56 protein-coding genes (2 of these 56 cut by a window edge) are annotated in these 57671 nt (G+C 60.8%); 41 read left to right on the top strand and 15 right to left on the bottom strand.

All coding sequences use genetic code 11. The features are described 5' to 3' along the window. The 8 genes from H6955_12985 to H6955_13020 form a co-directional block, all read right to left on the bottom strand. Positions 1-491, bottom strand: partial view of a histidine phosphatase family protein gene (locus tag H6955_12985; GenBank protein MCP5314469.1) — the 5' portion only. 94 nt of this gene lie to the left of the window's left edge; 491 of the gene's 585 nt are visible here — the first part of the coding sequence; the start codon lies at positions 489-491; the stop codon falls past the left edge of the window. A gap of 64 nt (positions 492-555) precedes the next feature. Continuing rightward, entirely contained in the window at positions 556-1110 is a 555-nt protein-coding gene (locus tag H6955_12990) for a DUF308 domain-containing protein (protein MCP5314470.1), read from the bottom strand. 93 nt (positions 1111-1203) lie between these two features. Beyond that, a complete protein-coding gene (locus H6955_12995) occupies positions 1204-3126 on the bottom strand; it encodes a KUP/HAK/KT family potassium transporter (protein ID MCP5314471.1) in 1923 nt (640 codons plus the stop codon). 25 nt (positions 3127-3151) lie between these two features. Beyond that, positions 3152-3712: a hypothetical protein gene (locus H6955_13000; GenBank protein ID MCP5314472.1), complete on the bottom strand. Its 561-nt coding sequence runs from the start codon at positions 3710-3712 to the stop codon at positions 3152-3154. 33 nt (positions 3713-3745) lie between these two features. Beyond that, the gene (locus H6955_13005; protein MCP5314473.1) at positions 3746-4558 is read right to left on the bottom strand and encodes a DUF1641 domain-containing protein; all 813 of its coding nucleotides are present in this window, start codon (positions 4556-4558) and stop codon (positions 3746-3748) included. Between the two features lie 9 nt (positions 4559-4567). Beyond that, complete coding sequence (locus tag H6955_13010) at positions 4568-5857, bottom strand: FAD-dependent oxidoreductase (GenBank protein MCP5314474.1); 1290 nt, start codon at positions 5855-5857, stop codon at positions 4568-4570. A 26-nt stretch (positions 5858-5883) separates the two neighbouring features. Further along, positions 5884-6834 carry a sulfur oxidation protein gene (locus tag H6955_13015; GenBank protein MCP5314475.1) on the bottom strand — a complete coding sequence of 317 codons (951 nt, stop codon included), beginning with the start codon at positions 6832-6834 and terminating at the stop codon, positions 5884-5886. A 442-nt stretch (positions 6835-7276) separates the two neighbouring features. Further along, positions 7277-7690 (bottom strand): DUF3096 domain-containing protein, encoded by a 414-nt coding sequence (locus H6955_13020; protein ID MCP5314476.1) that lies wholly within the window; start codon positions 7688-7690, stop codon positions 7277-7279. 339 nt (positions 7691-8029) lie between these two features. On the opposite strand from H6955_13020, the gene H6955_13025 reads away from it, so the two are divergent. The 3 genes from H6955_13025 to H6955_13035 all read left to right on the top strand — a co-directional run bounded on the left by H6955_13025 (position 8030) and on the right by H6955_13035 (position 11912). Continuing rightward, complete coding sequence (locus H6955_13025) at positions 8030-9016, top strand: HlyD family secretion protein (protein MCP5314477.1); 987 nt, start codon at positions 8030-8032, stop codon at positions 9014-9016. 69 nt (positions 9017-9085) lie between these two features. Continuing rightward, a complete protein-coding gene (locus H6955_13030; protein MCP5314478.1) occupies positions 9086-10522 on the top strand; it encodes a DHA2 family efflux MFS transporter permease subunit in 1437 nt (478 codons plus the stop codon). 31 nt (positions 10523-10553) lie between these two features. Next, a complete protein-coding gene (locus H6955_13035) occupies positions 10554-11912 on the top strand; it encodes an alkaline invertase (GenBank protein MCP5314479.1) in 1359 nt (452 codons plus the stop codon). Between the two features lie 167 nt (positions 11913-12079). Here the strand turns inward: H6955_13035 and H6955_13040 are convergent, their stop codons facing one another. The 3 genes from H6955_13040 to H6955_13050 all read right to left on the bottom strand — a co-directional run bounded on the left by H6955_13040 (position 12080) and on the right by H6955_13050 (position 16903). After that, a complete protein-coding gene (locus H6955_13040) occupies positions 12080-12889 on the bottom strand; it encodes a YfdX family protein (protein ID MCP5314480.1) in 810 nt (269 codons plus the stop codon). A gap of 338 nt (positions 12890-13227) precedes the next feature. Next, a complete protein-coding gene (locus tag H6955_13045; GenBank protein ID MCP5314481.1) occupies positions 13228-13872 on the bottom strand; it encodes an OmpA family protein in 645 nt (214 codons plus the stop codon). A 169-nt stretch (positions 13873-14041) separates the two neighbouring features. Then, the gene (locus tag H6955_13050; GenBank protein ID MCP5314482.1) at positions 14042-16903 is read right to left on the bottom strand and encodes a bifunctional transaldolase/phosoglucose isomerase; all 2862 of its coding nucleotides are present in this window, start codon (positions 16901-16903) and stop codon (positions 14042-14044) included. A gap of 481 nt (positions 16904-17384) precedes the next feature. On the opposite strand from H6955_13050, the gene H6955_13055 reads away from it, so the two are divergent. The 7 genes from H6955_13055 to H6955_13085 all read left to right on the top strand — a co-directional run bounded on the left by H6955_13055 (position 17385) and on the right by H6955_13085 (position 23367). Beyond that, positions 17385-18020, top strand: a complete 636-nt coding sequence (locus tag H6955_13055) for an NAAT family transporter (protein ID MCP5314483.1) — start codon at positions 17385-17387, stop codon at positions 18018-18020. A 198-nt stretch (positions 18021-18218) separates the two neighbouring features. After that, on the top strand, positions 18219-19169 hold the full coding sequence (corA, locus tag H6955_13060) for a magnesium/cobalt transporter CorA (protein MCP5314484.1): 951 nt from the start codon (positions 18219-18221) through the stop codon (positions 19167-19169). A gap of 303 nt (positions 19170-19472) precedes the next feature. After that, a complete protein-coding gene (locus tag H6955_13065) occupies positions 19473-19823 on the top strand; it encodes a PepSY domain-containing protein (GenBank protein MCP5314485.1) in 351 nt (116 codons plus the stop codon). Between the two features lie 9 nt (positions 19824-19832). After that, positions 19833-20450 carry a cytochrome b/b6 domain-containing protein gene (locus tag H6955_13070; GenBank protein ID MCP5314486.1) on the top strand — a complete coding sequence of 206 codons (618 nt, stop codon included), beginning with the start codon at positions 19833-19835 and terminating at the stop codon, positions 20448-20450. 245 nt (positions 20451-20695) lie between these two features. Continuing rightward, a complete protein-coding gene (locus H6955_13075; protein ID MCP5314487.1) occupies positions 20696-21721 on the top strand; it encodes a hypothetical protein in 1026 nt (341 codons plus the stop codon). Between the two features lie 163 nt (positions 21722-21884). Next, on the top strand, positions 21885-22874 hold the full coding sequence (locus H6955_13080) for a YfdX family protein (protein MCP5314488.1): 990 nt from the start codon (positions 21885-21887) through the stop codon (positions 22872-22874). A gap of 106 nt (positions 22875-22980) precedes the next feature. Then, the gene (locus tag H6955_13085; GenBank protein ID MCP5314489.1) at positions 22981-23367 is read left to right on the top strand and encodes a DUF2306 domain-containing protein; all 387 of its coding nucleotides are present in this window, start codon (positions 22981-22983) and stop codon (positions 23365-23367) included. 5 nt (positions 23368-23372) lie between these two features. Here the strand turns inward: H6955_13085 and H6955_13090 are convergent, their stop codons facing one another. Beyond that, positions 23373-25574 carry an ATP-dependent metallopeptidase FtsH/Yme1/Tma family protein gene (locus tag H6955_13090; protein MCP5314490.1) on the bottom strand — a complete coding sequence of 734 codons (2202 nt, stop codon included), beginning with the start codon at positions 25572-25574 and terminating at the stop codon, positions 23373-23375. 345 nt (positions 25575-25919) lie between these two features. Here H6955_13090 and H6955_13095 point away from each other — a divergent pair, with 345 nt between their 5' ends. The 9 genes from H6955_13095 (at position 25920) to H6955_13135 (ending at position 33632) form a co-directional block, all read left to right on the top strand. Beyond that, positions 25920-27410: a two-component sensor histidine kinase gene (locus H6955_13095; GenBank protein ID MCP5314491.1), complete on the top strand. Its 1491-nt coding sequence runs from the start codon at positions 25920-25922 to the stop codon at positions 27408-27410. Next, positions 27403-28803, top strand: coding sequence for a sigma-54-dependent Fis family transcriptional regulator (locus tag H6955_13100; protein MCP5314492.1), 1401 nt, complete (start codon positions 27403-27405; stop codon positions 28801-28803). Before H6955_13095 ends, H6955_13100 begins: the two co-directional genes overlap by 8 nt. A gap of 68 nt (positions 28804-28871) precedes the next feature. Next, entirely contained in the window at positions 28872-29171 is a 300-nt protein-coding gene (locus H6955_13105) for a DUF202 domain-containing protein (GenBank protein ID MCP5314493.1), read from the top strand. Between the two features lie 288 nt (positions 29172-29459). Continuing rightward, positions 29460-29972, top strand: a complete 513-nt coding sequence (locus H6955_13110) for a DUF1269 domain-containing protein (GenBank protein ID MCP5314494.1) — start codon at positions 29460-29462, stop codon at positions 29970-29972. A gap of 93 nt (positions 29973-30065) precedes the next feature. Then, positions 30066-30443, top strand: a complete 378-nt coding sequence (locus tag H6955_13115; GenBank protein MCP5314495.1) for a PDZ domain-containing protein — start codon at positions 30066-30068, stop codon at positions 30441-30443. Between the two features lie 82 nt (positions 30444-30525). Then, positions 30526-30921 (top strand): hypothetical protein, encoded by a 396-nt coding sequence (locus tag H6955_13120; protein ID MCP5314496.1) that lies wholly within the window; start codon positions 30526-30528, stop codon positions 30919-30921. Between the two features lie 101 nt (positions 30922-31022). Then, a complete protein-coding gene (locus tag H6955_13125; GenBank protein MCP5314497.1) occupies positions 31023-31856 on the top strand; it encodes a 4Fe-4S dicluster domain-containing protein in 834 nt (277 codons plus the stop codon). A gap of 98 nt (positions 31857-31954) precedes the next feature. Next, entirely contained in the window at positions 31955-32965 is a 1011-nt protein-coding gene (gene gnd / locus H6955_13130; GenBank protein ID MCP5314498.1) for a decarboxylating 6-phosphogluconate dehydrogenase, read from the top strand. A gap of 55 nt (positions 32966-33020) precedes the next feature. After that, a complete protein-coding gene (locus tag H6955_13135; protein MCP5314499.1) occupies positions 33021-33632 on the top strand; it encodes a rhomboid family intramembrane serine protease in 612 nt (203 codons plus the stop codon). 48 nt (positions 33633-33680) lie between these two features. Here the strand turns inward: H6955_13135 and H6955_13140 are convergent, their stop codons facing one another. Both H6955_13140 and H6955_13145 read right to left on the bottom strand, forming a co-directional pair. Continuing rightward, positions 33681-35039, bottom strand: coding sequence for a PLDc N-terminal domain-containing protein (locus H6955_13140; GenBank protein MCP5314500.1), 1359 nt, complete (start codon positions 35037-35039; stop codon positions 33681-33683). Positions 35040-35122: 83 nt separating this feature from the next. Then, a complete protein-coding gene (locus H6955_13145; GenBank protein MCP5314501.1) occupies positions 35123-35572 on the bottom strand; it encodes a hypothetical protein in 450 nt (149 codons plus the stop codon). Positions 35573-36073: 501 nt separating this feature from the next. Here H6955_13145 and H6955_13150 point away from each other — a divergent pair. From H6955_13150 to H6955_13180, 7 genes are all read left to right on the top strand, one after another. Beyond that, on the top strand, positions 36074-37096 hold the full coding sequence (locus tag H6955_13150; GenBank protein ID MCP5314502.1) for a MoxR family ATPase: 1023 nt from the start codon (positions 36074-36076) through the stop codon (positions 37094-37096). A 27-nt stretch (positions 37097-37123) separates the two neighbouring features. Further along, positions 37124-38077, top strand: coding sequence for a DUF58 domain-containing protein (locus tag H6955_13155; GenBank protein ID MCP5314503.1), 954 nt, complete (start codon positions 37124-37126; stop codon positions 38075-38077). Between the two features lie 14 nt (positions 38078-38091). Continuing rightward, positions 38092-38577, top strand: a complete 486-nt coding sequence (locus H6955_13160) for a DUF4381 domain-containing protein (protein ID MCP5314504.1) — start codon at positions 38092-38094, stop codon at positions 38575-38577. Continuing rightward, the gene (locus tag H6955_13165; protein ID MCP5314505.1) at positions 38574-39596 is read left to right on the top strand and encodes a VWA domain-containing protein; all 1023 of its coding nucleotides are present in this window, start codon (positions 38574-38576) and stop codon (positions 39594-39596) included. The genes H6955_13160 and H6955_13165 overlap by 4 nt, the downstream gene beginning before the upstream one ends. Continuing rightward, a complete protein-coding gene (locus H6955_13170) occupies positions 39583-41814 on the top strand; it encodes a VWA domain-containing protein (protein ID MCP5314506.1) in 2232 nt (743 codons plus the stop codon). Before H6955_13165 ends, H6955_13170 begins: the two co-directional genes overlap by 14 nt. A gap of 2 nt (positions 41815-41816) precedes the next feature. Next, positions 41817-43676 (top strand): protein BatD, encoded by a 1860-nt coding sequence (locus H6955_13175; protein MCP5314507.1) that lies wholly within the window; start codon positions 41817-41819, stop codon positions 43674-43676. A 239-nt stretch (positions 43677-43915) separates the two neighbouring features. After that, a complete protein-coding gene (locus H6955_13180; protein ID MCP5314508.1) occupies positions 43916-44743 on the top strand; it encodes a hypothetical protein in 828 nt (275 codons plus the stop codon). A gap of 395 nt (positions 44744-45138) precedes the next feature. Here H6955_13180 and H6955_13185 read toward each other — a convergent pair whose 3' ends face one another. After that, the gene (locus tag H6955_13185; protein ID MCP5314509.1) at positions 45139-46116 is read right to left on the bottom strand and encodes a LexA family transcriptional regulator; all 978 of its coding nucleotides are present in this window, start codon (positions 46114-46116) and stop codon (positions 45139-45141) included. A 48-nt stretch (positions 46117-46164) separates the two neighbouring features. Here H6955_13185 and H6955_13190 point away from each other — a divergent pair, with 48 nt between their 5' ends. From H6955_13190 to H6955_13260, 15 genes are all read left to right on the top strand, one after another. Then, the gene (locus tag H6955_13190) at positions 46165-46428 is read left to right on the top strand and encodes a hypothetical protein (GenBank protein ID MCP5314510.1); all 264 of its coding nucleotides are present in this window, start codon (positions 46165-46167) and stop codon (positions 46426-46428) included. After that, complete coding sequence (locus tag H6955_13195) at positions 46425-48035, top strand: ParB N-terminal domain-containing protein (GenBank protein ID MCP5314511.1); 1611 nt, start codon at positions 46425-46427, stop codon at positions 48033-48035. The genes H6955_13190 and H6955_13195 overlap by 4 nt, the downstream gene beginning before the upstream one ends. After that, positions 48032-48682, top strand: coding sequence for a DUF2857 domain-containing protein (locus H6955_13200; GenBank protein ID MCP5314512.1), 651 nt, complete (start codon positions 48032-48034; stop codon positions 48680-48682). Before H6955_13195 ends, H6955_13200 begins: the two co-directional genes overlap by 4 nt. Positions 48683-48703: 21 nt before the next feature. Further along, complete coding sequence (locus tag H6955_13205; GenBank protein MCP5314513.1) at positions 48704-49942, top strand: helix-turn-helix domain-containing protein; 1239 nt, start codon at positions 48704-48706, stop codon at positions 49940-49942. 157 nt (positions 49943-50099) lie between these two features. Then, the gene (locus H6955_13210) at positions 50100-50867 is read left to right on the top strand and encodes a TIGR03761 family integrating conjugative element protein (GenBank protein ID MCP5314514.1); all 768 of its coding nucleotides are present in this window, start codon (positions 50100-50102) and stop codon (positions 50865-50867) included. A 100-nt stretch (positions 50868-50967) separates the two neighbouring features. Then, entirely contained in the window at positions 50968-51360 is a 393-nt protein-coding gene (locus H6955_13215) for a hypothetical protein (protein MCP5314515.1), read from the top strand. A gap of 28 nt (positions 51361-51388) precedes the next feature. After that, positions 51389-52405: a ParM/StbA family protein gene (locus tag H6955_13220; GenBank protein ID MCP5314516.1), complete on the top strand. Its 1017-nt coding sequence runs from the start codon at positions 51389-51391 to the stop codon at positions 52403-52405. Between the two features lie 207 nt (positions 52406-52612). Further along, positions 52613-53008 carry a DUF3577 domain-containing protein gene (locus H6955_13225; protein MCP5314517.1) on the top strand — a complete coding sequence of 132 codons (396 nt, stop codon included), beginning with the start codon at positions 52613-52615 and terminating at the stop codon, positions 53006-53008. Positions 53009-53110: 102 nt separating this feature from the next. Next, positions 53111-53623, top strand: a complete 513-nt coding sequence (gene radC / locus H6955_13230) for a DNA repair protein RadC (GenBank protein ID MCP5314518.1) — start codon at positions 53111-53113, stop codon at positions 53621-53623. A 97-nt stretch (positions 53624-53720) separates the two neighbouring features. Further along, complete coding sequence (locus H6955_13235) at positions 53721-54140, top strand: hypothetical protein (GenBank protein MCP5314519.1); 420 nt, start codon at positions 53721-53723, stop codon at positions 54138-54140. Positions 54141-55215: 1075 nt separating this feature from the next. Continuing rightward, on the top strand, positions 55216-56082 hold the full coding sequence (locus H6955_13240) for an integrase domain-containing protein (GenBank protein MCP5314520.1): 867 nt from the start codon (positions 55216-55218) through the stop codon (positions 56080-56082). 99 nt (positions 56083-56181) lie between these two features. Then, positions 56182-56418, top strand: coding sequence for a DNA-binding protein (locus H6955_13245; GenBank protein ID MCP5314521.1), 237 nt, complete (start codon positions 56182-56184; stop codon positions 56416-56418). After that, complete coding sequence (locus H6955_13250; protein MCP5314522.1) at positions 56405-56824, top strand: type II toxin-antitoxin system VapC family toxin; 420 nt, start codon at positions 56405-56407, stop codon at positions 56822-56824. The genes H6955_13245 and H6955_13250 overlap by 14 nt, the downstream gene beginning before the upstream one ends. Positions 56825-57090: 266 nt before the next feature. Further along, complete coding sequence (locus tag H6955_13255) at positions 57091-57462, top strand: pili assembly chaperone (GenBank protein ID MCP5314523.1); 372 nt, start codon at positions 57091-57093, stop codon at positions 57460-57462. Between the two features lie 3 nt (positions 57463-57465). Next, on the top strand, positions 57466-57671 hold the 5' portion of the coding sequence (locus tag H6955_13260; GenBank protein MCP5314524.1) for a hypothetical protein. 64 nt of this gene lie beyond the right edge of the window; 206 of the gene's 270 nt are visible here — the first part of the coding sequence; its start codon is at positions 57466-57468; its stop codon lies off the right edge, out of view.

A 57671-nucleotide genomic window follows, 5' to 3' on the forward strand; every position in this document is an offset into this window, starting at 1 on the left:
AGCAGCCGGCCGGCGTCGGGTTCCAGCCCCAGCCACTTCGCCGTCAGGATACGGAGCAGGTGCGCGTGTGCGAACAGCAGCGTACGGCCTTTCTCTGTTGCGGCCCGATCGATGACGCGTTTGGCGCGTATGCCCACTTGCTGCAGGGTCTCCCCACCTTCGATCTCTGCAGTCCAGGTGCTGAAAGCGGGTTGCGAAATTCGGATCTCGTCGGTCGTGAGGCCTTCGTACACGCCGTAGTCCCACTCGAGCAAGTCGGTCATTAGATCGAACCTGTCGTTGAACCCAGCCTGGTCAGCGGTGTCCTGGGCGCGTGAAAGCGGACTGCACCAGACGCGGTCGAATACCTGTTTGCTCAGTAGTGGCGCGAGCCGTAGCGCCTGTTCCCGGCCGTGCGCTGTGAGGCGTACGTCGCTGCGACCCGTGTGCCGTCCGGCTTGCGACCAATCGGTTTCGCCGTGGCGTATCATCCATATCTCGATTTGACCCATAGGCTGTTCTCCGGACTGATGATTGTTTGACGTACCCGACAGAGCAACAGCCGTACGATCGAAACTACGACGAGTCCCGGGAGCTGTGCCGATGTCGCAGTGACCATCCGATCATGACCAGCGCCCAGCCATCGAGAACCAGGCTAATGGCAGCGAATAGACCGACGGTCCACAACGAGGACTGCGGCCAACCCCATAGCACCGCGATCAGTAGAAGAACGTCTGCTATGCCATTGGCAACCATCCAGCGTCTACCAGGCCCTTTGCGGTCCTGACGCACGATCGAAAAACTGGCAACGGCATCCATTGCCAGGTACACGGCGACCAGCAGCGCAACGCTGGCGATACCGGCGAACGGCTCGTAGGCAACCAAGCCACCGGCGAGGAGAAGCGCAAGGGGCTTGATCCAGTCGACCCAGCTAGCGCCATGTTTAGCACTATGCCAAGCCCACAGCACACCACCGCTGATCATCATGACCGCGACAAGCATGATGGTGAATTCGGACATTGCAATGGGCATCAGCGCGCCAAGGAAGCCAGTGACGAGCAGCGCTACGCCGATCCAGATCGAATGGGCGCCGAATCTTTCTACGGCGTTTGAAAGGTCAAGTCGTGTCACGTTACCGCCTCCATGGTTGAAAGTGTTTGACTGACTGAAGAAGCGATCGATGGCCAGCCGATTTGGGTCTGTAAGTCTCGTCAATTCGCCGCCTCATGGTGATGGGTGCGCGTAGTCGACGGGTAAGGCCTGATTGACTGATTGATCGCGTGAACATCCCAGAGTCGTGCCGATTTCTACGAGCTCATGCTCGGGAACGCCGAGATGGCGTGCAATGCCTGGGCTGTTGCGAACCAGAAAGTCAAACAGTCTCGAACGCCATGCGCCGGGCGTGCCCGCGCCAGTCTGGCCAAGGCGGATACGGCTGACGAAAATGCTCAAGTCACCCGCACCCACAGGGTAGGCGCTTTGATTGAGTAGTGATCGAACGGTCGCAAAGGTTGGCCGCTCCATGTACCCGGTACGGAAGATGACCGAGAAGAAACCGCGCCCCAGTTTGTCAATACTGAGCTTTTGATCAAGCGGAACGCGCGGGCGGTCTTGCACATCAATGGCGAGCAGATAGTTTTCGCGGTGCAGAATGCGGTTGTGGCGAAAGTTCTTTGCCAGACTCAGCGGCACAATAGCCGGGTCGTGGGTCAGGAATAATGCGGTGCCATCGGCGCGTCCCGCCGCGGTTACCGCCGCGTCTGCGAGAAACTCCTTGATGCTGGGGGACAGCCACTGCCGGTTCTCCCGGACCCGCTGCTGTCCCCAGTGCCAGGCCAGCATGACCAAGAGCAACAGGCCGCCGATGATCAGAACAACCACGGCGCCAGATGCAAGTTTGAACAGCAAAGCACCGAGAAAGGTCATATCCATGCTCAGAAGAAGGCTGCCCAGGGCGAGGGTGCCTGGCAGGCGATGATCAAGGACGGTGCGGAAATAGCGCAGATACAGCAGTGACGTGATCAATGTGACACCACCGATGGCAAGTCCATAGGCGCCGGCCAGCGAATCGGGTGATTGAAACAGAAGCACGAGCGCCAGGGCGCCGCTCATCAATAACCAGTTTGCCGTGGGCACGTATACCTGACCCTCCTGCAATGCCGAAGTATGTGTCAGTTGCAGGCGCGGGAAGTAGTCCAGTTCGACAAGTTGCTTGAACAGTGAAAACGCGCCGGTTATCACGGCCTGAGATGCGATAACGGTTGCTATCGTGGCCAATAGTAGCAATGGCGCGACCGCTGACGGCGGCGCCATGGCAAAGAAGGAATTGACCGGGTGATATGCGTTGCTCAGAAGCAGGGCGCCCTGTCCGAAATAGTTTAGAAGCAGCGATGGCCAGACGAGGTACCACCATGTGTGGCGGATCGGCGTTCGACCGAAGTGCCCCAGGTCTGCGTACAGGGCTTCCGAGCCCGTGACGACGAGGAATATCGAGCCAAGTATCAGGAAGGGTTCCCATCCCCCGGCGGAAAGAAATGCGAAGGCATAGCGAGGGTCGACGGCTTGTAACACGGAGGGTGCCTTGAGTATCCATGCCAGACCCAGGCCGCCGATCGTCACAAACCACAATGCCATCGTCGGCCCAAATAGGGCACCGATCGTGGCGGTACCGTGTCGTTGCACTAAGAACAACGACAATAGAATCAACCCAGCTATTTGCGGCACATAAGGTTCGACACGCGGTGAGATCAGTTCGAGCCCCTGCACTGCGCTCAGGACGGAGATGGCCGGGGTCAACATGCTGTCGGCAATCAGGAGCGCGCTCGCGATTACACCTAACAGCAACCAGCGCGAGCGGCGCCCGCTTTGGCCCTTGCCCAACAGTGTTGCCAGTGCGATAACGCCGCCGTCACCGTCATGGTCCGCCTTGATCACGAAAACCATGTATTTCATCGTGACGATGAGCAGTAGCGACCAGAAGACCAGTGACAGAATTCCCAGGATGTTAGCAGCCGAGGTGTCGATACCGCTGTCCGGTGAGAAGACGACGTTCATGGTGTAAATTGGGCTGGTGCCGATGTCGCCGAAGACCACCCCGAGCGCTGCCAGTGCGACAGAGTCGCGCCATTTTGGCCGCCCCAGTTTCACAGCGGTCTCCCGTACGATCCGGCATTCATGGCAGGAACCCGTCCATCACGCGAAACGGTCGTCGCATAATGGCGGTACTCGCATTGATGCCACCGACCTCCGCGCGGAGGGCGTTCATCTCGGCGCCCATGGAGATCACTGCATGGCCGATTCTGCCAACGTCCTGTTGCATCGCCGGCAGGCTGCGCATGGGTGCCTCGATCGCCAACATGCCCTGTTCGATCTGTCCCAGACCTTCGACGATGCGATGGGTGTCCGCACCGATCTCCGCCACGGCCGCATGCATTCCGGCAACGCTCGCGGTCATTCGTTGCATCTGCTGCGACATGGTCTGCATATGCGAGTCCATTTGATCGATTAGGTGATACATCAATCCGCCGGCCAGCACAGCAATCAGGCCGAGTAGAACCACGCTCCACCGCAGACGCTGGGTGAAGTGCGCCTCGATACGTTCGCGACGTTCGAGGTCTGTATGCAGGTCTAGCATCAGCTCACGCAGCACCGCCCGGGTCTCGGCGGAGACCCTGGGATCACGGCCTTCGACGTCGATCCGCTGCTCGAGGGTGCTTGAAGAATCGGCAGCCATGGTAAGTAGGCCTAGGAGCCCGATGGCGGCCGGTCAGCAGGTTCCGCCGTCTTCGAGATAGCTGGGTAGCACGGCCAGTGTTCGTAGGCCGCGTTGGACCTCGGGGTCGCGCATCAGGTGCAGCAGTCCTGAAAGGCCACCCAAGTGGTCGGCATCGCCGGCGGCGTCGTCCATGGCGGCCTGCACGCCATGCAGCAGTTTGCGCGCGCGCTCCGGCAGATTGGCGGCTCCGCCGATCCCGCTGCCGGCCAGGCTGCCCAGAAGACGCTGTTGTTCACGGTCTTCGAGATAGTCGCTGATGTCGCGTAACCAAACGAGAGTGCCGTTTCGGTGGAGGTGGCCGAGCGTCTGCATCGCTTCTTTGATGCTTTCACCCAGGGCCTCCCTTTGAGCGAATTCTGCCGCGTCGACGCTCCAGCGCACGGCTGGTCCGGCCAGGTGATCGGCAGCGTACTCGCTGAACAGCTCTGCCTTGTCCAGCAGCCGGTGCAGACGTTTCAGGTCATTTTGCAGATCGGCCAGCGGAAGGGCATTGAGTTGTGTCGGTGAACCCTTGAGCAGCGGGGCGAGCAGGCGGATGCTGTCGGCCATCAGGTCGGCATTGTCTCCAATCTGTTTCAACAGCCCGCTTGCGCGCAAGGCTTCGGCCGTGTCCAGCACGGCCTCCAGTAACTGCCCCAGATCATACCGGGAGGCCAGTTCCATCGACCGGTTGACGGTGCCCGTCACGGGCCCGGCGAACGGTCCGCTCATGGCGTTGACCAGGTCGGCCAGGCGTGCAAGCCCCTGCCATTGTTCTTCACTCAACGTAGGAGGGCCAGCAGGAGAGGCATGCGTATCGTTCATGATCCCCTCCTAGGCGAACAGTTTTTCGGCCAGCAGTTCGGCGGCATCGAGGCCCCAGGGTGGCATCTTGCCGCGCGTCTTGAAGAACAGATTCTTGTACTGCATTTTCAGTAGGTAAGGGACATGGCCCATCTTCAGCACCTGGGTATCGCCACCAAACCAGCTGTTCGACCGTATATAGAAGGCCTGGTTGTTGCCGATGTCACCAATGCAGTGCACGACGGGAGCGAGCGGCTTATCGGCATCTTCAGGATTCATGCGGCCGACATCTTTGGCGATCTGGCGACCTACAATCTCTGTCTCGGCGTGGCCGATCGCGCCCAACTTGGGAACGGTCACGGCGGCACAGTCGCCGGCGGCCAGGATCTCGGGATAGTCCGGGTTGCGCATTAGCAGATCGGTGACGATGAAGCCGCGGTTGTCGCTGATCGGTAGCCCCTTGAGAAACTCGTGCGGTTCCCAGTCGGGGAAGATGATCTTCAGTTCGGCCTCGACCGAGTCACCATTGGCAAACTCAATACCTTCTGCCGTGATCCGTTTGATGTCTTGCAGTTGGTTTTTGTAGTTGAATCCCATGTTCGACGCGATGCCGAGCAGTTCACCAACCACCTTTTCGCCGGCGTCCTCGGCGATCATGCTCGCCGGTGTGAACACGGTGATCTTGTCGGGACCGCCGCGACCATGGGTCTTTAGCCAGGTGGCCGCTGACAGCATGGTTTCGACCGGCGGGCCTTCACATGCGGCCAACGCGTCCGGGACACTGCCGCCTGGATACGGCTCGAGGCCGTGCGCGCCATCACCCTGGTTGAAGCGTGCTGAGCCGATGGCTATCGGTCCGCCCTGATAGTCATTGAGCAGATAACGGCGCAGGCGCTCGCCCTGATAGGTATCGGTAACGGTGTGGCCGTACTCGGCGTAGCCTTCGATCTTGTCGAACGCCAGTCGATTGCCCAGTGCAATGACCAGATAGTCGTAGTCAATGCGGAACGACGCGGCACCCGGGCGCTCGCTTGGTACGCAACTAACGTGTTTGTTGTCGGGATCAATGCCGACGACCTCGGCCTGGACGAAGTCCACGCCGTCGTCGGTCAGTGGCGCGACGATGTCCATCAGCATGGTGCGTGAAGGATTGCGACCTTCAAACACCTCGCTGGGAATGTTCGGTACGTAAAGCAGGTAGGGTTTGCGGTCGACCAGGGTGATGCGTACCGCGTCGCCGGCGAATTCTCGGATCTTCTGCGCACTGCCCAGGCCGGCAAAGTTGCCGCCGAGTATCAGCACATGGGGTTTGGTGTTCATGCTTGCTCTCCGTATATGCTCAGTGGTTACTTGACCAGGTGGCGACGCCACAGGCCCTGTTCCATCATGGGTGCGAAAACCTGGTAGTAGGGTCCGCGGTCGAGATGCCGCAACACACCGTCGTTGTGGATCTGGCGCAGTTCGTAGTCGACCATGGCGTGCCCCAGCCCCATGTGGGCGTGGTCCGGGCTCTCCCATTCCATGTGCACCAGATACTGGGTGGGGGTTTGTGCCGGGATCGGAGGTTTGTTGTGCACCTCTGAGCCATAGTTGGTGTTGTATTTCGGTGGGTTGGCGCCGAGGGTGGCCTTGAGCATGCCTTCCGGATCGAGTTGGAACGAGCCGATTGCTGACACGCCGAACTGCTTGAGCACCATCCAGCCAACCATGCCGGGCACGTTTTCCTTCATCCATTTCAGGGTTGCCTGCGCCCCTTCTTCGAACTCGTGCTCGTGACCGTGCATCACCCAGTGGTCGCCTATGACGACCGCCCGTTGACCCGACAATGCGACTTTTGGCACCGGCTGCTGGGCGGCGAACGATTCGCCGAGTACCGTCGGCACATCGGTCATGCTCATCAGCTGTGGCAGATCGGAGGCGATGATCTCGTAGTAGGGTTCCCACGGCCCTTCAATCACCATGTCGAGACAGTGTCCACACAGTTCGTAGATGGTGTCGAAGTTGTCGTGGTGCATCTCCTCGTGCGAGTGCACGTCTTTCCACACCGTGTACTGGTACATGCCCATCGGGTTCAACGGCGGTTCGCCGTTGCGCATGTCGATGGCACCACCACCATAGCGCCCGGCCATGGGATGGATGCCGATCTGCAACAGCTGTTCGAACCCGAGAAATCCGGGATGCGATGCTGTCGTGATGCAGACCTTCGGCCCGACATGCATCATTGTCTCGTAGCTGTCGGGGCGGTTGGCGATACGTGCCTGGTTGATCGCGATAATGGGGTTTTGCTGACTGCTCACGCTGTAATCTCCGAATGGCGCTTGTATGCCTTATGTATGGCAACTTCCCTGCCAATTCCGCAGTGTCTTGAATCGCCGCGATATTTCTCACGGCCTCGGATGCGGACTGCGCGGTGTTGGCGCATAGTCACCGCGCGCTTGGTTCTTATTCCCCAACACAACGTCGGATTGCGTGACTGCGCCGCCGCAATCCTCTACGCCTCGGCAGGCAAGCACCCTTGGCGAGGATCTTGCCCGAGCGATATCGACCGGCGGGCCTGGCCGTTCGGCGTTCGTAGGCGTGAATCGACAGCGTTGGCTGCTTGCCCGCTGTGCGTTGGCAGATCAGGCAAGGTGCCATTGAGCGCTTGGCCTGTGCAGAGTAGTTCTTTCGACACGCACAGGCGGACGCAAGAGAAATAGCGTTGCGAGTTGTACGCGTAGGCGTACCGCTAGGTCGAAGCTAAGCTGCGATCTGCAGGCGCGGGATGATCTCCATCAGACCGAACAGGATCAGATAGAACGCCACGATGTAACTGAGCAGGCGAGGCCAAACCAGGATGGCAATGCCGGACAGAATCGAAACAAGGGGTGAAAGCAAGGTGATGTCCACTGTTTGGTTCTCCAGAGAAGTTGCGGGGTTCACGCCATCGTCGTCGACACCATGTCTTGCCAGGTCAGGTGTCGGTATTGCCAGCGCCTGGCGCCAGTACTCGAAGACGGACAACAAGTCTTGGGCAGGAATCGTGCCGAGTGCGCCGGCGATTGCTTCATGACCAGGGGTTCTGTGCCCTTGGTGAAGGGGCGCTTCTTGCCTTCGACCGCAGTCGCTGTCTCGACCTTGGTGGACGTTCGCACAACCGGTAATCGATCGCATGGGGCGTGAAGGCGTCGCCGCCGAATTGAGACTCGGTTTGTTTGCACCATAAGTTGTGGCTGTTGGACCAAGTGAGATTGTGATCGTCGAGTCCACTGCGGGCTCGATCGGCGGTCGGCACGGATATGAACGTCACGGCGTCTGCGCTTTCTCTGTGGGGACCGGCCCTAGTCTTATGTCGGCGCGAGTGGGTGCGCTTGGCAAGGCAATTGCTACTTATGGAGAAAGCGATCGATCAGGATCATCGGTTGTACGCGATCGATCGACTAGACAGTGAGTGATGGGTTTACCTGCCACGGGAAATCAACGAATGCCACGCCGGCCATGGAAGCAAAGACAATGAATCTACGCCGTCTCTTGATCATCCTTGTGATCGTCGCCATCGGGGGTGCCGCCGCTTGGTACTACTATCGCTATGACCAGGCACACCCTTCGACTGCCGATGCCTATCTGAGCATGCACGTGGCTCGCATGGCCGCGCAGGTCAGCGGCCCGGTCGCCACCGTACCGGTGCACAGTCACCAGCCGGTTTCGGAGGGTGACCTGTTGTTTAGCATCGATCCAGCGGCGTTTGAGCTCGCGGTGCAGCAGGCCAATGCGCGGCTACAACAGGCCAAAGACACGGTGAGCGCCGCGAACGCCCAGGTCGCGGCGGCCAAAGCACAGGTGGATGCCGCCAATGCAACCTTGCAGGAGGTGCGGCATCACTCCGCGCGTGTCCGCGATTTGGTGGCCAAGGGCACTGCCTCTAAAGATGAAGGAGACGCAGCCGAGCGCGCATTCAAGGATGCCCGTGACAACCTTGTCGCTGCCAGGGCCGAGTTCGCGGCCGCGGAGGCGCGACGCGGAACGGTGGGTGACGACAACGCCTCGGTCAAGGCGGCCGAGGCGGCACTGGGACAGGCCAAGCTCGATCTGCAACATACGCGCATTGTCGCCCCAACCGATGGTGTTGTCGGTGAAGTCGACCTTCGCCCCGGCAGTTTCGTCAGTGCGGGAAGCCCGGTGTTCGCACTGGTGGAAACCGGAGAGGTCTGGGTGGATGCCAATTTCAAAGAAACCGATCTGGTGCAGATCCGGCCCGGCCAAGCGGCGAAGGTCAAGGTCGACTTGCTACCCGACAAGACGTTTGAGGGCAGGGTCGAAAGTCTCAGCCCGGCTTCCGGCACAGCCTTTTCGTTGCTACCACCGGAGAATGCCACTGGTAACTGGGTGAAGGTGACGCAGCGATTCCCGGTTCGAGTTCGCCTGCTGAATCCGGTATCGGGCCTGCGTGTGGGCGCCAGCAGTGAGGTCACGATCGATACGGCCGCGTCGCGTGACTGACGTGACGGGAGACTGCGGGTGAGCACGCCGACAATAGCGGGTAACAAGGTGCTGTCAGGGCTCGCCCTGATGTTGACGACCATCATGGTCATCATGGATATGACCATCGTCAATGTCACCCTTCCGCACATGATGGGTGCCCTGGGAGCCACCGCGGACCAGGTGACTTGGGTCCTGACTGGCTACATCGTGGCCGAGGCAGTTACCATTCCACTGACCGGTTTTCTGGCCGGACGGTTTGGGCGACGCCGTGTGTTGACGGTTGGTATCGCAGGATTCGTCGTCGCCTCCGCGCTATGTGGTCAAAGCAGCTCGCTCGCGGAAATCGTTACTTTCCGACTGTTACAGGGCGTAGCGGGCGCGCCACTGATACCGTTGTCGCAGGCTGTGCTGGTCGATGCTTTCCCTGACGATCAACGCGGCAAGGCGATGGCGATCTGGGGTATCGGAATCATGCTCGGTCCCGTACTCGGACCAACAGTCGGCGGTCTCGTTACCGAGCATCTCGATTGGCGCTGGGTGTTCTACATCAATCTTCCCGTCGGACTGCTCAACCTCGTTCTGGTGCGGCGGTTCATCGGGGAAACAGCGCGTCGCCCTGTCGGCACTGACTGGCTGGGTGCGGTTCTCATGGTGATCGGCATCGGCAGTCTGCAGATACTGCTCGATCGCGGTAACCAGGAGGGCTGGTGGCAGTCGGGGCTGATAGACGTGTTGACGGTCACCGCGGTGCTCGGCATCGTGCTGTTCGTTGTGCGCTCACTCAGCGTCGATCGTCCAATTGTCGATCTTCGACTGTTCCGCGACCGCAATCTGGCGGTCGCCTCCGGCATGATGTTGGTGTTTGGCCTGGGCCTGTTTGGCACAGTGGCCATACAGCCCATCATGCTGGAGCGTCTGTTCTCTTACCCTGCTGAAATGACCGGCTTGGTGATGGCGCCAAGGGCCCTTGGATCGGCGGTATCCATGGCCATCGTCGCGCGGTTGGCCGGACACGTTGACGACCGTTGGCTGGTAGGGACCGGCATGCTGTTGGCGGCTACGGGCACCTGGCTCATGTCAGGGTACAGCCTGGACATCAGTCCAGGATGGGTCATCTGGCCAGGTGTGGTGCAGGGTCTTGGCATGGGCGCAGTATTTGTACCACTGTCGGCCATGGCCTACGGTTCTTTGGCACCTGCGCAGGCGGACGCCGGCGCTGGGTTGTTCAACCTGGCGCGCACCATTGGCAGTGCCGTCGGGGTGTCGATAGCTGTGACCTGGTATACGCGATTCGGTCAGGCCGGCTGGAACCAGTTGGGTGGACACATCAACCCATATAATACCTCGCTGCATCATTGGCTGGCAGCGCAAGGCATCGATATGGCAAGTCCGGCGGCGCCGGCGTTGCTCGCACGAGAATTGGGTCGCCAATCGTCGATGCTGGCCTTTGCGCAGACCTTCCAGCTCATCGCGTTCAGTTTTCTGATGATGGCTCCACTGCTGCTTCTGTTGCGCAGAAAGTGACTTCACCTCAGCTCTCCAAATATCACATAGCATGAACGACGAATCACTGCAAAAGGCCTATACATTGCTGAACAGGTCCGTGATCTGTTGCGATGGTCGACCCATCGGAACGGCGGCCGTCGGCGATCCGGACCGCCCGCCAGCAAAGAACCACGGCGAGTGCTTCATTCGGGATTTTTTCGTTTCTGGTCTGGTGTTCCTCGCTGATGGGAACCCCGGCATTGTCCGCGCGTTTCTGCTCGCTGTGTTGGACATTACCGAGCAAGAACATGAGAGCACGGAAGCCAGTATCCATCCTTCGGTGATGCCGGCGAGTTTTCGTGTGGTGCGAGGCGCGGGTGGCTCGGAAACGCTCGAGGGCGATTTTGGAGATCGCGCGATCGGCAGGGTTGCTCCGGTGGATTCACTATTCTGGTGGACATGGCTGTTGTGCGTGTATGTCGACGCAACGGGAGACGTTGAGATCACGCGGCAAGACGACGTACAAAACAACCTGGAGCGGGTATTGGCGCTCAGTGCCAATGACGCGTTCGAGGTGTTCCCGACACTGATGGTCCCAGACGGCGCATTCATGGTCGACAGGCGCATGGGAGTCTATGGGCACCCGCTCGAGATCCAGGCGTTGTTCTACCGAGCGCTTCGCGGCGCACTGAGATTTCTGACGAAATCACCCGAGAATCAACGACTGGTGGCTTGCGCGGAGGCGCGTGCGGCACGGCTGCGGGACTACGTCCGCAAGTGGTACTGGATTGATTTGTTCCGTATGCGTGATATTCATCGTTTCCCGAACGAAGAGTTTGGTAAGTCCGGGGTCAATCTGCACAACATCCAGCCCGATGCTGTGCCGGAATGGGTAGCGGAATGGGTCGGCAATGACGCGGGTTACTTCGCCGGCAACCTGGGACCCGGTCGCATGGATTTTCGGTTCTTTGCTCAGGGCAATCTGCTGGCAATACTCTTCGGTCTGGCGACGGCCGAGCAGACTGCAGCCGTGATGAGGTTGTTTGAATCCCATTGGCCCGAGCTGATAGGTCAAATGCCGCTCAAGCTGTGCTATCCGGCATTGGAAGGAGAGGCCTGGTGTCTGTTGACCGGGGGTGATTCGAAGAACCGACCCTGGTCGTATCACAATGCCGGCAATTGGCCGGTCCTTTTGTGGGTGTTCGTCGCCGCCGCGCTAAAAACAGGGAACAACGCCCTGGCGCAGCGTGCGTACCAACTCGCAGCCGAACGCCTGGAGCAAGATGCGTGGCCGGAGTACTACGACGGAAAAAGCGCCGGTCTCATTGGACGCTATGCCAATTTGAACCAGACTTGGACGGCGGCGGCGTTGATCTTGGCCGACAAGTTGCTCAAAGGACATCCGATCACACCGTTGCTATTTGTCTGAACGCCGTCTTTGAAGGGTTACCAATGTTTCGCCGACAGGATGGCAATTGGCAGTCAGGCCCGCATTGATTCGCTTCTTTTCCCTCATGAGATGACCAATAGAAAGGCATCGCCGGACGATACGTCCGGCGATCAATCAGCGAGTCAAAGGGATGAGGTTCTCGCGGATTATCCGGCTTGCTTATCCGTTGTCTGTGATTGAGCAGGTGCGCTCTTGGCGGTTGCCTTTTCCTCGGGGAAGATATGCATGCTGACGGTTGCATGTACGAGGCTCAACAGGGCGTTATCGACGGCCGTCTGCGCCATTGTGACATTGGGTGGATCTTGGTCCAGCGACTTTCGGGCGGCTTCCACCTGGTTTTCGACGTAGAGAACAGGCAGGTAAACTGTGGTCGCAGAGATCTCCGCGGCGATTTCATCCAGTTTCGCCGCTGCTTTTTCTTTGTCACCCTTCTGCGCGTGTGTTACGGCTTCGTCGAGTTTCGACTTGGCCTGATTCGCCAGCTCTGGAGCGTACTCGGCCATCTCTTCCAGACTCGCGTAAATCGGCAGCAGGTCGTCGACAATCACCCCAGTCGTCGCGGCGAGCAGTTCATGTTTGGCATTGCGGATGTTGTCGACCACAACGGTATACGGAACCATCAGTTGCAGGCCCTCGGCGAAGTCGTCAGCCGCATTGAGCGCGGCGCGGGCCTCACCGAGCTTGTTTTCTGCAAGGTCGGTGTGGGCGTTTTGGACATGGCGGAGAAGGGCGCGTCCACCGTGCACTGCGATGCGCGACATGTCCGGGTCTTCCCAGCCTTCGAAATGAGCGACCGTCTCGCGTTCGGTCATCTGAGCCTGCGCGTCCGCCGCAGTTTTGTCGCCGTCGGCCTTGGTATCGTCGGCGAAAGTCGACGCTGCCATGCAAGCGAGTGCGATGGCCAGGGCAGTCGCTGTCAGAGGGCGATGCAGTGTCGAAAATGCTTTGGTTTTCATTTCGTAGTCTCCTCGATTGTGTATTCGGATTTGGTCTGTGCCAACGTGGCCGCAGATTCACATTGAGTATCGCAAGCGGCGTGCCAGATCCGCTGGACGCTCAGTGCTGGGGATTCAAGGGTTTGCCGGTACGAGTCCCGACGCATTGGCCAATAGGCACCGAGGACGGTGGTGTTGTCTGGTGGAAAGGAACCGCGTATGCAGATCGGCAGACCGATGCAACAACGGCGCGACGGTTCGAAGCAAAAAGATCCCCCGGTTGACGATTCGGCCGACCGGGGGAAATCAGGGGAGGATGAGAATTTGGTCGGTCGCCAGTACGGCGACCCGGTATCGATCTACTCGTTGGGCGACGCCAGCGTTATCGTGGCGATGTCGACCGTGTCGGCCAGGATTGCTTCGATGTCGACGCGGCGGTTTGGTGCCAGACAGCGAATCAACTTGTTTTCGCTTTTGATACTGGGACACGTGACCAGCGGTGCGGAGCTACCGTCACTTACGGCCAGGACGCGTTCGGCCGGGATACCCTTTGCTACGAGGTAGTTTTTTACATTCTGGGCTCGCCGCAACGCGAGCTGCTCGTTGTAGGGTGCGGGTCCGATCTTGTCCGCATGACCAGTGATCGTAATGCTTTGGAAAAGGTCGGCGTTGTCAACGGCCGCCACGACGTCGTCGAGGTCGGCCTTGACCTGATCATTCAGCTCGGCCTTGTCGAAGCCAAAAAATTCGGCGTCATCGACGGCGAACACGATCATGGCCTGATCATCTTCTACCACCAACGTCGGCTCAGGGCAGGTGGGCATGGATGTCTTCCAGGATCCGGTGTGTATGCAGCCACCACCGCCTGAAAGCACCGGTTGGCCTTCCGCGTCCGTAAGGTAGGCATCGGCTGCTGCGGCCAGGGATGGTTGCGCCACGCTCAGCGCGCCAATCAGTAGGATGCCGAACGCGGCGCCGGTCAAAGGTTTGCTCGCGAGTTTCATTACTTGTCTCCTTCAATACATATCGTGAGTTGATTCGCCGCGCCATGGGCTGGGCTTGGTCTGTACGCTGCAAGCCTGATGCCATCTTTCCAAGACCCAGTTTGATAGGGTGTTTCACCTGCTATTACAGTTAGCGACGCAACCGCTGGGTGATATCGACCGGGAAACATCAACCAGCTTTGGTTCGCAGTACCAAGCTGGTCAACTCTTCCAATCCGGTAACCGGATCTCTACCAAGATGTACTCGCACGATACGGCGACCCCGGTCGATCAGTTCGTTCTGGTCTGCCAACGCTTGCGCTGTTTGCGTGATGCCAAAGCGCAACTGGCGTCCGGGCGACGCGATATCGTCAATCACGTCGCGTGTCAGCATCAGAAACACACCGGTAGCAGGACCGCCTTTATAGACCTGACCCGTGGCGTGCAGGTAACGCGGACCGTATCCGAGACACGTGGCGACTCGGCAACGATCTCGCACCCTATGCCGAATGGCCTGCAGCAGCGTTGCGACCTGCTCATCGCCGCGGTCGAGGTACGCGAGCAAGGCGAAGTAGTCACCGGGCTGCAGTTGCCGCAGGTGAGCATCCAGCAGATCGCCGAATGTGGGGTTGTGGCCAGCTCGATTGCTTAGGATCTCCGCGTAGCCGTCGCCGGCATAGAGGGATAGATCGTTTCTACAGGCAAGGGGCTTAGCGTCCGGGAGTGGTTGTCCGTCGCGGACGCCGGTCGCTATCTGTCGGGCGGCCAGCTTGGCGCCCTCGACATCCGGTTGGTCGAATGGGTTGAGGTGCATCACCGCGCCGGCCACAGCGGTGGCGAATTCCCAGCGGAAGAACTCCTGGCCGAGATCGTACTGGTCGGTGATATCGATACGCACAACCGGGTGGCCGGCATCGACCAGATGATCGACCACTGCATCCTGTTCGGGGTCGTGTTCCGTTGCCAGCCGCAACTGGACGAACAATCGGTCTTCACCGTAGGACTCGGGCACACCCGGTTCCTCGCCGTTGACTGGTATCAGCCCCGTACCGAACTTGCCGGTGGATTCCGCCAACAGCTGCTCCAGCCAGCCGCCAAGCGACTCGATGCCGGGCGTCGCAATGAACGTCACCTTGTCCCATCCGGCCTGGCGTGCAGCTCCCAGGCAGAGACCGAGCACAACCGCAGGATTTTCTGCCGCGGGGGTCGCGACGGCACAGGCCTCGACCATGATCGCCGTGCGTTCCAGGAAGCGCTCAAGGTCAATGCCAAGCATCGAGGCCGGCACCATGCCGAAATCGGATAGAGCGGAATAGCGTCCACCAATACCGCGGCGACCGTGATAGACCGCCCGAAAACCACGGGCGAGGGCGCGGCGTTCCAACGGCGACCCTGGGTCTGTGATCGCGATGAAATGTAGCGGGGCTCGTTGTTCGCCGATCTTCTCCGTGAGGCGGTCAAGAAAATAATCGGCCAGCATGTCGGGTTCCAATGTCGTCCCGGATTTGCTGGAGACGATGAACAACGTCCGATCCAGATCGATGGCTCGTTCAACACGAAGTGTCTGATCGGGGTCGGTGCCGTCCAGCACGATCAGTGACGGATGGGCGGACGCGCTCCCGAACACACTTCCGAATACTTCAGCCGCTAGGCTGGAACCGCCCATGCCAAGTAGGACCATGTACTCGAAGTACTGTCCCTCGAACAGATGGCCGATGCTGCGCAAATCGGCCAGGCGACCGATTTGGGCTGGTACAATGTCCAACCATTCCAGCCACTGGTTCTCGCCTCGCCCCGTCCACAATGTGGCATCACGCGACCAGAGCCGGTCCACGGTGCGGTCTTCGTGCCACTCTTTCAGCAGTTGGCCGAGTCGTGCGTCCAGCGCAGCCGGCAGATGCAGGGTTTGGTGGTCGATCGGTGCCTGTATTGCTTGCTTACGTGCAGCAGAGACGGTGTCGAGCAATCGGCTATAAGCAGTGTTGAACTGTTCCAAGCCCTCGTTCAGGAGCGTGTCGGTAATTCCGGCCAGGTCGATGCCAACCCGATCCAGGTTTTCGAGTGTATGTGCCGCGGCATCCAGGCCGGTTTCCAAGGTCAGACGTGGACGACCGTGATCACGATAGGCATCGAGCGTTGCTGGGGGAACGGTGTTGACCGTTTCCTGACCAACGAGCATCTCGACGTAGCGTATGTCGTCATACGCCGGGTTCTTGGTGCTTGTGCTGGCCCACAAGAGACGCTGTGGACGTGCGCCTGCTGCCGCCAATGCATCCCATCGTGGTCCATTGAAGATCTGGCGCCAACGTTGATAGGCGAGCCGTGCGCAGGCGACAGCCGTCTGACCTGCGGCGGCTTCCAGCATCGAACGCTCGATATCACCGGGACCGTTGGCGACTCGATCCTTGATTCGGGCGTCCACGGCGGTGTCGATCCGGCTTAGAAAGAAGCTCGCGACAGAAACAGTGTGCTCCAGCGACAGTCCGGCATGGCGGCGACGCTCCAGTCCTCGCAGGTAGCACTCGGCAACCTGTTCATAGACCATCAACGAAAACAACAGCGTGACATTGACGTTCAGTCCCTCGGCGACCAGTTCCTCGACGGCCTCAATGCCGGCTGGCGTCGCGGGAACCTTTATCATCAGGTTGGGGCGATCGACCTCCTTCCAGAGCCGGCGTGCCGCCGCGCAGGTGGCCGATACGTTCATCGCGAGGCGAGGTGACACCTCGAGGCTGACGTAGCCGTCGCGGGCCTTGGACTTCTGATACACCGGGCGGAGCAGATCCGCGGCCCGTTGCACGTCCGCGATGGCGAGCCGCTCGTATACTCCTTCATCGTCCAAGGCCTGTTGATGGGCTATGGCGGCGATTGCCGAGGCGTAGTCCCGACTCCCGGCGATTGCCTTCTGGAAGATCGCCGGATTCGATGTTACGCCGCTGATTCCATCGTCCTGGATCAGTTTCTCCAGGCCACCACTGTCGAGCAGTCCGCGGCGAATATAGTCGAGCCACACAGCTTGACCGAGAGTGGTCAACGTCTTGATGGGGTTCATCGGGATGTCCTTCCGGCGGTCAGTGAATCTACTGTGGATCATTCAAGGTCCGTTCCACATCAGCTTGGCCCACTAGGCTTAAAGGGCACCGCTCGAAGTAGCGCCTGGATTGGGCTGTATCAACCGCGACCTCTGGGTCAAAGTCACCACCGGGAAGCGATCCGGCGGTCGGTGGGAGCGCCGGATAGGTTACCGTCGCATGGTCCGAATCCTGCTAATGAATTCACTAGAGAGGTAGCGAAGATGCCGCAACAGAACGTGTTCAACCGGCCCGGGCCTGGATGGAGTGAGGCCATCGTGCGCGGGTTCCCGATACCCGTTTGGGTGTTGCCTGGGTTGGGCTTCTGCATCTTTTCTGCGGGCGTTCGCGCGTGGTGGTTACGGCGATGGTCACGCGGCAGTCTTGCAAACGGGCACCCCTGTAGTGTGAAAGCTCAGTTCATCGTCATCGAAGATCGTCAGCGATCCCATGGTGGGCAGCATGGCTGAGTGGCATAACTGGATACATTCACTGGTCGGGTTGACCGTCATCGTGAACCCGCTGCTCGCGGTACCGGCGTTTGCCGCACTGACCGGTGGCGAAGACGGTGCTCAGCGACGCGCGACGGCGTATCACGCTGCGCTGACGGTTGCGGTCGTGCTGAGTGTGGCGGCGGTGGGCGGACAGGCCCTGCTGAAGCTGTTTGGCATCAGCCTGCCAGCATTTCAAGTCGGCGGTGGCATCCTGATTCTGTTGATGGCCATTGCGATGCTGCACGCACGCATGAGCGGTGCGCGACACACCGACGAAGAGGCGAACGAAGCACAGGAAAAGGAGCAGGTGGGTGTCGTACCGCTCGGCATACCGTTGCTGGCCGGACCCGGTGCGATCAGCACGGTGATCATCTACGCGCACAGCAGCTCCGACTGGAAGCAGACAGGGGTGCTGGTGCTCGAGGTCTGCCTGGTCGCCACGCTGGTATGGCTGGCATTGCGTCTGGGTGACCGGGTGGCTGCTTTACTGGGCACCACGGGCATCAATATCGCGACCCGCATCATGGGGCTGCTCCTCGCCGCCATCGCGGTGGAGTTCATTGCCCATGGGTTGACATCACTGCTGCCGGGATTGGCGACGTAGAGCGATCCAGGTCGATGTCGATCCGGGTGGCGGGTTAAACCACGGAGCGTCGGGAGAGCAAACAAGGTGGGAAAGCGACGATTTTTGCACGGCAAGCGTTATCGGAGTCCAGGAACACCGCCAGGATCATTGTTACAGTCCACTTCTGAGTCTGGTGCATCCTTTCGTTGTCACACTGTACATTTTGGTTCCTCTGGCGTGTTCGAGGAGGAGCAAGCGGCCACGTGTGATCCTCCGTCACAATGGAAGGACGATCTGTGGCTGGACATCACAGGTGTGCCACGAGCAGGAAGCCTCGAGCGACTGCGTGATCGTTTGGGATTGCATGAACTAGCGCTCGAGGATGTTGTCACGGGTGGCCAGCGTCCGAAACTGGACGACTATGGCGACGTACTGTTCGTGGTCCTGATCCGGCCGTACTGGGTGGGCGGTGACGTGCGCCTGGAGCAGGTCAGCCTGTTCCTGGGCGAACGATTCGTCGTCAGCATCCACGAGTCGGAAGACGATCTGTTCGCCCCAATCCGTCGGCGCCTCGCGGACCAGCATGCTCCGTTGGCAGAGGGTGGCGTCGAGCGACTGTTTCACGCGCTGCTGGACTATGTAGTAGACCAGGGGTTCCCCTTGCTGGACATGCTCGGGGAGCACGCCGAGAAGTTAGAAGAGAATCTGCTCGAATGTCCCGGCCCCGACACGTTGACGCACATCTACCAGTTGAAACGCGATCTGCTGCAATTGGGCCGCGGGCTCTGGCCAACCCGGGAGATGCTCAACCGCTTGATGTTATTGGGCAGTTCACGGATCGGCTCCGACCTTCTGCCGTATCTGAAGGATGTCCACGATCATGTGCTATTTCAAGTGGACCTCGTTGAAGCCCACCGCGAACTGGCGGTCAGCCTTCTGGATGTCTATCTGTCCAGTGCGAGCCATCGCTTGAATGACATCATGCGTGTCCTGACGATCATTTCGACCATTTTCATTCCACTGACGTTTGTCACCGGTCTTTACGGCATGAACTTCGTCGTTGATACCACCAGTCCTTGGGCAATGCCGCTGACACACTGGCGATACGGATACCCTGCGGTATTGGTCTTCATGCTGATGGTGGCCGCGGGCATGCTCTGGTTTTTTCGCCGTAAGGGCTGGTTGTAGTCCCAAGGAAAAGCTGGTCGCAGATTGCGTTTACACCACAGCGTTAGCTTAGAAGCTCGGGGGGTGACGTTACTCAGCGCTCACCCGAGGGTATCGCACCAGTTCCCCCGGGATGTACTTCAAGAGAGAGAATGCAGATGAAAATCCACTTGCCTACCGTTTGCCGCTTGACCGCCTGCCTGATACTCCTGACTTTCACGACAGCCGCCTTTGCCGGGCAAGCGCCCGGCCTGGCCGACGTGGTGTCGACCGCTGAGAGCTTCTCCGGTCAGCCCGCGCGTGGTGCTACGCTGGAAGACCGCGATGGGGGTGCTGTATTACCGGGTCACGACTGCCGGGCCGGACGGAGGCTTGGCATTAACGGTAGACCCGGCATCCGGCAAGGTCCTCGATGCCGATCCCGATTTCATGCTGAACTGGATCAGCAAAGAGCGCGTTCTGCTGATGGACGATCGGGACGACAAACGAGGCGGGTTGGCCCGGGCGATTCGTGCCGCGGAGCGGCGCGCCGGTGGCCAAGCGCTCAAAGCGGATTACCGCAAGCAAGGCGCAAATGGCGTCTACACCGTGGACGTCTTGTCAGGACGGCGTGTTGAAACGATCGACGTGGACGCTGCGAGCGGACGCGTAATCGACAGATTGTTGGCGCGCTAAGAAGCAGCGATGTACAAGCGATTCCGTCATTCCCTCGTCACGCGCCTGCTTCACATCGGATTGTCGTTTGGTGTGACCCTCCAACTGTTGCTCTCGACGTTCATGCAGAAACCGAAGTCCGGGATTGAATACCCCTGGCTTGAGACAATTGGCTTCGAACTCCATGAGATGGTCGGTTTGCTGCTGATGTCGTTGACACTCGCCTGGTTTGCGTGGTTGTTCGTGCGGCGGCAAGAGGACGGCCTAGGAGCGCTGTTCCCCTGGTTCTCGACCGTGGAAAGAAGCGCGTTGTTTACGGCTGGTCGCCGCGCCCTGATCGCAGCGCGCAATCTAAGCATGCCCGACGACAGCGATGGCTACCTGATCGCACGCGCCGTCCACGGCCTGGGCGCGTTGTGTGCGCTGGGTATGGCGTTCACCGGCTCGCTGGTCTGGCTCGGTATGTCGGAACCGGGGGAGATTGCCGGGTGGGCGCTACCGGCTCTGGAAGTTCACCAGATTCTCGCGACATTCATGTGGGCCTATCTCGTCGGCCACGCCGGCATGGCCTGGCTGCATGATTTTCGGGGCGAAGCGCTCGTGCGCCGGATGTTCTCGTTCAGGGGGCGCGACCTGCCGGACGCGTAAGCAGTCGGATTGCGTTGGGGAAAATGAGCCGATGTATTCGGGGCATATTCGCCAAATGCGCTGTGCGCCGGCGATGCGCCTGTCCACGATCCGCCGTTTGACCCGGGGTGAAATGCATCAACTCGTGCATTGGCACCCAATCTGCATCGACTCAATCAAACCAGTAGCGCTTTGCCTGCGCATCGGCAGCGGCACCGTGAAACCCACGTGTGCAGGTCTTGGATGGAATTGAGGAGGGTTTGAGCATGCGATACCTGGAGCTGTACAGACAGCTACCGAACAAACTGGCACTGATCGCGTTGCTAGTGGCGGCCCCGATGGGAGGTTTCGCGGCAAGTGAGCCCGATGATGGCTTACTGACCGAGGATGCGCGGCCACCCGGCGTCGTGCAGTACAGCAAAGAGCAGGCCCCTCTTTATTACGATCCCGTGTCACTGCAACTGGGTCGGGATCTGTATGCCAGTCTGCAGAACGCCCGGTCCGCAGCGCGAGATAAGCAACCCGCGCTATTGCGCATCGCGCTGCAAGAGGCAGTCGACGATCTGGCCACGCTGCAGCTTCCAGAGGAGCAGACCGCACTGTTGGCGCAGTTGCGGATCATTCGAAACGATCTGTCGGACAGCAGAAAGCCACTTGATCACCAGTTGTGGGTTCCGGTGCAGGTCGACATCGACGAATCGATCAAGGACGCACCAGTCGACGTTCAGCACCAGGTCCGCGCTGCCGTTCAGAGTGGAAAGCAGGCGGCGACGCAGGGGGACCGTGATCGTGCTAAAGCGCATCTCGACCAAGTGACTTCAACGTTGAGTTATTCGCTGGGTGTGTTTCCACTTCAGCGTATGAGTGCGCTACTCGATGCAGCATTGCGCGCAGCATACGCAGATCCGCCGAACTGGGACAGTGTGATTGACTTGGTAAACCATGCCACAGCCGCCATTCGTTGGTACGCGCACGTCCCGGTGTCCGGTCTGGCCGGTGCCTATTCTGATGTCATCAACGCTCACCGGCTTGCACTCATTGGGAAAGGGTCACTTGTTCAGCAGCAGATTGTCGCTTACGTCGGGCGAGCCGTAACCAAACTCTCGAGGTCACCGGAGACCAGGCCATTGGCTCAGGAGGCCGCTGCGTTATCAAGGAAGGCGTCGTCTGGAAAGCCCGTAGTCGACGATTTGCAACGCTTGCTTGGCGACCTGCGTTCTCAGATCGCATTCGAGCAGACGCGCGCACGAGATCGCTACTGGGAGGAAGTCGGGAAAGGCGTGATGCCCTGACGGCCGGGCCACGTTTGCCGAAGCAAACGCCGCGCTGGCTACTTCATCCTATCTACAGAACTTGTTTCGCGCTTGCGCGTCGCTCAGGTTGGTCGGGGCGAGGCAAGGCGCATCGACTGGAGCTGCTGTCATGAACCGTATTACGAAGAGTCGCTTTACCGCGGTGCTGTTGACGACCGGGCTAGGCCTCGCTGGAGCCTATGCAGGGGCGACGGATGTGCGAGCGCCCGCATACTACGAGACGCCGCCGCCGGCGCCGGCGCTATCGGTGCCGCCGGCTAAAGACTTCGCGTCGAATGCCGGGACGGCAGTGAGCGAGCAAGATGTCGCCGGAGTTAAGACAATCGAGTCTGAGCAACCGGTTGAAGGTATCGATTCGGAGACGCTGGGCAAGGCGCGTGCGCTGTACAAAAATCTGCTGCTTGCGCTGCGTGCCGCCGAGCAGCACGATAACATCGACATGCGTTTGGGCTTGAACAATGCCAACCGTATCGTCGATTCGCTGTACACATCATCCGCGCTGCAGGCGCTGATGCAGCAGTCCGCGATTATTCGCGAAGACCTCAAGCGAAGCGGAAAGACCCTTGACAAGGGACTTTGGTTACCCCTGCAAGCCGAGTTGGAGACGTTCCGTGTGGCGCTGCCAGTCAAACGCTATCAGGCAACGAAGTCCGCAATCGACAAAGGGGTTGCAGCCGCACAGGCCGGCGACAAGAGCAAGGTCCGTGCAGCGCTCGATACGATCGAACAGTCCGTGGTGCGGCACTTCACGCTATTGCCACTGGCCACGATACGCGCTGATCTGCGTGCCGCGGACGATGCCGTCGATCCGGCGCCGCCTTATTGGCCCGGCGTTCACGAGGCGCTGCGTAGTGCGCTTGCATCGATTCGGTGGGTCACGACGGTTGGGGCAAATGATTGGATATCGGCATACACGGACGCCGTCAAGGCGATTAAGACGGCGCCGGAAAATCCGGATCAGGCGCGCGGCTGGTTGCGCTCGGTGGCAGCGCGCCTACAGGGTCTCTCTGGTGCCGGCGATCTGGCCAACACCGCACGCGGGTTGTCGATCAGTGATCCACTTTCTCCCGATGCGCTCTACGACTTGGTCGACGCTATCGGTGCGCATGTTTCGGCGGCAGGCAGTCCGTGAAAAGGTGCACCCGTGTCGATCGCCGGATCAACAGGGTGGGGCGGTATCAGTGGGGACGATGCACTGTTCTTTCGCGTTGTCGGTCAGCGAGCATCGGGATCGTCCGATGAGTTATTTGCAATTGGCTTACGTCCATCTGGCCACCGTAGTGCCAGCACTGCTTGTGGGTGCATTCCTGCTGACGAGAGAGAAAGGAGACCCCAAACACCGACATGCGGGTAAAGTATACCTGATGCTCATGTTCGCCACCGGGGTCGTGACCCTGTTCATGCCGGCGAAGGTTGGCCCTCAGGTCTTCGGAAAGTTCGGGTGGCTACACGGTCTCAGCCTGCTGGTATTGTACACAGTACCAGCAGGTTACCTGGCGGCGAGAAATCACTCTGTGGGTAAACACCGGCGGAGCATGATCCTTCTGTATACCGGAGCTGTTGCAGCTGGGTTGTTTGCACTGGCTCCCGACAGGCTGTTGCATCGTTGGCTGTTTGGCATGTAAATACATCAAAAAGGTGCAGTAGCCGATTCGTACCGCTGCCTCGGTTCATCCGGGGTCTCGGGTCTTGGACCCAGCAGCCGCAGCAGGTCATCGTATTCCACCGTCTCTTTCTCCAGCAACGCAGAAGCAAGTCGATCGAGTCGCTCGCGTGCTGCTTCCAGCAGCCTGCGCACGGCATCGTGGCTTTCGGAGAGCAGGCGTTCGATCTCGGCATCCACGCGCCGCGCTGTATCCTCGCTGTAGGGCCGCCCCTGACCTAACTCATAACCCAGAAATCGGTCCTCTCCCGAGGATTCGTAGGCCGCCAGCCCCAGTTCGCTCATGCCCCAGGCCGTCACCATGCGCCGGGCCAGTCGAGTGGCCTGGATCAGGTCGTTCTCGGCGCCGGTGGTGATCTCGCCGATGGCCGTTTCTTCGGCGGTGCGTCCACCCAGCATCACGCGCAGGCGTGCGCCAAGATACTCCCGCGAGAGGTTGTAAAGGTCTTCGGAGGGACGTTGTTCGGTCACACCGAGTGCCATGCCATGTGGCACGATCGTCACTTTGTGTACGGGGTCGGCACCGGGGGTCAACCAGGCAACGAGAGCATGGCCGCTCTCGTGGTACGCGATCACGCGACGCGCGGCGGGATCCAGTGCGAGCGGCCTGATGTCACCCAGTACGATGCGGTCGAGGGCGATTTCGAAGTCTTTACGTGCGATCTCGTCGTGGCCCTCACGCGCGGCGACCAGCGCCGCTTCGTTGCACAGATTGGCGAGCTGTGCGCCGCTCATGCCCATGGTGATGGCGGCCAATACATCGAGGTCAACGTTGTCGGCCAACGCCAGCGGCTGACTGTGGATGCCAAGGATGCCGCGCCGACCAGCAAGGTCGGGCAGACCAACCACGACTTCCCGATCAAACCGTCCGGGACGGCGCAGCGCCGGATCAAGCACGTCGGGCCGGTTGGTGGCGGCCAGCACAATGACGTTAATGCGGTCGTCGAATCCGTCCATCTCGACCAGGAGCTGATTGAGGGTCTGTTCGCGTTCATCGTTCACCTGCCCGAGCCCAGCGCCGCGGCGGCGGCCCACGGCATCGAGTTCGTCCACAAACAGTATCGCCGGTGCGGCTTCCTTGACCTCCTTGAACAGGTTGCGGACACGGCTGGCACCGACGCCGACGAACATCTCGACGAACTCCGATCCGCTGATTGAAAAGAATGGCACCTGTGCCTCACCGGCGACCGCGCGTGCAAGCAAGGTCTTGCCGGTACCTGGCGGACCGGCGAGCAACACGCCACGGGGGATGCGTGCGCCAAGGGAACGGTACCGATCGGGGAATTTCAGGATGGAGACGATCTCTTGCAGCTGCCCCTTGGCGGCATCGGCGCCGGCGACATCGGCAAAGGTGACGGCGGGCGCCTGTTCGCGGTTGAAGCGACGTGCTTGCGACTGGCCGGTGCCGAAGATACTCTGCTGTTGTTTCATGGCGCGCCGACCCATCCACCAGAAGAAACCTACAAGTAGCGCCGTGGGCAGGAGCGTGCCGAGCAGGCCCGCGAACCAATGCGGCGGCTTGGGCACCGCGACGATTTCGACCGCATTGGTCTCCAGGAGGGGCAGGAGCCGCGGGTCTCCAACGGAACTCGGGAACACTGTGGTGAAGTCGACCACCTGGGCCTTGGGTACGGCGTCTTTCTCTTTGGCCGGCGTGCTCGTTACGGCGGGTGACGCCTTCTTTGTCTGCACGGCCCCCGATTTGTCGGCCTTCGTCGCTGGATTGGCTGTGCCTGGGGACGCTTTGGCAGGTGTCACCGTACTCAACTGACCTGTGTGCCGGTCCCAGTCGCGCGCCCTGCGCAGTTTGCCGATGATCTCACTGCCCTGGATGCCAACTCGCTCGACGTTGCCGGCTTTGACCTCAGCGACGAAGCTGCTGTACGGCACCTTGGCGACCGTTGGGGTCTGCTGATTCATGAACATACCCGCCAGATTCCAGCCCACCAGCGCGATCAGCAATGCCCACCAGACGGCCACCGACTGCGGCGCAGGTGGTGGGTTGCCACCTGGTGACGATCGCCGATCGGTCGCGGGCGATTCGGCGCCACGCGGACCTTTGTCCGTACTCAAGCGCAACCGTGAAATCAGCATCATCGCTGCGACGACCACCAGCGGGAGCCAAGTAAGCCAAGCGAGGCTCGGATTCCGAAACGCATCGATGTCCATTCGCAGGATCCTGTGTGTGACTGTATGACGATGACCCAAGCGAATTTTGTGCCGGCTTCCAATGTTCCCGTTAGGTGCGTGCCGACCGGAGGATTCGCGTCGGACGACCCGTGACGATCGAAAGTATTGGTTTATTCAAACCAGACCGCGGGTATCATGAACCAGGCGAACGAACGGAAGTGGCCTCAACACGTGGCGACGAATGCGAGATTGTGGCGGCACGCAGCTTGCAACGAGCACTGCCTGCGATTCAGGGATTTTGACAGCGGGTTTTCGGTCGAGTAGGCATGCGATGTCGATAAAAGTTCAACTGAAGATTGACGGCGCTCAAGGGCAGGGCTTGCCGTGAGCCCGCCCAACGTTCACCTGTCGTTGGGACGCTTATCCGTTCGACGCATCTTCTGGCTCCCGCTTATCTTCACGGCCGTACTGATGTTGGTCGTGTTGGTTGGCTTGGTGGTGATGTCCTGGCGCAGCCTGGATCGACTGGGACCTGTACAGGAACACTTGGCGCACATCGCGCGGATCCAGGATGTCGGTTTGACGATGGAGCAAACGCTGCTCAAAGGCCTACGTGGAGCGCGCATCGACCAAACTGAGCTTGAGCAGCTGAGAGAGCAGGTACGTGAGATCTCGCTGCTGGAAGGCGCGCTGCATCCCGACACCCAGCGACGACTCAACCATATCGTGCAGCGCATCGCGCAAACCAAGCCAGGTTCCGTGGAGATCCTGTTCGAGACGTTGGCGCAAGTGCGGGCGGTGCTTGCCAATGAGCGCGAGCAGCATGACGGTCTTTTGGTGAGTCTGACCGAGAGTACGCGGGTGGAACTGCGCTTGGCGGTGTTGTTGCTGGTGGTGCTACCGTTGGGAGGTGGGGCAGCCTTGTTACTGTTGCAGCACCGCTTCGAACAGCCCCTTGCGGATCTGCAGCACCTGCTCAACCGTTTGGCTGAGCAGGATTTTCGCCTGGTGCCCGACGACGTGCTGAACCGAAGCGCCAAGCTAGCCAGGCCCGCCTTGCACAGTTTCAACGGCTTGGTTTCCCGCCTTCAGCAACTGGAGGCCGAACACGAAGACCGTGAACAAACGCTGGAGCGCCGCGTGCGAGAGGCGACTGAGGCGTTGCTTGCGCAGAGTCGGGAACTGTCGCGTGCCGAGCGCCTTGCCGCGGTCGGTGCGGTATCCGCTGGCCTTGCGCACGAGCTACGCAATCCGTTGGCAGGCATCCAGCTGGCCTGTTCCAAGATGCACAAGCAGTTGGGTGACGGCGATCAGGCGGCGCGGATGACCTCGGTCATCGTAGAACTCAAACGCATTACCCATCTGCTGACCGAGCAGGTCGATGCAGCACGTCACGCGCCAGAGCCGTTCGTCAACCTGAGTATCCGCGATACCGTGGACCAGTTACTCGAGCTCATGCGCTACCAAACACCGCCAAAGATCGCCCTGGAGTCGCGTATTGACGAAGGAATGCAGTGTGTACTACCCGCGGCCGGGCTGCGCCAGGCACTGCTCAATCTGTTGCTTAATGCGGTGCAGATTCAAGGCGAAGAGGGACGGATCGAAATTGCTGGCGCCAGGCTGGACGGTCAGCTGATCATCGAGATCAGCGACGAGGGGCCAGGATTTCCCGAGGAGATGCTGCGCGCGGGCATTCGTCCTTTCGCAACGAACCGCGCCGGAGGTACTGGACTCGGGTTGGCCATGGTGCGCCGCTTTGTCCGCGACCTCGATGGCGATCTAACACTAGAAAATCGTTCACCACGCGGCGCGCGGGTAACCTTGCGCCTGCCTTGCGGTCCGCCCGCTGAATCGGGAGAAGAATCAAATGCCTGACACTCTGTTGGTTATCGAAGACGAGCCGCTCCTGGGCGCCGAACTGTGCGACGAGTTTTCGGGCAGTGGCTGGGATGCTGTGCACGCAACGGACCTCAAGCAGGCAGAGCGTTTTCTATTCGAGCAGCACCTGGAACCGCTTGTTGTACTGTCGGACATGAACCTGCCCGATGGCAACGCCCTGGATCTACTTGAAAAGGTGCGTGCCAAAGGGTTGTTGAGCGAATGGATACTGCTCACCGCCTATGGTGGTGTCCCCGAGTCGGTGCGCGCACTCAAGCTTGGTGCATTTGATTTCCTGGAAAAGCCCTGTGACCAGGAACGCCTGCAAATTGTCGTGGCAGGTGCTGCACGCAGCGCGCGGGCGCAACGGCGGCTGCAGGATGAAGAGCGTACCCGAGGCGACCGTTACTCGCCGGATGCCTTCGTCGGCCGTAGCAAGGCGGCACGCGAGGTGAGGGATATGCTCGGCCGGCTGGCCAATGTTCCCTTTTCCGCGCTGCTGATCACCGGCGAAACTGGGACCGGAAAGGGCCTTGTAGCGCGGATCTTGCATTACGCTGGACCGCGTGCCAGCGGGCCGTTGATCGAAGTCAACTGTGCGGCGCTGCCGAGGGAGCTGATGGAGGCTGAGCTGTTCGGACACGAGACTGGCGCCTTTACCGGCGCAAAGGGTCGCCGCCGCGGCCTGATCGAACAGGCCAATGGTGGCACCTTGTTCCTGGACGAACTGGGTGAACTGGAACTGGATCTTCAAACCAAGCTACTCAAAGCGATAGAAGACCGGCGAGTGCGCCGGCTGGGCGGCGAGCGCGAACTGGATGTTGACGTTCAGGTTGTCGCCGCCACCAACCAGAAGTTGGAAGCGCGTGTCTCGAGTGGTGAGTTTCGCGCGGATCTCTACCATCGTCTCGCCGTGTTTCGCCTGGCAGTCCCGCCATTACGCGATCGTCGGGAAGACTTGGAGGATCTTCTGCCCGTTTTCATTGATGAGTTCAACGCCCGGTCCGGGCAACGGGTGGAGACGGTGCCGTCGACCGTGTGGCAACGTCTCGGTACCTACGGTTGGCCAGGAAACGTACGTGAACTACGTAATCTCGTCGAACGCTGCGTGCTGCTCGCCGACGGACCGGTGTTTTCTGAGCGTTGGTTGCATCTGGACAGTGCAGAGGCAGCGGGAGCCGAAGCAAGACCGGGCGCTCAGACCGACGGCGATCGTATCTGCCTGCCGTTGGACGGCAGCATCAGCCTCGATGAGATGGAGCGCAGTATTCTGACCGAATCGCTGATGCGCAACAGTGACAATGTGAGCCTGACCGCCCGGGTGCTCGGCACCACCCGGGAGAAACTGCGCTACCGTGTGCAAAAGTACGGATTGAAGACGAGTGACTGACGCACGGGCGGGCGAGACGGCTCTAATAGTGGAAGACGAACGATGAACGTACAGGTGGTTGCTGAACAATGAGGTGGTCCACATCCACGTATCAACTCTATGCCGGCAATGCCAAGAACCTGATCCTTCGAGACCAGCTGGCCATCGACCGGACGCGCCTGGCCAATGAGCGTACCTTGTTGGCTTGGTGGCGAACAGCCTTGATGATGTTGGTATCGGGCATAACACTGCTGAAGCTGTTCGAAGGCAACATCGCTATAGAACTCATAGGAGGCGCGCTAATCCCCGTGAGCCTCCTGACCGCAAGCTGGGGCACGTACCGCTTCTGGCGTACACGTGCATCCATCAAGGTTGCAGTCACCGACTGAAACCATTCGGGCCGTATCCCCCAACGGCTGAATTTCCCCGGTTTATTTTCACCAACTCGTCGCCACCTGGTTGCTTGCCATCCTGGCAACGCCCGTACCGTGGGGCGTTCGCGTTTGGCACATCCTGTGCTTCGTTGAGTTCATCCAAGCTCGAACAATTGATGGCGACCTGCCGTGTTCGATCTACAGACTAGGAGTGACATCGTGACCAGTGAAACCATTCATCCACCGTTGGCGACGACCTCGGTAGATTCCGAGAACGGAACACAAATACCGCACGACACTGATGTGCACGACAAGGCCGTAATCGGTGTTTTCGATACGCATGTGCAGGCGGAGCGCGTTGTCAAGTCGATGGAGGCCAACGGCTTTCCGTTGCGCCAGCTATCCATCATCGGCAAGGGCTACCACTCGGAAGAACATCCGGTCGGTTTCTATACCACCGGGGACCGTGTCAAGACCTGGGGCGGTGCGGGCCTGGTCTGGGGCGGTCTGTGGGGCTTGCTGTTTGGCTCGGCCTTCTTTTGGGTTCCGGGCATCGGTCCGATAGCTGCTGCCGGACCATTCATTCATCTGCTCGCGACCGCAGCCCAAGGTGCCGCCGTCGTGGGTGGCATTAGCGCGCTGGGGGCGGCGCTGGTCAGTATGGGACTGCCAAAGAAGGATGTCGTCAAGTACGAAAGCATCGTCAAGGCGGATAGGTTTCTGGTCATCGCTCATGGTGATGCGCAGGAGGTTGCACGAGCCAGGCAGCTGATGGAACAGGAAAAAGCTAGCGAGACGGCAGTCATCGAGGCCTGATCGCGAATCGCAATTCGTTGTCGCGGCCTGGCTGTAGGGTTTCTGCGGTCTCGTGCCGGCCACATCCGATCAACACAATTGGAGAGTACCAACATGAACACAAAGAACCTTGTCGGCACAGTGATTCTTTGCCTGCTTCCGTTTGTAACGCCCGTCCACGCCGGCAATGAGCACGTGGTAGGCGTTGCGTCGCTTGGCGTCACAGTATCCGATCCCACCTACGCCGAGCGCAGGGAGCTCGACCTACCCAACGGCGGCGCTATGGTGCGTGAGGTCGATAGCACGGGGCGCGCATTCGACGCCGGTATGCACACGGGTGACGTGATCGTTGCCTTTGATCAGGTGCCCATCGACAGCATCCAGCATCTTTCCGACCTGGTTGAGGAAGTCCCTGCCGACAAGCCGCTGCCGGTGTTGTTGTTGCGTGGTCAGGGTCGTTTCGTCGCCGTCGTATTGCCGGCGAAACATTGAGCACAGTCGCCAGAACCATGACACCCGGCGCGTCAGCTAACAGCTGTGCGTCACGTCAGACTCAACCCGGAAGCATCTACTGATGAAACATACTGAAATCGCATTACGGCATGCTCGATTTACCCTATTGCTCGGCGTGATCGCGTTGCTGAGCGGATGCGCGACGCTCGAAGGTGAGAGCGTTCCAGCTGTAACGGTCCCAGAGGTTGTCCAGATGAGTGACGAGGGGGTTCCCCCTCATGAGATCATCGACCGAATGCGCGAATCCGGCACCGCCTATCGGCTGAGCGCTGCGCAATTGGCAGGCCTGAGAGACAAGGGAGTGGCCGATCCTGTCATCAATTATATGCAGCGTACCTACCTGGATGCCGTAGCGCGACGGCAGTCACTCGCCGACTGGGACAACTGGACCCGACAAGACGACTGGTGGTACGGCGGTCCAGCGTTTGGCTGGGCCGATTCCTGGATGATGCCGTGAGGTGCGGTGTTGAACGACGCGATACTGCCAAAAGTGAGTGTGCAGGCGGCGAACGTGGTTGATATGGGTGCTTTCGCTGCCTACACGAACGGTGAGGGACGATGAGCGACAACGATGTAGAAGCGAAACCGGGAAACGGATTGTCGGACCGCGCACGTCGCCGTTTTCTCAGCAGCCTGCTCACGGCTGGTGCGATGGTGTCGATACCGGGCGTACTGCTTCGTGCCGCGCAGACGGGGGATTCCGGGCCTCCACCTTCAGCGGATCAGGAGACTTTTCCTGGGGAGCGGCTCGGCGATCAGCCAGTCGGCGACAGTGTGCGCTGGGGCATGCTGGTTGAAGCGGACAAGTGCACGGCATGCGGAGCGTGTGTGGAGGCGTGTGATCGACTGCATCGTCTCCCCGATACGGGGCGTCCGGCGATTGATCCGCAATGGTTGCGCATCTACAAGCTGGAAGACCCTTTGAGTAAGCGCCGCATCAACGTCCCTGTCATGTGCCAGCATTGCGCATCACCACCGTGCGTGGACGTCTGCCCCACGGGTGCGTCATTCAAGCGGGCGGATGGCATCGTTTTGGTGGACAAACACCTCTGTATCGGCTGTCGCTACTGCATGATGGCCTGCCCGTACGGTGCCCGTTCCTTCATTGCCTACGACACGGTCGATCACACGCCGTACAACCCCAGCGGCAAGGGCACGGTGGAGAGCTGCACGCTGTGCGTTGTGCGCATGGACCAGGAGCACATCGACGGCGTCAATGGGACGACCGCTTGTGCAGCGGCCTGTGAACGCGAAGGGCATCGAGCGCTGACCTACGGTGACCTCAAGGACCCGGACAGTGCGATCTCGCGACGCATGGCGGAACTGGGCGCCATCCGTCAACTGCGCGCGGACCTGACCCTCGATACCGGGGTGCGCTATCACGGCATCTGACCGTCATGGACGGATGGTCGGTAGCGGTGTGGTACTTACATCTGTCAAGGCGACCGAACCGTCGTCGTCGGTTGCGCGAACGCTGCGGAGGCATCACTGTGCAGATAGGAATGATTGGATTGGGGCGCATGGGCGCCAACATGACGCGGCGTTTGCTCGCCGATGGCCATCAATGCGTCGTATACGACCAGTCCGATGAGGCGATTGAAGCACTGTCGTCGGTGGGTGCGGACGGCGTCCGCAGCATCGATGAGTTCATTGCACGACTGGCACCGCCGCGAGTCGTATGGTTGATGGTCCCAGCTGCAATGGTTGATCAGCTTGTCGATGAGCTGGCGGCGAAGTTGCAGGTGGGTGACGTGCTGATAGATGGCGGCAACAGCCACTTCAAAGCCGACATCGAGCGCGCGCAAAGGCTGTCACTGCACGGCATCCTCTATCTCGATGTCGGTACCAGTGGCGGGGTATGGGGCCGAGAGCGCGGTTACTGCCTGATGATCGGTGGCGACAGCGCGGCAGTCGATCATGCGACACCGATTTTCCAGACGCTCGCACCCGGTTTCAGCGAGCCACGTACACCGGGCAACGAAGGGGAACCGTCGCCGGCGGAACAGGGCTGGTTGCATTGCGGACCGGCCGGGGCGGGGCATTTCGTCAAGATGGTTCATAACGGTATCGAATACGGATTGATGGCGGCATACGCCGAGGGATTCAATATTCTGCGGCATGCCGGAGTCGGTCGCGACAAAGCATATGCCGACGCCGAGACGGCCCCATTGGGGGATCCTAAGGCGTACTGCTTCGACTTGGACCTCGCCCAGGTGAGCGAGGTCTGGCGGCGCGGCAGTGTCATCGCTTCCTGGTTGCTGGATCTGACGGCACAGGCACTACATGGCGATCCATCACTGGACGGGTTTGCGGGGCGGGTGTCCGATTCTGGTGAGGGGCGGTGGACTGCGTTTGCAGCGATCGAAACGGGTGCGCCTGCGCCTGTACTGACGACTGCGCTATTCGAGCGGTTTGCTTCGCGTGGCGAGGCGGACCTCGCCGATCGACTGCTGTCGGCCATGCGCCTCGGTTTTGGTGGGCACCTGGAGAAGACGACGTGATCATGATGCATACCATCCGATCAGAACTGGTAGAAGCGCAGATGGGAGGCGCATCATGAGAGAGCTTCCTGTCACCAACGCGGTGCTGGCGGTGTGCGGCTTGGTCTTCCTCGCGGAACTTGCTGGCGGCAATCACTTGATCGACTGGTTGGCGCTTTGGCCTTTGGGGCTGACCACGACGGTGACGCTGGGCACATCGGAGTTTCACCCCTGGCAGGTCGTTACGTACGCGTTTCTCCACGGTGGTGTCCTGCACCTGGCGCTGAATACGTATGCTTTGTGGTTATTCGGTGCCCCATTGGAGCGGCGCTGGGGTTCAATACGTTTCGCCGTCTTCTACTTCACGTGCATTATCGGTGCGGCTCTGATGCATCTGATCGTTGCGGATTTTCTGCTGACCCGCGGCGTCGAAGCTTACCCAATCGTGGGTGCTTCCGGAGGCGTTTTCGGCTTACTGTTGGCGTTCGGTTACCTCTATCCCGATCGGCAGTTGCTGTTGTTGTTCCCTCCCATACCGGTCAAGGCGCGCTGGTTCGTTATCGGTTACGGCATCGTCGAGTTGGTAGCCGGTGTGACCGGAACAGCCAATGGTATGGCGCACTTCGCGCACCTCGGTGGCATGTTGACCGGATATCTGCTGCTGCGCAATGCGGGATGGCTGTTTTAGGGGTACTTCGTCTCAACTCACATCGACGACCAAGCCTTGTGCCGATCCTCACAGTTGGAAGGCCATAAGGAGGGCCAAGCCCTCGAAAACCTGTCGCAGGGTGCCGACGGGTTGCGGTTCGTAGGTTGCGGCCTGCTGGTTCAACTGCTCCCACCAAGCGGCAATCGTGCGGATATCGCCGAGGCTGCTGAACAGACAAACCAATTCGAAGTTGAGGAACAGACTGCGCAGATCGAGGTTGGCGGACCCAGCAAAGGCCAGCCTTTCGTCGATCACGAGGGCTTTGGCGTGGACCATCGAGCCAGGCACTAGAGTGATCTGGGCGCCGGCGTGCGAAAGCTCACGCAGATAGCGGCTACGTGTAAAGTCGGCCAGGCGGTGATTCGATTGTCTCGGCAGGATCAGTTGTACCCGCACGCCGCGCAATGCGGCCAGACACAGTGCGCGCTGCAGACTTTCATCCGGCACGAAGTAAGGTGTCACGGCCAGGATTCTTGTCTTCGCCCCATACAAGGCTGTCAGCAGTACATCGTGCAGCGGCTCTCCCGGCATGTCGGGGCCAGACGGTATGACCTGGATAGAGCTCGAACCCATGGCCGGGACCGCGGCTGGTATAGCGGTCGCGGCGCCTGTTGCGAACCGCCAGTCAGCGGCAAAGACCTGAGACGTGCGCTCCACAACCGGGCCCTCGATATCGAAACTGAGATCAATCCAGTCGTCGTCCTGCGCAAAATATTCATCGGCGAGATTTCGCCCGCCGAGCCAGACGCGGGATCCATCGGCGATGGCAAACTTACGATGGTTGCGTAGGTTGGTGCGGCCGCGGAAAGGGCGATGCAATACAGGGATGAATCGGGCTACCGCGATGCCGGCATCGGTCAGCTCGCGTTGTCGCTGCTTGGATAACAGAAACGAGCCCACGCCGTCGATCAGGATACGTACGCTGACGCCGCGCGCCGCAGCTTTTTCCAGCTCGTTCATGATCCGTCGACCCGCTTTGTCATCGGCGAACAGGAACATACACACGTCAAGACTTGTTCGTGAGTCGTGGATCAGTGCCAATAACGCCTCCAACGCACCTAAACCGTCGGGGTGAAAGCTCACACGGTTCCCTGGCAGCGCCGGAGGGATGCCGGCACTGGCCAGTACCTTGCCTAGGTCATCCGATGGCTCAGCCAAGCCGTCGTTTACCGGGAAGATGAGTGTCTTCTCGCCAGCATAGGCGCGCAGTTTGCGCGTGCCCAAGGTCAGATAGAGCGGTACTGCAAGCCAGGGTAGGGCGAGCATGAACACCAGCCATCCCAGGGTGGCAGCCGGGGGGCGTCGTGTGCGCAAGATGTCCACACTGAGCAAGATGGCCAAGGCGCCACCCAGCAAGGTCGCGAGATGCAGAGCGAGCAGACTCATCGGGAAACCAGACTACGAGCGACAATGCAGATTCTGGCAGATACTCCGAAAACACAAGGCGCCGGCACCGCGAACAACGTCGGCTAGTCCTGGCGCCGTTCTATTTCTTCGATGAGCGCACCGAGCTGGTGACTGATTGCGCGATACGATTCGCGCAGTTGTTGAGGACTGGTATCCTGCAGTCGGCCCACGTCCTCCAGTGCACGCAGCCGCGCGCGAAGGGCTGCCACATCATTCCGAACGTCGGGGTCGATACTGGCCTCATCGAGCGCTGCAATCGCAGCTTCAAGGTTTTTGTGTGATCCCTGTAGCTGCTCCAGCAAGGCAGTTTCCTGTCCCAATGACGCTTCCAGGTGTTGGCGTGCCGCAACCAAGGCGGTGTGAGCCGGTCGATAATAGTCCGGTTCGGTTTGACGAATCGCCAAACCAATGTAGATCAGACCCACTAATCCAATCACGGAGGCGGCGATCACTACGCGCCGCGCATAGCCGCGGTCGTCGACATGTTTCTCCCCCTTCAATTTACCGCCCATGTCTCACCTCACGGTATCGAAGTAGTACTTGTGACGGTGACCCGATCAGCTCTGCCAAGAGTGAATGGCACCTGAGTCGCCATGCTGACGCTTCGCGCGCGCCGCATTGGGTACTGACGAGGTCCGGCGTCACCCGCAGGATGCGTGGTGGGGTTCGGCGTAGCATGACGTAGGTCTCCCTGCTCGCGTTCGCGCAATAGGTTCGATACAGATAACTCAGCATCTCCCGTGCCACCGACGTCCGTACGTGGAACGACGAGGACATGCAATGCGTCGCCACGATGACTTGGTTGATCTCGTCCATAAACCTGGTTGGTGGGAACCAGAGGCCGGCGGCCACCGTGCCGGCCGTGCTGGCACGGCCCACGCTACGAGCGGGTTGTGTCGCGCATTCAACACGTATCGATTCCACGATCATGGAGATTCGTCCTGGATGCAGATCATTGGAACGATACCTGCAACGCGCCTGTCAAGACGACAGTGAACGCAGGAGGTATATCCATGAGCATGTCGACCAGTAGCGTGCAGTCTTCCGCAGCACCGGGTGAACGCACGCACGAAAATACGGTGCGCACTCAGTTCGATGCGCTACGGGAGCATGTCGAGCAACAGATTCTCGGTCAGGCCGAGTTGGTTGAGCGACTGTTGATCGCACTACTGGCGGATGGCCACTTGTTGGTTGAAGGCGCACCCGGGTTGGCAAAGACGAAAGCGGTGAAGGCACTCGCGTCCGGCTTGGAAGGCGACTTTCACCGCATCCAGTTTACCCCAGACTTGCTCCCGGCAGACCTGACGGGTACCGAGATCTATCGTCCCCAGGACGGCAGCTTTCGGTTCGACAAAGGCCCCATCTTTCACAATCTGCTACTGGCGGACGAGGTCAACCGTGCCCCGGCCAAGGTTCAGTCGGCATTGCTCGAGGCGATGGGCGAACGCCAGGTCACGGTAGGCCGCGAGACCTACCCGTTGCCGGCGCTTTTCCTGGTCATGGCAACACAGAACCCGATCGAGCAGGAGGGGACCTATCCGTTGCCCGAGGCGCAGCTCGACCGATTCCTGATGCATGTCCGGGTGGGCTACCCGAATGCCGACGTCGAAAAAGCCATTCTGAAGTTGAACCGTCGCGAAGCGATGACATTCGACGACAGCGCAAGCGTGGAAACCCTGTCACAAGACAGTGTGTTCGCCGCACGCGGGGAGATTCTCGAGCTGTTCATGTCGCCAGACGTCGAGGACTACCTCGTGCAGCTCGTGATGACCAGTCGCAACCCGTCAGCTTATGGCGGCGCGTTGAGTGACTGGCTGCGCTTTGGTGCCAGCCCCCGAGCGACGCTTGCGCTGGATCGCTGTGCCCGCGCCCGGGCCTGGCTGAAAGGTCACGACTATGTGTCACCGGAAGATATTCAGGCCGTAGCGCCGGATGTGCTGCGTCACAGGGTGCTGCTGTCATACCAAGCCGAAGCCGAGGGGCGCAGCGCGCAAGGATTCGTCGAGGAGTTGCTGGCGTTGGTAGCGGTCCCTTGAGGGCAGCGACGACTTCACGTGGACAGCATGATGCCGGATTCTCAGCCGCAAGCCTCCGCCACCGATGGCACCCGCATTGAACTGCAGGCCTTGATCGCCTTACGCGAAGAGGCGCGACAACTGGACATCGCGCCGCGCGGTCAAGTCCTGGCCACTCGTAATGGTGGCCACCTCTCACGCTTTCGCGGGCGCGGCGTCGAGTTCGACGAATCCCGCGTCTATCAACCGGGTGACGACCCACGCAACATGGACTGGCGGGTCACTGCGCGATCCGGTCAACCGCATGTCAAGCAATTCCGCGAGGAGCGGGAGCGGCCGGTATGGCTGTTGGTCGACATTGGCGCCAGTATGCGCTTTGGTACGCGCGTCGCGTTCAAATCGGTGATCGCCGCGCAGGCCGCGGCATTGCTGGCTTGGGCGGCGGCCGACAAAGGCGATCGGGTCGGCGGCCTGGTGTTTGACGAGACCCGTCATTTCGAGCGCCGCCCAATGGCGCGCACGGTTGGCTTGCTACCGCTGCTCAAGGTGCTTTCCGAAGACCCAATTCAGGGAGATGAGGGGGGTTATGGATCCATCGGCGCTGCTGGGCAGCACTTGGCGCACATGGTGCGCCCCGGCAGCCTGGTCTTCTTACTCAGCGACTTTGCGGGACTGCAGCTCGATGACGGCGCGTGGCTGGCCCGGCTGAGCTGTGGCAATGAGGTCGTGCTGGTGCACGTATTCGATCCATTGGAGGCGGAGGCGCCACCGGCCGGTCTCTATCCCGTGATCGACGGTGCCCGGCGCGGTGTGTTGAACACCGCGGACGGTGCGCTGCAGACGCGTTGGCATCGGCGCTTTGCTGACCGCGCCACCTTGCTTGAGAACCTGAGCCTTCGCCATCAGTCACATCTGATCGACCTACGCACCGACTGGCCGGTAGGTGAGTCGTTGCGCCGGGGACTGCAACCGCGTCGAAAACTCCGGGGAGGTGTGCGGTGACGCCCGGCGGCGCAATGACCGGCGCGGATCCGCTGGCCGGATTGCGTGCTTACCACCTGCCTGATGCCCCGTCCTGGTGGCCGCCGGCTCCTGGTTGGTGGGTATTGGCTTTGTTGCTGCTGGTGGCGGCGGTCTCGTCGGCCTGGTGGATCGCACGCCGGCGCCGCTGCCATGCCGCAGCGCGCCAGGCCGAACGTGAACTGGGCCAACTGCACGCGAACCTCAAAGAGCACGGTGATGCACGGGCCTTCGTTCGTGGACTCTCCAAGCTGCTGCGGCGTTTCGCGCTGGTGGCCTTCGCGCGCCGCGAGGTCGCGTCGCTGACCGGCGACGATTGGCTGAAGTTCCTCGATCGTCACGGTGGCGGTGGGCGATTCCTGGCGGGTCCCGGGCGACAATTGCTCGAGGCCCCGTATCGGCCTTCAGTCGATGTCTCCACCGAAGATTTGCTGGTGCTGGTCCAGGAGTGGATTCGCCACAACCAGGAGGTCTGCAGATGATGACGCTGGCCTGGCCCTGGCTCCTGTTGGTTCTGCCACTTCCCCTGCTGGTACGCCGCTGGTTGCCACCAGCGCAGTCTCAGCACGACCGCGCCCTGCGATTGCCCTTCTATGGTGATGTCGCCGGTACCGGTTCAGGAAAGACGAGCCGCATCGCGCGTTGGCAGCGGGTCCTTGCCTGGTTGGCTTGGGTTCTTTTGGTACTGGCGGCGGCGCGACCACAGTGGTTGGGTGAGCCGGTGCAACTGCCGGTGGCGGGCCGTGACCTGGTGCTGGCGGTGGACGTGTCCGGCTCAATGGCGCAGCAGGACTACCGTCTCAATGGCCGCAAGGCCGACCGGCTCGATGTGGTCAAGGCTGTTGCGGGGCGCTTTATCGAACGGCGCGCCGGCGACCGACTCGGTTTGATACTGTTCGGCAGCCGCGCCTATCTACAGACCCCGCTGACATATGATCGCGACACCGTGCGCAACATGTTGCAGGAGGCGGTGATCGGCCTTGCGGGTCGCGAGACCGCCATTGGCGATGCGATCGCACTTGCGGTCAAGCGACTCCGACAGCAGCCGGAGGATAATCGCGTCCTCATCCTGCTCACCGACGGTGCGAACACCGCCGGCAGTGTCGCCCCGCTGGATGCCGCCCGACTCGCCGCCCAGGCAAGCGTGCGGATCTACACGATTGGTATCGGCGGTGGTCCGGTCGGCGTGCGCTCACCGTTCGGTATGCTGTTGCAACAAGGATCGGATCTCGACCCGGCAACGCTGCAGGCGATCGCGAAAACCACTGGCGGTCGCTATTTCCAGGCCACCGATGCAGCACAACTTGAGCGGGTCTACGCAGAACTCGATCGACTGGAACCCAGCGTTCGGGACAGTCGCAGCTTCCGCCCAATGCGTGCCTTGTTCATGTGGCCGGCAGGTGTGGCTCTGTTGCTCAGTATCGTATTGGCGGTGGGTGCACTGCCACGCGACGTACGGTCCTATCGGTCGGTTGGAGTGATTCGTGATGGCTCCCGTTGAATTTCATTTTCTGCGTCCACTGTGGCTGTGGTTGTTGATTCCGCTTGCCATGCTGGCTTGGCGTCTGCTGCGGACATGTGGCGATGCACAAGCCTGGAGCAAGCTGGTCGATCCACACTTGTTGCCGCGGTTGTTGGTCGACGGCAGTGGTGAGGTGCGACGTCTGCCCGTCGCTTTGCTAAGTATCGCTTGGCTCTTGCTGGTCCTGGCGCTGGCCGGTCCGACGATGGAACGCCTCCCGCAGCCCGTCTATCAGGCGCAACAGTTTCGGGTCGTGGCACTCGACTTGTCACCTTCAATGAACGCAACCGACCTGTCGCCTTCGCGTCTCGTCCACGCCCGCTTCGAGGTACTGGATCTCCTGCGAAAGACGAAGGACGGGCAAACCGCGTTGATTGCCTACGGTGCGGAACCGTACGTGGTGTCGCCGTTGACCGCTGACACCGACACGATCGCCGCCCAGGTGCCGAGCCTCGAGACCAGTCTTCTGCCGGTACAGGGCTCCCGTCGTACAGATCTCGCATTGGATGAGGCGGGGGATCTTTTGTCGCAAGCCGATGCCCCCGACGGCGAGGTGATCCTGGTCACTGACGGACTGGATCACCCGGCCGCAGCCAACGAGGCCGCGCGCCGATTGGCCGCGGGCGGATACCGAGTGTCGGTACTTGGCGTAGGAACCGCCAAAGGTGCGCCGGTCGCATTGGCGGATGGCGGATTCGCAAAGGATGTCGAAGGAGCCATCCGGCTGCCCAAGCTCGACCGCGATGCCTTGCAATCCCTTGCCACAGCCGGCGGTGGTCGATACGTGACCGCCGGGGCAGGCGACAGGGATATTGAGGCGCTGTTACCGAACCCGCGGACGTCGGCGTCGACGGGCGCGAAACAGGCTGGCATCGAAGCCGACCAATGGCGTGAGGAGGGGCCATGGCTGTTACTCGCACTGCTGCCGCTTGCCGCGCTCGCTTTTCGCCGTGGTTGGATCAGCCCTTTGCTTCTCCTTATCGTCCTGCTGCCGCCGCCAGACGCCTATGCGCTGAGCTGGGGTGATCTCTGGTCACGAGCTGATCAACAAGCCCTGCAGAAGCTTGAGGCCGGGGAGGCGGCAGAAGCTGCGGCACTGTTCGAACAGCCCGAGTGGCGCGCCGCCGCGCAGTACGAGGCCGGGAACTACGACCAGGCCCTGCAGTCGCTCGAATCCGGCAGTGGTGCCGACGCCGGGTACAACCGGGGCAATACACTGGCACGCCTGGGTCGACTCGAGGACGCCATAAGCGCTTATGACCAAGCGCTGCAACGTGATCCTGAAGACGCCGATGCTCGTCACAATCGTGAGCTTGTGCAGGCCTTGTTGGACCAGCGCCAGTCTCAGCAGCAGGACGGACAAGGCGAACAAGGACAACAAGGCGAACAAGGACAACAAGGCGAACAAGGACAACAAGGCGAACAAGGACAACAAGGACAACAAGGACAACAAGGACAACAAGGACAACAAGGACAACAAGGACAACAAGGACAACAAGGACAACAAGGACAACAAGGACAACAAGGACAACAAGGACAACAAGGACAACAAGGACAACAAGGACAACAAGGACAACAAGGACAACAAGGACAGCAAGGTGAGCGGGATCAACAAGACCAGCAGGGCCAGAAGGACCAGCAGGACGCACACAGTCAGCAAGCGTCGTCGGATCAAAAGTCACAGCAGAATGCGTCGGCGGCATCGCAACCGCTGGACTCCGCTGACAGTGATGATCAGCAGCATGGTGCGGCGCAGGTCCGGCAAGGCTCTCCTACACCGGATGAATCCGCGCAGTCCACTGCCCGGCAGGCTGAACAACCAGGCGAAGGTGATTCTGAGCAGCACCAGGCCGCGGCTACAACCCGTGGCGATGAGTCGACGAATGTCCCGCCGCCCGCCTCGCCGGGCGATGCATTCGCCAATACATCGGAATCGAATTCAAGCTCATCCATGCCGCGGAGCGGGAGTGCGCATGCACAACCTGCGGACGAACCCGGGCTCGCCGACCTTGTCGGTGGAGAATCGGCCATACCCGGCGCTACCGCCACGGCGAAAGTGGCCGGGCAGGACCTTGAGGATCAGCAGGCCATGGAGCAGCTGTTGCGTCGAGTAGAAGACGACCCGGCCGGTCTGTTGCGGCAACGTTTTCTGCTTCAACACCTTCGCCGCAATGGGCAGTTACCAGAAGGAGGTTAGTGATGTCCTTGTTTCAGCGTTCACGAGTCTTTACTTTGGGGCTGTTGCTGACGCTGTTCAGCTCCGCTGCCATCGGCGCAGGGCTGGATGCACGGCTCGACCGGACTCGCATCGCCGAAGGTGACACAGTCACGCTCACGTTGAGCGCACCCGGTGAGGGTACCGGCAGCCCCGATCTGTCGCCGTTGGCGCAAGCTTTCGATGTAGTTCAGCAGAGTCAAAGCACTCGTTTGCAAGTTATCAATGGCCGGACCAGCAGCTCGCGCGAATGGCAGCTGACCCTCGCGCCGAAGCGCACCGGACAACTGAAGGTTCCGGTGTTGCACCTCGGCAGCGCGACGAGCGAACCTTTGGGCCTCGAGGTGTTGCCGGCCGCACAGGCGGCCAAGAGTGGCGCGCCACGGCCAGTGATACTAGAGACCAATGCTGAACCCGACACGCCGTACGTACAAGGCAAAGTGGTTTATACAGTACGACTGCTCGCGAGCGTGCCGTTGCGTCAGGCCAGTTTGACCGACCCGATTGCCGCGGACGCGATCGTGGAACGTCTCGGCGAGGACAAGCATTTCGATACCTACCGGGACGGGCAGAGCTACAAGGCGATCGAACGACGCTATGCAATCTTTCCGCAGCACAGCGGTCCACTCGAGATCGGACCGCCGCTTTTGACTGCGCAGATTCCTGAGCCCGGTAGACGCGGCAGCAGTCTGCGTGACCGGATGTTCGGCGGACGTGACCCAATCGCCGACTTTGATCGGATTTTCGGCAGCGGCCCGCTGGCCGATATGGGTGGGATTTTTGAGCAGACGCGTCCGGTACAGCTTCGTGGACGCCTCGTGACACTCGATGTACAGGCACGCCCCGTCGGTTCGCCCACTCCGTGGCTGCCCGCTGAGTCGCTGACACTGAATGAGTCCTGGTCACCGAATCCGCCGACGTTTCGCGTTGGTGAACCGGTGACCCGCACCCTCGTAATCACCGCGCAGGGATTGACCGCAGCGCAGCTGCCCGACCTCGCGAAAGACACAGTGTCCGGATTCAGTGTCTATCCGGACAAAGCTCAGACCGAGACGCGCGCTGATGGCGAAACCCTGGTCGCACAGAAGGTAATCAAGACGGCCTTAGTCCCGTCGCAAACGGGACGCGTGACACTGCCGCAGTTCGAGCTTGCCTGGTGGAATACGCTGACCAATGAAGCACAGGTGGCGCGCATCCCTGCGCGCGAAATACAGGTGTTGCCGGCCGCTCCGGGTGCCGCGCCGTTGACGTCTGTGCCGGGACAAGATGACGGCAGTGCTACGGTTCCGGAGGCTGCGTCTTCGTCGAGGAAATCGGGCGTGGAGGACCTCGCCGACTCCGGTGTGCTTGCGGCGCGGACCGGTTTTCAGTCGGTAGTCGACGCCGGGTTTTGGCCATGGCTCGCTGCAACGTTTGCATTGGCGTGGCTGGTCAGCACGGGTCTGTGGTGGCGTTCCCGATCGGGTGGCAGCGGCGTAAAGGCAGCTGACAGTACTGCGCCGGTTGCGACAAGGCCGGATTTCGGTAAAGCAACTCGACAGCTTGAAAGCGCCTGCCGCAATAACGACCCAAAGGCCGCGCGTGAAGCGCTGCTCATTTGGGCGGCTGCGGTCTGGCCACAGGATCCGCCTCAGCGTCTGGAAGATATTGCACGGCGCCTGCCCGCCGAAACGCACGAAGCCCTGGCGGCGATCGATCGTGTCTTGTACGCCGTGGACGCTCGGCCCTGGGACGGTGCGGATGCGTGGCAGCAATTTTCGCCGGTTGTTGGCGAGGTTCAGAATGCCGGCGCCAGAAGAATGCCCAACACACCGTTGCCGCCGCTCTATCCACAGGGGGCGTAATCGGGGAGCAGGTTGTAAGCCTGGACGATTCGTCTCTGGCTAGGACGCCGTATGGTTCTCCAGACCCAAGGGGTTTGGTTGATTGCGACCTGGGGTCGGCGAGATTACGGGCGGGCTCCGAGCACACGTGCATTCGACTGCTGGCCCGCAAATTGCCTCCGTATCGATGACTGTCTCGACGGTTCTGGTGCCTAGACGACCATTGTCGCTGTACAAACAGCGTAAAGGAGAAACACGCAATGCATCATACGACGCACGATCTGAAGAAATCCTTGTTCGCTGCATCGCTCGCGGCAATGTGGGTTACCGGTAGCACGGTTGCGCAGGCTTACGGCAGCGCGTACGCAATGCCGCCGGACTGGCGCAACCCAATGCTGGCCGGTAGCGTCTATCAAGCCGGCCGGTTGGTGACTGACCAACTGCAACAGGCTCAGCTCGCACTCGCCGCGAAAATGCTCCCTTGGGCCGTGAGTCGATTGCGGATGGCTTTGAGCATTATCTCCGAGACAACCGGTTCCGTGCCGTATCGTTCCCTTATGCACACGATCAAGGAGGCGCGGCTGGCGATCCACGATCACGATCCGCTGTTGACGGCTGGATACTTTCGCACATTGCGCGCAGATATAGATCGGATTGCGCAGGCGATGCCTTACGCGCCGCAGACTTCTGCCAAGACGCTGGGGTACCTCGACAACGCCGAAAAGGCAGTGGGTTTTAGCGATCAAGAGACGGCCGATTGGAAGAACCCGGAGAACTACGAGCGTGCAGACTGGGCGCAGGCCGACGCGACACTGAAATCGCTGCACGACTACATCGACGACCATACGGTCTATGTCCCGTTGGATTACATCGCTGACCAAATCCGGGCCGGTTTGGCGGCACTGGGCGGGCACACGCCGAACTATGCACTGGCGGGCCAAGCTGTCGGCGAAGCTTTGACCGTCACGATGGGAAGCTGGGTAGATGACAAAGCGGTTCAGACGCAGTGGAATGCCCAAAAGGAGGCCGCGGACAAGCTTAGTTCGCAGCGCGCCGCAACGCCGCCTTCACCCCACTGGGCGCCTTAGTCGACCGGATCCCGCTGAGCTTCAGAAGTGTTGGTGCTGCATCCTTGTGAATACGCAAGTTCTGGCGCCCAAAGTAGGCACTACGGGTCTTGGGCGTTTGTGCACCTGGTTGCGGTGGCACACAGATCCGGCAGCGTCTCTCGACGTCAATCAAGCTGTCTTTGCAGAATTGACGTGAGCCAATTCAATCTCGGTTTCTGCGTAGGTTCGCGAATCTAGGAGAAGTTGGCCGAGACGGGGGCGGCCAACAGGGTATGGGCTTCGCGTCAACAGTATCCTGCACAATGCCGTTATGGTGAGGGCGTTACTCGTGGCACACGAATCGTGTGACCACAAAGGCGCGCGTGCGCTTAGGGACCGACGGGGCGATTTCCCTGTCGGTGCGGCAGCGCTTGTTATACCATCTCGCCTTTGAACACCACGACGCCACAAATCATCGCGTTCGACTTGAGCTCGTTGATGCGGTCCGGCCAATCCGGATTGAGGGCTTTCAAGTACTGACGCCCGCCTTCGACGATAAGCTGTTTGAGATCGGCTTCATCGGAACCCTCTGAGTGCACAATCACAAACTTGCCGCTCTCGGGGATGATCTCGGGGTCGACGAAGACAAGATCGCCGTTGCCAAACTTCGGCTCCATGCTGGCGCCCTTGACGCGCAGCACATAGGTCCGCTGACTGCACGGTACAGGGCAGGGAAGAAGTCCTTCGTAACGCTGGCCCTGTTGATTGAGGCCGCCTTCCTGATCATTTGGCACCTGTGACCAATCAATGATCGGGCACAAGGTGACGACATCCGCGCCAATGTTTGTTTCTGCCGGTACGCGTTCTGATGTGAGACGCTTACCCCAGATGGATTCAGCTGGATCCACAGGCAACTCCTGCCTATCGGTGAGCTGTGATCCGCCTCTCGAGTGCTCGGACTCATCGACCGGTTGAGCACTGGCGCGGATGTCTTCAGCATCCTGGCCAATGCTCAGTTCGTCGTGTGCGGGTCCTCGAATCGAGAGCGCGGCGTTCCCAGACATCGTTACCCAGTTCGCGACACGAACAGTTCCTGGAGCGTAGGACACTCGAGCTTTCAATTCATGCGGTTCGTCCATCCATCCCTGTGGTTTGGCCATGGCCGTTTCGAGCCTTGCTGACAGCTCGTCGCCGATTCCACGCGGCGTGCCCTTGGCGGTGCGCATCTTGCGCCGTACTTGGCTGATGTAGGACTCACTGGTGCCGGCGCGTTGAGCGAGCTTCGTTGCCGAACCGGCCTCGGCGATCAGAATTTCGAGATTATTTAGGCGGATGTCTTCACGTTGCCGTTTCATGTCAATCACTAAGCGGCTAAGTCCATTAGAATTTAGCAGATTGATAAACATTTTCAAGCAAAAATCGTCTGTCGGCCGTTTTTCCTGCTGCTAAAGTTTAGCAGCATGGACCTGCGACGATTCCTTCAACTTTCCTCGAAACGTGAGCGCGCCGAAGTGGCCGAAGGTTGTGCGAGCTCCGTGTCTTACCTTTATCAGCTCGCCGGAAAACATCGCTACGCCAGTGCGTTACTGGCAACTCGCATCGAGAAGTCCACACACGAAGTGGCGCTGCGTTCGGACGGCCGGTTGGGTGCCGTATCGAGGGAAAGCCTGGTTCGTTACCCGGAAATCTTTGCGAAAGTCGATGAGTTGGGAGACGAGCCATGAACCGTGATCAAAACCCCGTTTCCGGCCCGACGAAACCGACGCCATCGGAGGTTTTGGCCGCTGACCAGTTGCTCGAACTGGACGTCTCTGCGATTCAACTGTACGACCATAACCCACGCCAAGGGGACAACCCGGAATACCAGCGCATCAAGGCGTCGGTACGTGCTGAGGGTCTGGATCAGCCGCTGGTCGTCACTCGTCGGCCCGGTGAGGCGATCTACATGTTGCAGGCCGGCGGCAACACGCGTCTGAGAATTCTCCAGGAACTCTTCGCGGAAACGGGCGACAAGCGCTTTGCTCGGGTGAGCTGCCTGTACCGGCCGTGGACGCGTGAGATGGACGTTCTTCTCGCCCATCTGCGGGAAAACGATCTGCGCAGTGATCTGACCTTTCTCGACAAGGCACTAGCAGTACGTGAGGCACGGCGCCTGCTGGAAGAAGAACATGGCGGCTCAGGGGTCACCCAGATGCAGCTTGCGGCCATGCTTCGCGAGCGTGGCTATGGGCTGGGGCAGGGACGGATCTCACAGATGGCCTATGCGGTCGAGCGATTGTATCCGCTGCTGCCAATTGCACTGAAAGCGGGCATGGGACGTCCACAAGTCGAACGCATCCGGCAGATCGAACGGGCTGCGCAGACTGTCTGGTGCCAGTATTCGCTCGATACGGAAGACGACTTCGAACAGACCTTTGCCGCGCTCTGTCGCCGCTATGACGACACGGAGTGGGACATCGGCAACCTGCGTCGTGCGCTGGAGGCGGAGATCGCCGAACGGGCGGATCTGAGCATCCACGCCGTCAGCATCGCGCTCGAAAACAATTTGCTCGTAAGTTCGGGGCAGCCGACCGGCCCTGTTGGCGAGGATCCATTCCCGCCAGCTGGCCAAACGGCCGACGCCAGGGCATCGGTGACCGCAACCGCACCCCCAGGCTCGAAGGTAACGTCGGCTATGAGTGCGCCAGAAGGCACCGATGCATCCGCCCCCGATCAAGAGACAGCGGGTGACCAGATGTCGGCTGTGGTGGCAACAGGCAGTGACTCAGCGAATGGCGTGAAGCGGGAGGTCGCGGAGGAAGGAGACGGAAGTAAAGGGGATTCGCGGCATCGGCCCAGACGCGGTGACCGCGAATCGGCGCTTGACAAGATGGACCTCAAATCACTTCGCGGCCGGGCTTGGACCCTGGCAACGCGACTGGCCCAGCGCAATGCTCTGGGCGAGCTTATTCAACCGCTGTCGGGCAATGGGCTGGGTTTCGTGTTGAGCGATGTCCCGGATCCGGCCCTGCTGGATCAACTCGATGAGGATGCGTTGGCCCAGGTTTCCATGGTGTGGTGGCATCTTGCGGCCGCGTCCGAAATGACTGTGGCGCCGGTCGAGCAGCTGCTGCCCGCACTCGACCAGGATTCCGTGCTGCGACGGGCGCTCGACGAGCAGGACGCCGGTTTGCTGTTCTCGAGCGTCTGGACCCTTGACCCCGGCCACATGGGTTTCCGACTGTGGCAGCGCCTTGATGCCCGCAACTGGAAAGACCTGGTGGACTTGATGGAGACCTATCGTGCCTTGCACCAAGCGGCAAAGAACTCAGGGGAGGGACTTTGGCAATGAGCGCACCCGCCGGGACCAAGGAGTCCGAACTGGTGATGGCCGTGATGCTGTACGCAATCCGCTGCCTGTCGGAGAACGACCAGCACGCCCTGCGTAGTATGAACTTCGGTCCGGAGGAGGTCGCCGCGCTGCGTGAGCTCAACCTGGCCGATCTCTACCGTGCCGGGAGTCTGCAGGCACACTGCCTGGATATCCAACTCAACCGCGACGTGTACTGGCCGATGCTTGCGCACCTGCGGCGTGAACGCGAGAGCGAAGAGCTCCAGCGTGACCTGGTCCAGGCCGATGCCCCGCTCGAAATGATGCGCAGTCTGTTCGGTGTTGGTTCTCGTGAGTACACAAGGTTGCGCCGCATGCTGGCCGTGGAGCCCGGAGTGGGTCGCCCACCGGAGCCGGATGACGAGACAGCCCATCGGCTCTGGCATGCACTTTCTGAACGCCTGGGCCCCGACGATGCCGACCCCCTCGACCCGAGTGCCTATCTGGCGGTACATCGCGAAACTGGGGCCTCTCTGCGCGCGATCTGGAATCTCACGCAGCGCATCCGCGAGTACGGCGATGTCTATGTGCCCGGCGAACGGCCTGCGCGATCTTCCAAGCCAGTACAAGCAATCAGCAGTGGTCAACCTCGGTCGGCCGGTAGGTGAGTGCGGTGACCGCATCAGGGTATGACGCACGATGATGCAGACATCCGACCGGAGACCCATGCGCTTGATGCGCTGATCCGAGAAACGATCAAACGCGGACGTGGCGGTGGGCGCCATTCAGCTGGCGATGCCTTGCTCTTTCTCGGCAACGTACACCACGCCTTTCCGGCTCTCTTGATACAGGATCCCGTCCTTGAGCCGGTCGACAAGCTGGTTTGGATGATCATCTACCAGAGCGCACGCGGTACCGGCCACAAGGCCGCTTTTCCCAGTTACACCGACATCGCGCGATTCGCGAACGTCTCTTCGAGCTCGACCGTCGCGCGTGCCATTGCGATCCTGCGTGCCACGCGCTGGTTGTCACTGTGCGCGCGCAATCGCGATCCCAATGGCCGCTTTGCCGGCAACGTCTATGCGCTGCATGACGAGCCGCTGCCGCTGGCAGACGCCTTGCACCTGGATTCAGGCTACATGGCGTTTCTTCAAGAGGCCGCAACCCATCATCATGCGCGCGTGCGTCGTGTAGTCGCTGCTGTCTCGGAGTCGTTGGACAAGGATATCCGTGACGGCACGGACATCTTGGCCCCGGTGAATCGGATCGAGCGTCGATTGGAAGCGGTGCATGCCATCCAATCCGGCGGCGACCGGCGCTACTTCAGCTTCAATGCCGGCGTACTCGCGAGCCTGTCGAACGCGGGTCGGGCGAAGGGTCGTTTCGGCCAGGACCAAAATTCGAAGGCGGCAAGGGTAGACCATCAAAAATCGAAGCCGGTAAGACGTAGTAGTAGTAAATATAAAAAAACAACTACAACAACACAGACAATCAACGAAGATTCCGCGCGCGAGGACGGGATGCTCGAGGGTCTAGTCTTGCCAGCGCGGCTCAAGGAAAACCAGCGGGCACTCACTGCACGCTATCTGGCGACGATACCTGCGGAACATCGACAGCCCGTGCTGGACGAACTTGCCGGTCGGCTCCAAGCCGAGCAGCAGGGCGCTAAGCCGGTGTACGACGAGCTGCGCTACCTGCATCACCTGTGCCGACAGGTCAATGAAGGGGGCTTCGTCGAGAACCTGGGGCTGAAGGTGCAGACTGAACGCGATCGCCGCCAAGGTGAGGCCGAGCGCCTACGCGAAGAGGCTGCTACCCGCGATCACGAGCGCAAAGTCCCCGCTTCGCGGGCGCATGGCGAGAACGCGTTGGCCGAGATCCGTAAGCGGCTGAAGCTGCCGACATCACCAGGAGGTGGTTCCCGCTGAGGCGTCACCAGGGTCGCTCCTGCGAAATTATTCCAGTGGAATAATCCGGACTGTAACGGCGACAGGCCGTGTGGCAGTTTCGTGTTCACCACACACTCGCTTCGTGCGTTGATGGTGCCCGTATCGACAACCACTCGACGACGAGCACTTCCCGCCCATGACCCAGAATTCTGGCAACCCGTCAGCTGCCCAGTCCCCGGAAGAGGGTGTTGGACGACCGGACGACCGCCCCGGGGTGTTGCGTGGTCGCGCGACCCTCACCTTGCAGACCCGGCAGGCGCAACGGCTGGTGAAGGGCCGCGGTCTCAGTGCCGAGAAGCCCGCGATCATCGGGCTGCTCGGGTTCGCGAACCGCGTTCGAACACTCTGGCACGGAGCCCGTGCCGATGATCCCTACGCTGACTGGTGGTTACTGCAGGTGGACGAGGCCCTGGTCCAAGCAGGTCATGAGCTGGTCACATTGGAGCAGGCAATAGCGAAGCTGTTCGAGGCCCTGGGTGCGATCGAGGTGGCATCGCCCGTATCGGTAAAGCCAGCGCGCATCGCGCTCAACTTCACCAATCCTTACGCCTTTCGCGCTGCTGCCTTGATCAGCCAATTCGACGCGCTGGCCTGCAAGGTACTGACGGCCCGACACGTTGGGCTGGTTGGGCGTGACGAGGCGGAGAGGGCGTTGCACCAGGGTGGCCGCTGGGCACGGCGTGCGCTACAGAGCCCAGTTGGGTATCGACTCATGGGCGTGACTCGCGACGACGTCGGTCAGGGTAACGCGAAGGCGCTGCAGGCCCTCGAAGTGATGGGCGAGATACCGGAAGACGTGCGGCGTGGTGTCCTTCGTGCGCCGCATGCGCCGGCCGTGGCCGGTTTGCGAGCGGGCCCGATGACCTATGCGGACCGTTTACGGCCGCTGTCCGATGACCTGTGATGCGCCGGGATGACCACCGATTAAGTCATACCCCTGCAGGCGGTGTTTTCGCTGGCCGCGATTGGCACAAGCTGAATAATCGCCCTTGTCGGCCTTTTCCTTGAGCACCGCCATGTCGGTACCTGAACTCGTAGAACCAAAACGTACGTGCCTAACCCTGGATCCGGGCCTGGTTATCGAGCGCCTGATTCTGCAGCGGTTGTCTGGGCTCAAACGCAAACGTGGTCAGGACTGGCTGCGGTCGCTGCTCGTGCAAGGGTTTCTGGCCGAGGGCCGCTGGCTACGCAGTGATCTGCAGGGCAATCGGAGAAACGTGGTGCCACGTGAAACAACCGTACCGGCCACGCCCTTTGCGGGCTGGCTCGGGCAGGCACAACCGGCAGAGCAGCCCGATGCCGAGGCGACGCCGGCTGCTGTCGCAGCGGCAACACCGGCGCCGAGCATAGACCCAGACGCGAAACCTTTTGCCCATCTCCGCAAGGTGATCGGCTGAATCTCACGACCAAGAAGTGGAATGGAACATGGCCGACAGCGAGACCCTGAACCCCATCAGCATCGGCCTGGACGACGGCTATGCGTTCACCAAGATTGCCTTGCCGGACGGGCGCCTGATAGCGATCCCGTCGCGCGCACGGATCGGTCGCTCCAACGTTACCTGGCTGAACGGCAGCGAGCAGCGGGTGTTCGAGTACGAGACCGATGACACGCTGTTCGCCGTCGGCGAGGTGGACGGCGAGCCGACCCATTTCGATGGCTATCCCTTCTCTGGTCTCAATCGCGCCATCGTTCAGCATGCGCTGCACGAAGCCGGCCTGGCCGGCCAGTCCGTGCACGCGGTGTCCGGACTGCCGGTCAGCAGTTTCTATCGGAAGCACGGCGACCAGCGGCTGGAGCTCATCGAGCGCAAGCGGGAGAGCCTGAAGCAGGCCGTGCAGCCGGTCGACGGGCGCCTGCCGGCCGCGATCGCGTTCCACGATGTCATTCCGGAGGCGCTCGCGGCCTGGTACGACCACATCATCTCGGAGGCGAACGGCGGCGTGCAGCTCGAGGCCGAGCGTCTCGGTGTGCCCGTCGCGGTGATCGATATCGGCGGACGGACCACGGATTTTGTGGTGGTCGCCGACCAGGCCGTGCGCCACGACAGTTCGGGGTCGCTACGTTGTGGTCTGCTGGACCTCAAACGCCAGGTCGCGTCCGCCATCCGCGCCACGTTCGACCTCGAGGAGCTGTCCGATCGCGCGACCGACGACGCCGTGCGTAGCCGCAGCGTCCGCCTGTTCAGCAAGACGCACGATGTCGCCGAACCGGTTCGGGATGCGCGCCGAGAGCTCGTCCAGCGGCTGCATGCCGAAACGCAGCGGCAACTGGGGCGGGGCGCCGAGCTCGAACAGATCTTGTTCGTGGGCGGCGGCGCCGTGGCGCTCGCCGAGGACATCCGGGACTGGTTTCCGAATCAGACCATCGCGCCGCATCCCGCCTTCGCCAACGCGCGGGGGATGCTCAAGTACCTGCGCTATGTCTGTCAGGAGCCGGCCTGAGCACAGTTTCATACGTGGTCACTGCGGTCTCAGTGGCACCCGATGCATCGTCGGGCTGTGTGAGCGATGTACGTACCCGCGCCGCAAGGCAAGGGTGCCAGCCCAGGAGGTCGTTTGCGACCTCGACTCAACCCACCCTGCCGGGAATGTGCTCCCGACCGGGATGGCGCGTTCTCCGGATCCCTTTCCGTTTGAAGGAGAACTGCCATGTCCAACGACGATACGAAGTATTTCGACCTCTACTCCACCGGTATCGGTTATCTGAACCGTGTCCGGGAGGTGACGCCGAAGGAGGGTTCGCCCTTCTGGAGTGTCACCATCGCCGCCCTGCGGGGTAGCGTCGACGACGTTCAATACACCTATTTCGAGTGCCGCGTGTCCGGCCAACAGGCGCAGAAGCTTGTGCAGCAGCTTAAGCCAGCCGTCGAGGGCAAGCTCAAGGTACTCGTGGGGTTCACGCTCAGCGATCTGTACGGGGAGCCCTTCTTCTACAAGACGGGTGACAGGGCCGGTGAGACCGGGGTCAGCCTGAAGGCGCGTCTGTTGCGCGTCGGCTGGGCCAAGGTCGACGGCCAACCGTTCTACAAGGATCAGGCGGCCTGATCTTCCTACACGACCGGGTGACTTCGTCGCCCGGTCATCTTCCACCCATCGGGGAGCGATCCCCGTGGGATCGGTCTCCCCATCCATCATGAGGAGACCCCAATGAACAACCAGGACCTGGAGCCGCACCCGGTCGCGAATCGCTTTGATGCGTTGAAGCTGGGTTCGCTCAACCGTGTGGAGAAAGAAGCCGTGATCAAACTGGCCCTGTCAGTGCTCGCCGAACGCCATCGTGCGGGACGCGCACTGAGCAGTCCGGAGCAGACACGCGACTTTCTACGACTGAAGCTCGTCGATCGCAAACACGAGGTGTTCGGCGCGCTGTTCCTCGACAACCGCCACCGGGTGATCCGGGTGGCCGAGATGTTTCAGGGCACCATCGACGGTGCGTCGGTTCATCCTCGGGTCGTCGCGCAGCGGGCCCTCGAGCTCAATGCCGCCGCGGTCGTCTTTTTTCACAACCACCCTTCAGGGGTCGCCGAGCCGAGCCATGCCGACGAGGCGATCACCCGGCGGTTGCGCGAAGCGCTGGCGCTGGTCGACGTACGGGTGCTTGACCACTTCGTCGTCGCCGCCGGCGAGAGCGTGAGCTTTGCAGAAAGAGGACTCATCTGAGTCCAACGATCATCAACCATCGACCTGCCGGGAAGGCGTGCGCCGCCCGGCAGGGAGGAGGTACGTCTCCGAGGTCTAAATCCCAAGGAGAACCACGATGAGCAATCAACCGAGTGAACACCCGTTTTTCGGGGAAGTCATTTCCGTCTACACGCGCGCCCATGCCCTGGCCGACGGCGTCTTGATCGATGCAGGACCCATGGCCCGCGAGGTGGGCTTCCGCTGGCCAGTCGCCATCACGGCCGGTGCCTGGGCGGACTGCGTGACCTGGGACGCCGCCGACAGCGAGCGACAAACTCCTCAGGACCAGTCGGGTCGCTTGTGGGATGTGCTGTTCATGGCTGCCTACGCCGCTCGAGCCAACGCCAACGCGGGTTCCGAGCTCTCGTTCGAGCTCTACCGCGTACCCCGCGATGGCAACGCCACCGGAGCCCAGCTGACCAAGCTAAAGCTGGTGGTGGGCCCTGGCGACGATGGCGAACCGGTCATGACGATCCTGCTCCCGAACGAGGACTGAACCCGCCGGGCAAAGCCGGCATCTTCTCCCTGGCCGCTTGGGTAAAAGCGGCATCCTCCTGTCTCCACCCACGATTCGGAATGCTACCGGTCTTGCCGAAGGGCGCTGTACCGTAGTGCCCGCGTGCGAAGTGGGGTCTTCTGCCAATTATTCCACTGGAATAATGTGAAGCGACCGGGGGCGAAGCCCTTGGCTGGAGTGCCGTGGCCGCTAAATTTCGCACCCAGCTGTCCACAGAGTCCACAGGCCTTGCCCGCCACGGCAAAGCGAGCCTTCGCACTCGCGTCGCCAAGGGCGGGACCGCGCTGCGCGCGGGGCTTGTGGGCCCCTGTGGTCAGGTGAGGCCGCTCCGCAGGTCTGCCAGATGCTCTCATTGCAGCGCCTGTGACAGGCGAATGCCTGGCGCTGGGGCTGTCCCGATGCGAAGGCGCCCGTGTCACTAGCGAGCGCAGCGGGGTAGTGACGCGGGCGGCCGAGCCCGAATCCACGCCGTGCTAGCGCCGATTTTCCCGGTGACGCGCGAATGACGCGTTCCTAAGCTGCCGCCCACGACCGATTCATCCGCGGCCACTGCGGCAAAGTGGCAGAGGGTCGCCCACCCTCGACGTTACGTCGAATCGGGCATGCGCGCCTCGGACCGGATTCGGCGTGCCGACCGAAAGGTCGCCGGTCCATCGTCCAAAGCATCGATCTCCGGATCGATTCCATCGGTGAGCAACCGCTCGCCGTTCCACGACAACTCGATGCAACTGCCGGCTGGCAGTTCGCCGGGGCTTCTCTCAACCTAAGCGAAAGTCCCTTTCGCTCAACTCAACGGAGGTAATGCGTAACCGCACGTTCAATCGTTCCACGTGAAGCAACACAGAAGGAGGTGATGCAACTTCGAAGCTCGGCCCCCAGCGGGCCCGTTGGTTCGCACCGGACCGATTCCCAACAGGGGAGAACCGGTGTTGTCTGCAACCAGACATCTTCAGGTTGAATGGGAGTGGTGTCCCACGCTCGTTTCCGCGCAAGCGGATTCGGTAGGCCAAGGCCGCCGAATGAGCAGAAACACTTACCAAATCGAAGCAACACCGTGCGCGACCTGAACTACCAACTCAAAGAACTCTGTCGACGTAACCGTGACGGCAGCTACGCGACCCAGCAGAACCGCGAACGCCAGCTCAGTCTGATGGCCGACCAGCTCCACGAGCTGGGCTACCGCGCTATGAATGCCCGGTCCCTGAAGCCGAAACATGTCGAGGCACTGCTGAGACGATGGCAGGGGGAGGGGCTGTCGATCGGGACGCTCAAGAATCGCATGGCCGCATTGCGCTGGTGGGCGCACAAGGCCGATCGCCGGCACGTGGTCGCGCGATCCAATGATTACTACGGGATCCCCGAGCGCAGTTTCGTCAGCACCGAATCCAAGGCGAAACAGGTGGACCGTACTGCGCTGGAAAGGGTACGCGACCCGCACGTACGGATGAGCCTGGAACTCCAGCAAGCCTTCGGGCTGCGGCGCGAAGAGGCGATCAAGTTCAAGCCGTCCTACGCTGACCGCGGAGACCGGCTGGTCCTCAAGGATACCTGGACCAAGGGCGGCAAGGCCCGCGAGATTCCGGTGCGTAATACCGCGCAGCGTGCCGTGCTCGACCGTGCCCACCGCCTGGCCGGACGTGGCTCACTGATCCCGGGCCACCGCAACTACCGGCAGCAGCTACGCATCTACGAGCGCCACACGGCAAACGCCGGGCTGTCGAAACTTCATGGTCTGCGGCATGCGTATGCACAGCAGCGGTACGAAGAGCTGACCGGGTGGAAGTCGCCGGCGGCAGGCGGCCCATCAGGCAGCGCGTTGTCCGCGTCCGAACGGTCGCTGGACCGCCAGGTCCGGCTCGCTATCAGCGAGGAGCTTGGGCATGAGCGAGAGGCCATCACCGCGACCTACCTCGGCCGATGACGATTGTGTCAGCGGTCTGCGGGGCCCGTCTCGATCGTTTGCGGTCTTCCGAAAAATGCTATCATTGCAATCATTCTTAGGTACATTCGGAGATAGACGGTGGCAAATCTTGTCGTCCGAAACTTGGATCCACGCATCGTCGATGCGCTTAAACAACGCGCGGCCCGACACGGCCGGAGCGCCGAGGCCGAGCATCGTGTCTTGCTCGAGGAACTGTTGTTGCGCCCCAAGGGCAAGAGTTTCGCAGAAACCCTCGCGAGCATGCCGAACGTCGGCGAGGATGAAGATTTCGAACGGGTGGAGGACCCGGTAGAGCGCGACCGTGTATTTGATTGACACCAACGTCATCAGCGAATCGCGTAAGCGGTCCAAGGCCGACGGCGGTGTTCGGGCGTTCTTCAAGCAGGTGGCTAAAGACGACGCACGCGTGTTCATCTCGGTGGTCACCGTCGGTGAGCTGCGCCGCGGCGTCGAGCTGATTCGCCACCGGGGCGATCGACGCCAGGCTACACAGTTGGAGAAATGGCTCGACCAGCTGCTCCAGGTTTACGAGGACCGTGTGCTGGATATCACCACCGATATCGCTCAGCTCTGGGGTCGGCTGCGTGTGCCTCATCCGGAAAACGCACTCGACAAGCAAATCGCTGCAACTGCGTTGATCTACGACCTGACGGTTGTTACGCGCAATCACAAGGATTTCTCCAAAACGGGTGTCCGGCTCCTGAATCCCTTCGAGCAGTAGTCGAGGTTCCCTTCGGAACCTCGATCTTGCCATCCTCACCGCCCAACAATCGCGCAGGCCTTTGGCGCGGTTTTCCATTCCTTCCAGATGATGGTCACGACAGCATTCGCCCATCGAGGACGTCAGGGACGTTCTCCCTCTGACCAAGGGTCTGAACGATGCGGCGATTTCAACCTGGACTTCCATTGCGATACCGACAACTGGGTAGCGCACTTGCGGTGCTCGCACTGGTGTCGTCGTCCGTAGCATCTGCTGCGGAGCTCCAGGTGGGCCGATATGCGACCGTTCCTGCGTCGCCAACACAGGAGCAGGTCCAACTCCTCTCGGCCATTGTTGATGTGGAGTTTCCTACCTCGGTGGTCGCCATCGGCCAGGCTGTCGAACACCTGTTGCAGCCCAGTGGATACAGGCTGTCCCCCCAGGGCACTGCGGAGCCCGTACGCGAGGCGCTTCTCAACCTTCCACTGCCCGAACCGCATCGGGCGTTGGGCCCCATGCCTTTGAAAACGGCCCTCGAGACGTTGGCGGGTCCGGCCTTTCGCCTGGTGGAGGATCCCGTGCACCGATTGGTGAGTTTCGAGCGCTGTGAGCCCAATGGACACGGACCGTCCGACCGCCCAGAAGCAGCAGCGAGGTAAAAAATGGAGATCGTCTTTGCCATTCTGATCCTGATCGGCGCTGTGGCGGCCGGTTCGAGCCCGTCGACTTCGCAAGACGTACATACGGAGAAACACCCCGTGAATGATTCAGAGCAGACCACGGTTGCGCAGAGCATCAATGCCACGCTTGGCCCGTGCAGGCTCGCTGACGGGCGGCTCATCCAGCGGGATCTGACGGTGCCGCGTGC

The sequence above is a fragment of the Chromatiaceae bacterium genome (assembly GCA_024235395.1).
Taxonomy (GTDB): Bacteria; Pseudomonadota; Gammaproteobacteria; order Chromatiales; family Chromatiaceae; genus Thiosocius.

Excerpts from the sequence above, each read along its gene's own strand:
- H6955_13000 (MCP5314472.1), bottom strand. The coding sequence starts at position 3,712 with ATGGCTGCCGATTCTTCAAGCACCCTCGAGCAGCGGATCGACGTCGAA.
- H6955_13005 (MCP5314473.1), bottom strand. The coding sequence starts at position 4,558 with ATGAACGATACGCATGCCTCTCCTGCTGGCCCTCCTACGTTGAGTGAA.
- H6955_13010 (MCP5314474.1), bottom strand. The coding sequence starts at position 5,857 with ATGAACACCAAACCCCATGTGCTGATACTCGGCGGCAACTTTGCCGGC.
- H6955_13020 (MCP5314476.1), bottom strand. The coding sequence starts at position 7,690 with ATGCGATCGATTACCGGTTGTGCGAACGTCCACCAAGGTCGAGACAGC.
- H6955_13025 (MCP5314477.1), top strand. The coding sequence starts at position 8,030 with ATGAATCTACGCCGTCTCTTGATCATCCTTGTGATCGTCGCCATCGGG.
- H6955_13030 (MCP5314478.1), top strand. The coding sequence starts at position 9,086 with ATGTTGACGACCATCATGGTCATCATGGATATGACCATCGTCAATGTC.
- H6955_13035 (MCP5314479.1), top strand. The coding sequence starts at position 10,554 with ATGAACGACGAATCACTGCAAAAGGCCTATACATTGCTGAACAGGTCC.
- H6955_13040 (MCP5314480.1), bottom strand. The coding sequence starts at position 12,889 with ATGAAAACCAAAGCATTTTCGACACTGCATCGCCCTCTGACAGCGACT.
- H6955_13045 (MCP5314481.1), bottom strand. The coding sequence starts at position 13,872 with ATGAAACTCGCGAGCAAACCTTTGACCGGCGCCGCGTTCGGCATCCTA.
- H6955_13050 (MCP5314482.1), bottom strand. The coding sequence starts at position 16,903 with ATGAACCCCATCAAGACGTTGACCACTCTCGGTCAAGCTGTGTGGCTC.
- H6955_13055 (MCP5314483.1), top strand. The coding sequence starts at position 17,385 with ATGGCTGAGTGGCATAACTGGATACATTCACTGGTCGGGTTGACCGTC.
- H6955_13065 (MCP5314485.1), top strand. The coding sequence starts at position 19,473 with ATGGGGGTGCTGTATTACCGGGTCACGACTGCCGGGCCGGACGGAGGC.
- H6955_13070 (MCP5314486.1), top strand. The coding sequence starts at position 19,833 with ATGTACAAGCGATTCCGTCATTCCCTCGTCACGCGCCTGCTTCACATC.
- H6955_13075 (MCP5314487.1), top strand. The coding sequence starts at position 20,696 with ATGCGATACCTGGAGCTGTACAGACAGCTACCGAACAAACTGGCACTG.
- H6955_13085 (MCP5314489.1), top strand. The coding sequence starts at position 22,981 with ATGAGTTATTTGCAATTGGCTTACGTCCATCTGGCCACCGTAGTGCCA.
- H6955_13090 (MCP5314490.1), bottom strand. The coding sequence starts at position 25,574 with ATGGACATCGATGCGTTTCGGAATCCGAGCCTCGCTTGGCTTACTTGG.
- H6955_13100 (MCP5314492.1), top strand. The coding sequence starts at position 27,403 with ATGCCTGACACTCTGTTGGTTATCGAAGACGAGCCGCTCCTGGGCGCC.
- H6955_13105 (MCP5314493.1), top strand. The coding sequence starts at position 28,872 with ATGAGGTGGTCCACATCCACGTATCAACTCTATGCCGGCAATGCCAAG.
- H6955_13115 (MCP5314495.1), top strand. The coding sequence starts at position 30,066 with ATGAACACAAAGAACCTTGTCGGCACAGTGATTCTTTGCCTGCTTCCG.
- H6955_13120 (MCP5314496.1), top strand. The coding sequence starts at position 30,526 with ATGAAACATACTGAAATCGCATTACGGCATGCTCGATTTACCCTATTG.
- H6955_13125 (MCP5314497.1), top strand. The coding sequence starts at position 31,023 with ATGAGCGACAACGATGTAGAAGCGAAACCGGGAAACGGATTGTCGGAC.
- H6955_13135 (MCP5314499.1), top strand. The coding sequence starts at position 33,021 with ATGAGAGAGCTTCCTGTCACCAACGCGGTGCTGGCGGTGTGCGGCTTG.
- H6955_13140 (MCP5314500.1), bottom strand. The coding sequence starts at position 35,039 with ATGAGTCTGCTCGCTCTGCATCTCGCGACCTTGCTGGGTGGCGCCTTG.
- H6955_13145 (MCP5314501.1), bottom strand. The coding sequence starts at position 35,572 with ATGGGCGGTAAATTGAAGGGGGAGAAACATGTCGACGACCGCGGCTAT.
- H6955_13150 (MCP5314502.1), top strand. The coding sequence starts at position 36,074 with ATGAGCATGTCGACCAGTAGCGTGCAGTCTTCCGCAGCACCGGGTGAA.
- H6955_13155 (MCP5314503.1), top strand. The coding sequence starts at position 37,124 with ATGATGCCGGATTCTCAGCCGCAAGCCTCCGCCACCGATGGCACCCGC.
- H6955_13160 (MCP5314504.1), top strand. The coding sequence starts at position 38,092 with ATGACCGGCGCGGATCCGCTGGCCGGATTGCGTGCTTACCACCTGCCT.
- H6955_13165 (MCP5314505.1), top strand. The coding sequence starts at position 38,574 with ATGATGACGCTGGCCTGGCCCTGGCTCCTGTTGGTTCTGCCACTTCCC.
- H6955_13170 (MCP5314506.1), top strand. The coding sequence starts at position 39,583 with ATGGCTCCCGTTGAATTTCATTTTCTGCGTCCACTGTGGCTGTGGTTG.
- H6955_13175 (MCP5314507.1), top strand. The coding sequence starts at position 41,817 with ATGTCCTTGTTTCAGCGTTCACGAGTCTTTACTTTGGGGCTGTTGCTG.
- H6955_13180 (MCP5314508.1), top strand. The coding sequence starts at position 43,916 with ATGCATCATACGACGCACGATCTGAAGAAATCCTTGTTCGCTGCATCG.
- H6955_13190 (MCP5314510.1), top strand. The coding sequence starts at position 46,165 with ATGGACCTGCGACGATTCCTTCAACTTTCCTCGAAACGTGAGCGCGCC.
- H6955_13195 (MCP5314511.1), top strand. The coding sequence starts at position 46,425 with ATGAACCGTGATCAAAACCCCGTTTCCGGCCCGACGAAACCGACGCCA.
- H6955_13200 (MCP5314512.1), top strand. The coding sequence starts at position 48,032 with ATGAGCGCACCCGCCGGGACCAAGGAGTCCGAACTGGTGATGGCCGTG.
- H6955_13205 (MCP5314513.1), top strand. The coding sequence starts at position 48,704 with ATGACGCACGATGATGCAGACATCCGACCGGAGACCCATGCGCTTGAT.
- H6955_13210 (MCP5314514.1), top strand. The coding sequence starts at position 50,100 with ATGACCCAGAATTCTGGCAACCCGTCAGCTGCCCAGTCCCCGGAAGAG.
- H6955_13220 (MCP5314516.1), top strand. The coding sequence starts at position 51,389 with ATGGCCGACAGCGAGACCCTGAACCCCATCAGCATCGGCCTGGACGAC.
- H6955_13225 (MCP5314517.1), top strand. The coding sequence starts at position 52,613 with ATGTCCAACGACGATACGAAGTATTTCGACCTCTACTCCACCGGTATC.
- radC (MCP5314518.1), top strand. The coding sequence starts at position 53,111 with ATGAACAACCAGGACCTGGAGCCGCACCCGGTCGCGAATCGCTTTGAT.
- H6955_13235 (MCP5314519.1), top strand. The coding sequence starts at position 53,721 with ATGAGCAATCAACCGAGTGAACACCCGTTTTTCGGGGAAGTCATTTCC.